The organism is Brevundimonas albigilva, from assembly GCF_023503965.1.
Classification (GTDB): domain Bacteria; phylum Pseudomonadota; class Alphaproteobacteria; order Caulobacterales; family Caulobacteraceae; genus Brevundimonas; species Brevundimonas albigilva.
The window spans coordinates 448,295-503,680 of record NZ_CP097298.1 but is presented as its reverse complement, the minus strand read 5'-3'; the positions used below and the strand labels follow the sequence as shown (position 1 = coordinate 503,680).

Annotated in this window: 54 protein-coding genes, 2 tRNA genes and 4 pseudogenes (1 of these 60 running past the window's edge); 42 read left to right on the top strand and 18 right to left on the bottom strand. The window is 70.3% G+C overall.

What is annotated here, in order from left to right:
* Positions 1-46 precede the first annotated feature (46 nt).
* The 14 genes from murA to MU852_RS02530 all read left to right on the top strand — a co-directional run bounded on the left by murA (position 47) and on the right by MU852_RS02530 (position 8,287).
* Positions 47-1,336, top strand: a complete 1,290-nt coding sequence (gene murA, locus MU852_RS02600) for a UDP-N-acetylglucosamine 1-carboxyvinyltransferase (protein WP_249750896.1) — start codon at positions 47-49, stop codon at positions 1,334-1,336.
* Positions 1,326-1,793 (top strand): DUF2948 family protein, encoded by a 468-nt coding sequence (locus MU852_RS02595; RefSeq protein WP_249750895.1) that lies wholly within the window; start codon positions 1,326-1,328, stop codon positions 1,791-1,793. Before murA ends, MU852_RS02595 begins: the two co-directional genes overlap by 11 nt.
* On the top strand, positions 1,790-2,257 hold the full coding sequence (locus tag MU852_RS02590; protein WP_249750894.1) for a UPF0262 family protein: 468 nt from the start codon (positions 1,790-1,792) through the stop codon (positions 2,255-2,257). The genes MU852_RS02595 and MU852_RS02590 overlap by 4 nt, the downstream gene beginning before the upstream one ends.
* A 103-nt stretch (positions 2,258-2,360) precedes the next feature.
* Positions 2,361-2,579, top strand: coding sequence for a translation initiation factor IF-1 (infA, locus tag MU852_RS02585; RefSeq protein ID WP_008261544.1), 219 nt, complete (start codon positions 2,361-2,363; stop codon positions 2,577-2,579).
* A gap of 12 nt (positions 2,580-2,591) precedes the next feature.
* The gene (locus MU852_RS02580; protein WP_249750893.1) at positions 2,592-3,167 is read left to right on the top strand and encodes a Maf family protein; all 576 of its coding nucleotides are present in this window, start codon (positions 2,592-2,594) and stop codon (positions 3,165-3,167) included.
* On the top strand, positions 3,164-3,574 hold the full coding sequence (locus MU852_RS02575; RefSeq protein WP_249750892.1) for a S1 domain-containing protein: 411 nt from the start codon (positions 3,164-3,166) through the stop codon (positions 3,572-3,574). The genes MU852_RS02580 and MU852_RS02575 overlap by 4 nt, the downstream gene beginning before the upstream one ends.
* Entirely contained in the window at positions 3,541-4,188 is a 648-nt protein-coding gene (locus tag MU852_RS02570; protein ID WP_249750891.1) for a ribonuclease E/G, read from the top strand. Before MU852_RS02575 ends, MU852_RS02570 begins: the two co-directional genes overlap by 34 nt.
* A gap of 3 nt (positions 4,189-4,191) precedes the next feature.
* On the top strand, positions 4,192-4,356 hold the full coding sequence (locus tag MU852_RS02565) for a DNA gyrase inhibitor YacG (protein ID WP_249750890.1): 165 nt from the start codon (positions 4,192-4,194) through the stop codon (positions 4,354-4,356).
* A 63-nt stretch (positions 4,357-4,419) separates the two neighbouring features.
* Positions 4,420-4,495: transfer RNA gene (locus MU852_RS02560), tRNA-Phe, on the top strand.
* A 436-nt stretch (positions 4,496-4,931) separates the two neighbouring features.
* On the top strand, positions 4,932-5,819 hold the full coding sequence (locus MU852_RS02555; RefSeq protein ID WP_249751840.1) for a MotA/TolQ/ExbB proton channel family protein: 888 nt from the start codon (positions 4,932-4,934) through the stop codon (positions 5,817-5,819).
* Positions 5,820-5,824: 5 nt separating this feature from the next.
* On the top strand, positions 5,825-6,262 hold the full coding sequence (locus MU852_RS02550; RefSeq protein WP_249750889.1) for an ExbD/TolR family protein: 438 nt from the start codon (positions 5,825-5,827) through the stop codon (positions 6,260-6,262).
* A gap of 12 nt (positions 6,263-6,274) precedes the next feature.
* Positions 6,275-6,991 carry an energy transducer TonB gene (locus tag MU852_RS17190; protein ID WP_283843747.1) on the top strand — a complete coding sequence of 239 codons (717 nt, stop codon included), beginning with the start codon at positions 6,275-6,277 and terminating at the stop codon, positions 6,989-6,991.
* A 125-nt stretch (positions 6,992-7,116) separates the two neighbouring features.
* Positions 7,117-7,193, top strand: a tRNA-His gene (locus MU852_RS02535).
* Between the two features lie 107 nt (positions 7,194-7,300).
* Positions 7,301-8,287 carry an aldo/keto reductase gene (locus tag MU852_RS02530; RefSeq protein ID WP_249750888.1) on the top strand — a complete coding sequence of 329 codons (987 nt, stop codon included), beginning with the start codon at positions 7,301-7,303 and terminating at the stop codon, positions 8,285-8,287.
* 70 nt (positions 8,288-8,357) lie between these two features.
* On the opposite strand, the gene MU852_RS02525 is transcribed toward MU852_RS02530, so the two are convergent.
* Positions 8,358-8,780 carry a DUF2147 domain-containing protein gene (locus MU852_RS02525; protein ID WP_249750887.1) on the bottom strand — a complete coding sequence of 141 codons (423 nt, stop codon included), beginning with the start codon at positions 8,778-8,780 and terminating at the stop codon, positions 8,358-8,360.
* A gap of 126 nt (positions 8,781-8,906) precedes the next feature.
* A pseudogene (gene ligA, locus MU852_RS02520) lies at positions 8,907-11,233 on the bottom strand (NAD-dependent DNA ligase LigA).
* Positions 11,234-11,347: 114 nt separating this feature from the next.
* Between ligA and MU852_RS18095 the strand changes: the two are divergent.
* Positions 11,348-12,811: a M28 family peptidase gene (locus MU852_RS18095; RefSeq protein WP_430641179.1), complete on the top strand. Its 1,464-nt coding sequence runs from the start codon at positions 11,348-11,350 to the stop codon at positions 12,809-12,811.
* On the opposite strand, the gene MU852_RS17185 is transcribed toward MU852_RS18095, so the two are convergent.
* Positions 12,808-12,939, bottom strand: a complete 132-nt coding sequence (locus MU852_RS17185; protein ID WP_283843746.1) for a hypothetical protein — start codon at positions 12,937-12,939, stop codon at positions 12,808-12,810. The genes MU852_RS18095 and MU852_RS17185 overlap by 4 nt on opposite strands.
* A 290-nt stretch (positions 12,940-13,229) precedes the next feature.
* On the opposite strand from MU852_RS17185, the gene MU852_RS02505 reads away from it, so the two are divergent.
* From MU852_RS02505 to MU852_RS02440, 14 genes and pseudogenes are all read left to right on the top strand, one after another.
* Positions 13,230-14,741 (top strand): hypothetical protein, encoded by a 1,512-nt coding sequence (locus MU852_RS02505; RefSeq protein ID WP_249750886.1) that lies wholly within the window; start codon positions 13,230-13,232, stop codon positions 14,739-14,741.
* An 85-nt stretch (positions 14,742-14,826) separates the two neighbouring features.
* Positions 14,827-17,466, top strand: coding sequence for a TonB-dependent receptor domain-containing protein (locus tag MU852_RS02500; protein ID WP_249750885.1), 2,640 nt, complete (start codon positions 14,827-14,829; stop codon positions 17,464-17,466).
* 227 nt (positions 17,467-17,693) lie between these two features.
* Complete coding sequence (locus MU852_RS02495) at positions 17,694-18,500, top strand: type II secretion system protein N (RefSeq protein ID WP_249750884.1); 807 nt, start codon at positions 17,694-17,696, stop codon at positions 18,498-18,500.
* Complete coding sequence (gene gspD, locus MU852_RS02490) at positions 18,497-20,617, top strand: type II secretion system secretin GspD (RefSeq protein ID WP_249750883.1); 2,121 nt, start codon at positions 18,497-18,499, stop codon at positions 20,615-20,617. The genes MU852_RS02495 and gspD overlap by 4 nt, the downstream gene beginning before the upstream one ends.
* Positions 20,618-20,621: 4 nt before the next feature.
* Positions 20,622-22,115, top strand: coding sequence for a type II secretion system ATPase GspE (gene gspE, locus MU852_RS02485; RefSeq protein WP_249750882.1), 1,494 nt, complete (start codon positions 20,622-20,624; stop codon positions 22,113-22,115).
* A complete protein-coding gene (gene gspF / locus MU852_RS02480; RefSeq protein ID WP_249750881.1) occupies positions 22,115-23,326 on the top strand; it encodes a type II secretion system inner membrane protein GspF in 1,212 nt (403 codons plus the stop codon). The genes gspE and gspF overlap by 1 nt, the downstream gene beginning before the upstream one ends.
* Before the next feature lie 158 nt (positions 23,327-23,484).
* Positions 23,485-23,907: a type II secretion system major pseudopilin GspG gene (gene gspG, locus MU852_RS02475; protein ID WP_249750880.1), complete on the top strand. Its 423-nt coding sequence runs from the start codon at positions 23,485-23,487 to the stop codon at positions 23,905-23,907.
* A 214-nt stretch (positions 23,908-24,121) separates the two neighbouring features.
* Entirely contained in the window at positions 24,122-24,544 is a 423-nt protein-coding gene (locus MU852_RS02470; protein ID WP_249750879.1) for a GspH/FimT family pseudopilin, read from the top strand.
* Positions 24,537-24,893, top strand: coding sequence for a type II secretion system minor pseudopilin GspI (gspI, locus tag MU852_RS02465; RefSeq protein ID WP_249750878.1), 357 nt, complete (start codon positions 24,537-24,539; stop codon positions 24,891-24,893). Before MU852_RS02470 ends, gspI begins: the two co-directional genes overlap by 8 nt.
* On the top strand, positions 24,890-25,480 hold the full coding sequence (gspJ, locus tag MU852_RS02460; protein WP_249750877.1) for a type II secretion system minor pseudopilin GspJ: 591 nt from the start codon (positions 24,890-24,892) through the stop codon (positions 25,478-25,480). The genes gspI and gspJ overlap by 4 nt, the downstream gene beginning before the upstream one ends.
* A pseudogene (gene gspK / locus MU852_RS02455) lies at positions 25,477-26,051 on the top strand (type II secretion system minor pseudopilin GspK); the annotation flags it as partial. The gene gspJ and the pseudogene gspK, both read left to right, overlap by 4 nt.
* Complete coding sequence (locus MU852_RS02450) at positions 26,043-26,459, top strand: type II secretion system protein GspK (RefSeq protein ID WP_430641212.1); 417 nt, start codon at positions 26,043-26,045, stop codon at positions 26,457-26,459. The pseudogene gspK and the gene MU852_RS02450, both read left to right, overlap by 9 nt.
* On the top strand, positions 26,356-27,561 hold the full coding sequence (gene gspL, locus MU852_RS02445) for a type II secretion system protein GspL (protein WP_249750876.1): 1,206 nt from the start codon (positions 26,356-26,358) through the stop codon (positions 27,559-27,561). Before MU852_RS02450 ends, gspL begins: the two co-directional genes overlap by 104 nt.
* A complete protein-coding gene (locus MU852_RS02440; RefSeq protein WP_249750875.1) occupies positions 27,558-28,022 on the top strand; it encodes a type II secretion system protein M in 465 nt (154 codons plus the stop codon). The genes gspL and MU852_RS02440 overlap by 4 nt, the downstream gene beginning before the upstream one ends.
* 3 nt (positions 28,023-28,025) lie before the next feature.
* On the opposite strand, the gene MU852_RS18090 is transcribed toward MU852_RS02440, so the two are convergent.
* The 11 genes and pseudogenes from MU852_RS18090 to MU852_RS02390 form a co-directional block, all read right to left on the bottom strand.
* Entirely contained in the window at positions 28,026-28,691 is a 666-nt protein-coding gene (locus MU852_RS18090) for an acyl-CoA dehydrogenase domain-containing protein (protein WP_283843745.1), read from the bottom strand.
* 85 nt (positions 28,692-28,776) lie between these two features.
* Positions 28,777-30,255 (bottom strand): annotated as a pseudogene (locus tag MU852_RS02435) (acyl-CoA dehydrogenase); the annotation flags it as partial.
* An 87-nt stretch (positions 30,256-30,342) separates the two neighbouring features.
* Positions 30,343-30,582 carry a copper chaperone PCu(A)C gene (locus MU852_RS02430; protein ID WP_249750874.1) on the bottom strand — a complete coding sequence of 80 codons (240 nt, stop codon included), beginning with the start codon at positions 30,580-30,582 and terminating at the stop codon, positions 30,343-30,345.
* Positions 30,579-30,830, bottom strand: a complete 252-nt coding sequence (locus MU852_RS02425) for a copper chaperone PCu(A)C (protein WP_249750873.1) — start codon at positions 30,828-30,830, stop codon at positions 30,579-30,581. Before MU852_RS02425 ends, MU852_RS02430 begins: the two co-directional genes overlap by 4 nt.
* A gap of 14 nt (positions 30,831-30,844) precedes the next feature.
* Positions 30,845-32,212, bottom strand: a complete 1,368-nt coding sequence (locus tag MU852_RS02420; RefSeq protein ID WP_249750872.1) for a PepSY-associated TM helix domain-containing protein — start codon at positions 32,210-32,212, stop codon at positions 30,845-30,847.
* Complete coding sequence (locus MU852_RS02415) at positions 32,209-34,302, bottom strand: TonB-dependent receptor family protein (protein WP_249750871.1); 2,094 nt, start codon at positions 34,300-34,302, stop codon at positions 32,209-32,211. The genes MU852_RS02420 and MU852_RS02415 overlap by 4 nt, the downstream gene beginning before the upstream one ends.
* A 66-nt stretch (positions 34,303-34,368) precedes the next feature.
* The gene (locus MU852_RS02410) at positions 34,369-34,755 is read right to left on the bottom strand and encodes a hypothetical protein (protein ID WP_249750870.1); all 387 of its coding nucleotides are present in this window, start codon (positions 34,753-34,755) and stop codon (positions 34,369-34,371) included.
* 32 nt (positions 34,756-34,787) lie between these two features.
* On the bottom strand, positions 34,788-35,078 hold the full coding sequence (locus MU852_RS02405) for a DUF3175 domain-containing protein (RefSeq protein ID WP_249750869.1): 291 nt from the start codon (positions 35,076-35,078) through the stop codon (positions 34,788-34,790).
* Positions 35,079-35,117: 39 nt separating this feature from the next.
* Positions 35,118-35,738, bottom strand: coding sequence for an aminoacyl-tRNA hydrolase (gene pth / locus MU852_RS02400; protein ID WP_249750868.1), 621 nt, complete (start codon positions 35,736-35,738; stop codon positions 35,118-35,120).
* An 87-nt stretch (positions 35,739-35,825) separates the two neighbouring features.
* Positions 35,826-36,464, bottom strand: a complete 639-nt coding sequence (locus MU852_RS02395; RefSeq protein ID WP_249750867.1) for a 50S ribosomal protein L25/general stress protein Ctc — start codon at positions 36,462-36,464, stop codon at positions 35,826-35,828.
* Positions 36,465-36,597: 133 nt separating this feature from the next.
* Positions 36,598-38,880: a hybrid sensor histidine kinase/response regulator gene (locus tag MU852_RS02390; RefSeq protein WP_249750866.1), complete on the bottom strand. Its 2,283-nt coding sequence runs from the start codon at positions 38,878-38,880 to the stop codon at positions 36,598-36,600.
* A 151-nt stretch (positions 38,881-39,031) separates the two neighbouring features.
* Between MU852_RS02390 and MU852_RS02385 the strand changes: the two genes are divergently transcribed.
* The 6 genes and pseudogenes from MU852_RS02385 (at position 39,032) to phoB (ending at position 45,691) form a co-directional block, all read left to right on the top strand.
* Positions 39,032-40,453: a sensor histidine kinase gene (locus MU852_RS02385; protein ID WP_249750865.1), complete on the top strand. Its 1,422-nt coding sequence runs from the start codon at positions 39,032-39,034 to the stop codon at positions 40,451-40,453.
* 114 nt (positions 40,454-40,567) lie between these two features.
* Positions 40,568-42,001 (top strand): phosphate ABC transporter permease subunit PstC, encoded by a 1,434-nt coding sequence (pstC, locus tag MU852_RS02380; RefSeq protein ID WP_249750864.1) that lies wholly within the window; start codon positions 40,568-40,570, stop codon positions 41,999-42,001.
* A pseudogene (pstA, locus tag MU852_RS02375) lies at positions 41,994-43,294 on the top strand (phosphate ABC transporter permease PstA). Before pstC ends, pstA begins: the two are co-directional and overlap by 8 nt.
* A 72-nt stretch (positions 43,295-43,366) precedes the next feature.
* On the top strand, positions 43,367-44,242 hold the full coding sequence (gene pstB, locus MU852_RS02370) for a phosphate ABC transporter ATP-binding protein PstB (protein WP_249750863.1): 876 nt from the start codon (positions 43,367-43,369) through the stop codon (positions 44,240-44,242).
* Between the two features lie 4 nt (positions 44,243-44,246).
* Positions 44,247-44,978 carry a phosphate signaling complex protein PhoU gene (gene phoU / locus MU852_RS02365; RefSeq protein WP_249750862.1) on the top strand — a complete coding sequence of 244 codons (732 nt, stop codon included), beginning with the start codon at positions 44,247-44,249 and terminating at the stop codon, positions 44,976-44,978.
* A 20-nt stretch (positions 44,979-44,998) separates the two neighbouring features.
* Positions 44,999-45,691 carry a phosphate regulon transcriptional regulator PhoB gene (phoB, locus tag MU852_RS02360; RefSeq protein WP_249750861.1) on the top strand — a complete coding sequence of 231 codons (693 nt, stop codon included), beginning with the start codon at positions 44,999-45,001 and terminating at the stop codon, positions 45,689-45,691.
* A 158-nt stretch (positions 45,692-45,849) separates the two neighbouring features.
* On the opposite strand, the gene MU852_RS02355 is transcribed toward phoB, so the two are convergent.
* Positions 45,850-46,773 (bottom strand): Hsp33 family molecular chaperone, encoded by a 924-nt coding sequence (locus MU852_RS02355; RefSeq protein WP_249751836.1) that lies wholly within the window; start codon positions 46,771-46,773, stop codon positions 45,850-45,852.
* A gap of 218 nt (positions 46,774-46,991) precedes the next feature.
* Here MU852_RS02355 and MU852_RS02350 point away from each other — a divergent pair, with 218 nt between their 5' ends.
* The 3 genes from MU852_RS02350 (at position 46,992) to MU852_RS02340 (ending at position 50,308) form a co-directional block, all read left to right on the top strand.
* On the top strand, positions 46,992-47,531 hold the full coding sequence (locus MU852_RS02350; protein WP_249750860.1) for a hypothetical protein: 540 nt from the start codon (positions 46,992-46,994) through the stop codon (positions 47,529-47,531).
* A gap of 121 nt (positions 47,532-47,652) precedes the next feature.
* Positions 47,653-49,545, top strand: coding sequence for a phosphoglycerate dehydrogenase (serA, locus tag MU852_RS18085; protein ID WP_249750859.1), 1,893 nt, complete (start codon positions 47,653-47,655; stop codon positions 49,543-49,545).
* Positions 49,546-50,116: 571 nt separating this feature from the next.
* Positions 50,117-50,308 (top strand): hypothetical protein, encoded by a 192-nt coding sequence (locus tag MU852_RS02340; RefSeq protein ID WP_249750858.1) that lies wholly within the window; start codon positions 50,117-50,119, stop codon positions 50,306-50,308.
* A 3-nt stretch (positions 50,309-50,311) separates the two neighbouring features.
* Here MU852_RS02340 and MU852_RS02335 read toward each other — a convergent pair whose 3' ends face one another.
* The gene (locus MU852_RS02335; protein ID WP_249751835.1) at positions 50,312-50,884 is read right to left on the bottom strand and encodes a nucleoside/nucleotide kinase family protein; all 573 of its coding nucleotides are present in this window, start codon (positions 50,882-50,884) and stop codon (positions 50,312-50,314) included.
* 233 nt (positions 50,885-51,117) lie between these two features.
* On the opposite strand from MU852_RS02335, the gene MU852_RS02330 reads away from it, so the two are divergent.
* Together MU852_RS02330 and MU852_RS02325 are read left to right on the top strand one after the other, a co-directional pair.
* Positions 51,118-52,740, top strand: a complete 1,623-nt coding sequence (locus MU852_RS02330; RefSeq protein ID WP_249750857.1) for a long-chain-fatty-acid--CoA ligase — start codon at positions 51,118-51,120, stop codon at positions 52,738-52,740.
* Between the two features lie 275 nt (positions 52,741-53,015).
* Positions 53,016-53,447 carry a DUF1499 domain-containing protein gene (locus MU852_RS02325; RefSeq protein WP_249750856.1) on the top strand — a complete coding sequence of 144 codons (432 nt, stop codon included), beginning with the start codon at positions 53,016-53,018 and terminating at the stop codon, positions 53,445-53,447.
* Here MU852_RS02325 and MU852_RS02320 read toward each other — a convergent pair.
* Positions 53,444-54,346: an MBL fold metallo-hydrolase gene (locus MU852_RS02320; protein ID WP_249750855.1), complete on the bottom strand. Its 903-nt coding sequence runs from the start codon at positions 54,344-54,346 to the stop codon at positions 53,444-53,446. The genes MU852_RS02325 and MU852_RS02320 overlap by 4 nt on opposite strands.
* 69 nt (positions 54,347-54,415) lie before the next feature.
* On the opposite strand from MU852_RS02320, the gene MU852_RS02315 reads away from it, so the two are divergent.
* On the top strand, positions 54,416-54,562 hold the full coding sequence (locus MU852_RS02315; protein ID WP_249750854.1) for a hypothetical protein: 147 nt from the start codon (positions 54,416-54,418) through the stop codon (positions 54,560-54,562).
* Positions 54,563-54,567: 5 nt separating this feature from the next.
* Here the strand turns inward: MU852_RS02315 and MU852_RS02310 are convergent, their stop codons facing one another.
* On the bottom strand, positions 54,568-55,119 hold the full coding sequence (locus MU852_RS02310; RefSeq protein WP_249750853.1) for a hypothetical protein: 552 nt from the start codon (positions 55,117-55,119) through the stop codon (positions 54,568-54,570).
* Between the two features lie 265 nt (positions 55,120-55,384).
* On the opposite strand from MU852_RS02310, the gene MU852_RS02305 reads away from it, so the two are divergent.
* Positions 55,385-55,386 carry a 2-nt sliver of a TonB-dependent receptor plug domain-containing protein gene (locus tag MU852_RS02305; protein ID WP_249750852.1) on the top strand. 2,998 nt of this gene lie beyond the right edge of the window, so a 2-nt sliver of its 3,000-nt coding sequence is all that appears in the window; the start codon is cut by the window's right edge — 2 of its three bases fall inside, at positions 55,385-55,386; its stop codon lies beyond the right edge, outside the window.

Here is a 55,386-nt window from a genome sequence, read left to right as displayed (position 1 = left end):
AGAGAGGCGATCCCCCGGCGTTCGATCCGGGCGCTTCAAGGACGTCATGGACAGCATCGCCATTCAGGGCGGCGCCCAGCTTCACGGGGACATTCCCGTCAGCGGCGCCAAGAATTCCGCCATCAAGCTGATGGCCGCCTCGATCCTGACGGATCAACCGCTGCGGCTGACCAACATGCCGCGTCTGGCGGACACGCGGTTCCTGGGACAGCTGCTGCGCCAGTTCGGCGTCGAGGTCACCGAGACCGACGGCCCGGACGGTCAGGAAAGCCTGTTCCACGCCGCCGAGCTGACCTCCACCTTCGCGCCGTACGACCTGGTTCGCCAGATGCGGGCCTCGTTCAACGTGCTGGGGCCGCTGCTGGCGCGCACCGGCCACGCCAAGGTTTCTTTGCCGGGCGGTTGCACCATCGGCGCGCGTCCGGTGGACCTGCACCTGCAGGCGCTGACGGCGCTGGGCGCGGCGATCGAACTGGAGGAGGGCTATGTTTCGGCCACTGCGCCCAAGGGGCTGAGGGGCGCCGAGATCGAGTTTCCGTTCGTCTCCGTGGGCGCGACCGAGCACGCGCTGCTGGCCGCCGTTCTGGCCGAGGGGACCACGGTCCTGCGCCGCGCCGCCCGCGAGCCCGAGATCGGCGACCTGGCGCGCTGCCTGACGGCGATGGGCGCCCGGATCGACGGGATCGACACCGACGTCCTGACCATCACCGGCGTGCCCTCGCTGGGCGGGACCACCTGGTCGGTGATCCCCGACCGGATCGAGATGGGCTCCTACGCCGTGGCGGCGGCCATGGCGGGCGGGCAGGTGCGGCTGACCAAGGCGCGCGCGGACCTGATCGCGGGCCTGACCGACAAGATGGTCGAGGCGGGCGTCGAGGTTACGCCGACCGACGACGGGGTGGTGATCCGCCGCGACCCGAAGCAGCGGCTGAAGGCGGTCGACGTCGAAACGGCCATCTATCCCGGCTTCGCCACGGACCTTCAGGCCCAGTTCATGGCCCTGATGACCACGGCCGAGGGGGTCAGCACCATTCGCGAGACCATCTTCGAGAACCGCTTCATGCACGTGCCGGAGCTGGCGCGGCTGGGCGCGGACATCGCCGTGCACGCGGGCGAGGCGCACGTCACCGGCGTCGAGGCGCTGCACGGCGCCCAGGTGATGGCCACCGATCTTCGCGCATCGATGTGTCTGGTCATCGCCGGCCTTGTCGCCGAAGGTGAGACGACGGTCGGCCGCGTCTATCATCTGGATCGCGGGTTCGAGCGTTTGGAAGAGAAGCTCGGCGCCTGCGGGGCTTCGATTCGCCGGATCAAGGAAACGGGTGATGAGCACTGACATCGACGCCTCCGCGCCCGCTTCCGACGCGCCGGTCGAGCCGCTGCGTCTGCTGGCGGAGGACGCCGACGATCTGCAGATCATCTCCGCGGCGCTGCAGGATGCGATCCTGCGCCCCATCGACATCGTCTGGGAGAAGCAGGCGCGCACCGTCACCATCGCCTTCAGTCGCTTCTGCTGGGAGTGCGGCGGCACGCGCGTCCGCTCGGCGATGCAGTTCGGCGACGTGACTGCGGTCAAGAGCCGCCGCCTGCCGCGCAATCCCGACGCTTCGCTGGAACTGCTGGCGCTGGACTTCCTGCCGACCGAGGCGCCGGGCGGGCGGGTCATCCTGATGTTCGCCGGCGGCGGCGACCTGCGGGTGGACGTCGAATGCCTGGACGCGGTGGTCACCGACATCTCCGAGCGCTGGCCGGCGCGGGTGGCCCCCACCCACCTGGGCGAGGCGGAGGCATGAGCGGCCCGCACGTCCTGACCTCGGTGGACCTGGACGCCGCCACCCTGCCGGCCGCCACCGCCGAGATCGAGCACGAGCGGCGGGTGGCCATCTTCGACCTGGTCGAGAAGAACAGCTTCCAGCCCGTCGATTCCGAAGGCGGGCCGTATTCGTTGAAGCTGTCGCTGCAGGACAACCGGCTGGTGTTCGACATCGCCGGGCCGGCCTTCTCGCGGACCTACGCCCTGAGCCTGACGCCGCTGAAGACAGTGCTGCGCGATTATCTGCTGATCTGCGACAGCTATTACGAGGCGCTGCGCGGCTCCTCGCCCAGCCAGATCGAGGCCGTCGACATGGGCCGCAGGGGGCTGCACAACGAAGGCGCCGACCAGCTGACCCAGCGGCTGGAGGGCAAGGTCGCCCTGGACCGGGAGACGGCGCGCCGGCTTTTCACATTGGTGTGCGCCCTCTACCGTCGCGGCTGACCTCGACTATCTGTGCATTTTCGGGCATTAGGCCCGTCCGTTCCGCCCCACGCGCCCGCCCGGCGTGGGGCCGATGTCGTTTTCGACGGGCGTGAGAGGCCGCATGGCTAAGGAAGAACTGCTCGAGTTTCCCGGCACCGTCAGCGAACTGCTGCCGAACGCCACCTTTCGCGTGACGCTCGAGAACGATCACGAAATCATCGCCCACACGGCCGGCAAGATGCGCAAGAACCGCATCCGCGTGCTGGCCGGCGACAAGGTCCTGGTCGAGATGACGCCCTATGACCTGACCAAGGGCCGCATCACCTACCGCTTCAAGTAAGGGCGGGCTCGCGTGAGCCGTCCCGAACTGGTGCTGGCCTCGGCCAGCCCGCGCCGCATCGAACTGCTGGCGCAGGTCGGGATTCGTCCCGACCACATCGACCCCGCCGACATCGACGAGACGCCGCTGAAGGGCGAGACGCCGCCGCGTCTGGCGCAGCGCCTGGCCGTGTCCAAGGCGCGGGCGGTGGCGGCCCGGCGGCCCGAAGCCGTCGTCGTCGCCGCTGACACCGTGGTCTCCGTGGGCCGCCGTCTTCTGGAAAAGGCGGCCGACGAGGCGGAGGCGGTGCGCTTTCTGAAACTGTTGTCCGGGCGGAATCACCGCGTGCACACCGGCGTGGCCGTGGTTCGCGACGGCCGCCTGTCGGTGCGGGTCAGCGAGACCCGCGTCAGCATCAAGCCGCTGTCGGACGCCGAGATCGACGCCTATGTCGCCACCGGCGACTGGCGAGGCAAGGCCGGCGGCTACGGCATCCAGGGGCCCGCGGGCGCCTTCGTCCAGCGCATCGTCGGCAGTCATCCCGCCGTGATGGGGCTGCCGCTTTATGAGACCGTGCAACTGCTGAACGGCGTCGGCTGGCGGCCATGACCGGCCCGACCGATCCGGAGGTCTTTCTCGACGACACGCCGGGAGAGATGCGCGGCGTGATCGCGCGCGGCGGCCGCTACACCCATCTCCTGATCCATCGCGACGCGGACGCGCCCCAGCATCGCCTGGGCGCGCGATCGGTCGGCCGGGTGACGCAGGTCAATCCGGGCCTGCGCGGCGCCTTCGTCGACCTGGGCGCCGAAGCCGACGCCTTTCTTCCCCTGGGCCGGAACGATTCGCTGGCGCAGGGCGCGCGGGTCGAGGTGGTCGTCGTCGCCGAGCCGCGCGGCGGCAAGGGTGCGGCGGTTCGCGGCCTGGGTGCGGGGAGGGGGCGCCGCGCCTGCTCGAACCCGGTCCTTCGATCGCCGACACCTTGCGCCGCCTCGCGCCCGGCGCGCCGATCCTGACGGGCGTCCCCGCGATCGACGCCTCGCGCGAGGCCGAATCGGAGGCCCTGGCCGAGGTCCATGCGTTTCCCGGCCACGGGCTGGACCTGGCGGTCCAGCGCACCCGCGCCCTGGTCGCCGTGGATATCGATTACGCCCCCGCGCCCGGCCGCGACCCGGCCAAGGGTCGGGCGCGCGCCAACGCCGAGGGCCTGCGCCAGGCCGCCCGGCTGATCGGCCTGAAGGCGTGGGGCGGCCTGGTGATCGTCGATGCGATCGGCGACGGACGCGACGGAGAGGCGCTGTCCCGCGCCGTCCGCGCGGCCTTCGCAGAGGATTCGCAGGCGGCGTTCGGGCCGGTCAGCCGGTTCGGCCTGGCTCAGTTGTCCCTGCCGTGGACCCGCACCCCGGTCGAAGAGGTCCTGAGCCCGAGCGGCCGCACCCACGCCCAGGCCCTGGTCCGCGACCTGAGGCGCCATATATTGACGGACACGGCGACCGCGCGCGTCGTCGCGCGTTGCGCCCCCGAGGAGGCGGCGGTCGCGACGCCGCTGGTCGCCGCCCTGGGGCCCCGCGCGGCCGTGGTCGCTGACCCGTCCGTCGCGCCGGGGCGCGGCCGTATCCAGGAGGACTGACGCATGGCCCTGTGCCCCATCTGCCGCAAGGCGGACGCCGATCCGAAGTACAAGCCCTTCTGTTCGCGCCGCTGCTCGGACCTGGATCTGCAGCGCTGGTTCGCCGGCTCCTACGTCATTGCGGGGGAGCCGTCGGACGGCGCGGACGAAGAACCGCAAAAGGACTGAATCCGACGCTGGACACCCGAAAGCGGCTCGCCTATAGACGCCGCTCTCGCGACGCCGAGCGGCGCCTGGATAGCTCAGTTGGTAGAGCAGCGGATTGAAAATCCGCGTGTCGGTGGTTCGAATCCGCCTCCAGGCACCATTTTTCCCGCATCATTTTGCCCCCTTCACGCCGATTTCGAACAAGCTTGCGCTGTTCGCCGTCGCCGCATCACGAAAATGTCGTGATCGGCCGCCTAAATGACGTGCTGAGCAAGACTTCGCCCTTGAACCATCCGGCGGCGAAATCGCGCTCTTCGCCCTTGACGCTCTGGTAACGGTTCGCCAAAGGGTTTCGGGACGCCTTCCCAGAGTAAACTTTCTGGGTGGAGTTCGGCGGGTCGAGGGAATGGTTTCCGACACTCGCCATCGGAGGAGGGGCCAGCCGGGCAACCGGACGGGTCCTCGCTCGTTTTCGGCGGGTCGGGTTCCACATTGGGACAAGGGACGCCGAAGGAAACATTTCAGGTTGGGGGACGGCCGGTGACATGGCCGAACCTTTGGTTCCACGAGTCAGACCAAGCAGGAACTGGCGAATTATGCTGAACAGCAAAAAGACGAACATCCTTCTCGCCATGGCCGGCGCCGCCGTCCTCATGGCGAGCACGCCGGTTCTGGCGCAAGCGCCGGCCGAGCCCGCTCCGGCCGCCGAAACGGCGATGGCTCCGGCGGCGCCCGCCGCTGCGGCTCCGGAAACCGATCCCGCGTCCGTCGGCGAAGCCGTCGGCGGCGGTCACGGCGGCGGCATCACCCCGATCTCCATGTTCATGGAAGCGACCGTGGTCGTGAAGGTCGTCATGGCCGGCCTGCTGCTGGCCTCGATCTTCTCGTGGACCCTGCTGCTCATCAAGCTGTTCGAGTTCGGCGCCCTCAACCGCAAGACCGACTCCTTCCTGGAGAACTTCCGCGGCGCCCGCACCATCGCCGACATGAAGGCGATCGCGACCGCCGAAGAGTATGAAGGCAACCCGCTGGCCGACATGGCCGCCGCCGCCACCGAAGAAGTCGACCTGTCGCGTCAGGCCGGCCTGTCGGTCACCGGCGAGCACCGCCACGACACCCTGGCCCGCGTCCAAGCCGCCGTCACCGCCGTTCAGGCCGGTCTGGCCAAGCGCATCTCGGGCGGTCAGCAGTTCCTGGCCTCGGTCGGTTCGTCCGGTCCGTTCGTCGGTCTGTTCGGCACCGTGTACGGCATCATGAACTCCTTCATCGGCATCGCGGAGTCGAACACGACCAACCTGGCCGTCGTCGCCCCGGGTATCGCCGAGGCCCTGCTGGCCACGGGTATCGGCCTCTTCGCCGCTATCCCGGCGGTTATCTTCTATAACTACTTCAACACCCGCATCGCCGCCTACGGCACCCGTGCGGACGGCTTCAACGCTGAACTGATCAACGGCATCTCGCGTCAACTCGACAAGGGGGCGTAATCCAGATGGCCGCCAAGCTTTCATCCGGCGGCGGTGGCAAGTACCAGATCGAGGCCAACAGCGAGATCAACGTTACGCCTTTCGTTGATGTCATGCTGGTCCTCCTGATCATCTTCATGGTGGCGGCTCCGCTCGCCACCGTGTCGGTGCCAGTGGAACTTCCGATCGCGGTCGCCAAGCCGGCCCCGAATCCGCCGAAGCCGGTCTATATTTCGATCCAGAACGACGGCGACGTCTTCGTGGGCGATTTCCGGACCGACGTGGGTTCGCTGGGGCAGGACCTGACCGACCAGATCGGCAGCCGTAACCCCGCCGACGAGCGGATCTTCATCCGCGGCGACCAGAACGTCCGCTACGGCGACTTCATGCAAGTCATGAACGCCCTGCAGGACAACGGCTTCTACAGTGTCGCCCTGGTCGGCGAAGACCAGTCGACGCAATAGGCGCGAGGTGCAATGACAGACGTCACTTATCACCGCAGTCGTTATGACGCGCCGAAGCAGAAGGGCTTCATGGGGGTCTCGACGCCCGTGCTGCTGGTCTGCCTGCTGGTCGTCACCATCCTCTTCGCCCTTCTCCTGTTCTATCTGCAGCAGGCGAAGTTCAAGCTGAAGGAGTTCAACTACGTCGACGAGTCGGTCGAGGTTGAGCTGGTCGAGCCGGTCCCGCCGCCTCCGCCGCCTCCGCCCCCGCCGCCCCCGCCGCCGGACACGCCTCCGCCGCCGAAGCTCCAGGTGCGCGAGCCGGTGATCAACACCCAAGCTCCGCCGCCGCCGGTCACGCTGCCGATCGAGCCGACGAAGAAGGAAAACCGCGTCGAATATTCGGGCCCGCCCGTCATCGTCCCCGGTCCTCCGCCTCCGCCCGCTCCGCCGGCTCCGGCCCGTCCGGCCGTGGTCACGAACGTGTCCTGGTCGCGCCAGCCGCGTCCGGAATTCCCGGCCCGCGCTCAAGAGCGCGGTATCGAGGACGGCACGGTCGTGCTGCTCTGCACCGTCCAGGCCAATGGCGCTCCGACGAACTGCAGCATCGTGTCGGAAACGCCTTCGGGCGCCGGCTTCGGTCGCGAAGCGCTCTCCTCCATGCGGTCGGCGCGGTTTGCGCCCGGCACCGTGGACGGGGTGGCGCAAGGGGGCCAGGCGCGCTTCACCGTGCGCTTCCGTCTCCAGTAGGCCGAACGGTCCAAACCACGAGAACGCCCCGGCCTTGCGCCGGGGCGTTTTTGTTTGCGCGGACGCACTCTTCGGCTTGATCGGTCCTTCGCCGACCGCTAGACAACGCGCCTCGCGATGCGCGGGCCGCCTTAGCTCAGTTGGTTAGAGCGCCGGTTTGTGGAGCCGGAGGTCCTCAGTTCAAGCCTGAGAGGCGGTACCATCGCCCGGACAAACGCCGGCGATGCACGGGTTGAAGCCCGACCTTTCCCTTCCCAATTCCTGTCGACGGCGCCTCGCGCCGGTTTCCCCATCGACAGGAGAGCGCCCATGAAGACGCGCACGCTGGGCCGCGACGGCCCTGAGGTTTCCGCCATCGGCCTGGGCTGCATGGGCATGAGCGCCTTCTACGGCGGCGCGGACGAAGCGCAGTCGATCGCCGTCATCCACCGCGCCCTGGACCTGGGCGTGACCCTGCTGGACACCGCCGAGATGTACGGCCCCCACGCCAACGAGGTGCTGGTCGGCAAGGCGTTGAAGGACCGGCGCGACCAGGCCTTCCTGGCGACCAAGTTCGGCATCAATTACAACGAAGACCGCAGCCGCCTGATGACCGACGGCAGCCCGGCCAATGTCCGCCGCGCCATCGACGACAGTCTGAAGCGCTTGGGCGTCGATCACGTCGATCTCTACTATCTGCACCGCGTCGATCCCGACACGCCGATCGAGGACACGGTCGGGGCGATGGCCGACCTGGTGACGGCGGGCAAGGTTCGCTTCCTGGGCCTGTCCGAGGCCGCGCCCGAGACGATCCGCAAGGCCCACGCGGTTCACCCGATCACGGCCTTGCAGACCGAATATTCGTTGTGGAGCCGAGAGCCGGAGGACGCGCTGTTCGCCCTGTGCCGCGAACTGGGCGTCGGCTTCGTGCCCTACAGCCCGCTGGGCCGCGGCTTCCTGTCGGGCGACATCCGGTCCGTGGACGACCTGGCGCCGGACGATTTCCGCCGCAGCAATCCGCGCTTCATGGGCGAGAACTTCCGGAAGAACCTGGACCTGGTCGAGGCGGTCAAGGCCATCGCCGCCGACAAGGGCGTCACGGCCGCGCAGCTGGCCCTGGCCTGGGTGCTGGCGCAGGATCCGAACCTGGTCCCCATTCCCGGCACGCGGCGCCTGCCGACGCTGGAGCAGAACGTCGCCGCGGTCGATCTGTCGCTGACGCCCGACGACTTGGCCCGCATCGAGGCCGTCTTTCCCAAGAACGCGGCGGCCGGCCACCGCTACGCCGAGGCGGCGCGCGCGGCTCTTGATCGCTGAGCCTGGCGGCGCATGAAAAAGGCCCGGCCGGATTGCTCCGGCCGGGCCTTGGTCTGTCAGGGACGCGGGACTACTGGATGCGGGTCCAGGTCTGGGTCTTGCACAGCGGCGCGACGATGCAGCCGCGCAGGCGCAGGGTGTTGTCGTTCTGCATGGTGATGGTGCCGCGATAGGTGCCGCCGTCGGCCGGATTATAGACCGAGCCGCCCCGCCATTCGGTCGGGCCGCCGGTGAAGCCGGTCAGCATGGGCAGGTTGCGCAGGGTGCGGCCGCGAAGTTCGGCGTTGCGATTGTGCTCGTCCCGGGCGTTGGCGTCGGCGCGGATGTGGTTCGACGTCACCAGGGTCCCGCACAGCGCCTGGCCGCACCGGGCGATGCGCACCTGGCCGCCGTTGGTCGGCGTCTGCCACAGACCGGTCGGGTCGGCCGCCAGGGCCGGGGAGGCGAGGGCGGCCGCCAGCGTGGCGGCGGCCATCAGAATCTTGGTCTTCATGGTCGTTCCCTTCGTTCGGGACGGCTTCGGCCGGCCCGTTGAACAACAGGGTGATCCCGCTTTCGGTTCAAAACAAGGCCCAATCCGGCGCCGATCTCCAACGAAAACCGGACGTTAGGTCAAGTTTCAGCCGCCGATCAGCGCCAGCCATTCGTCCTCGGTCAGCACCTGGACGCCGTGCTTTTCGGCCTCCTTCAGCTTGGAGCCCGCGCCTGGACCGGCCACCACATAGTCGGTCTTGCTGGACACCGAGCCGGACACCTTGGCGCCCAGGCTTTCGGCGCGGGCCTTGGCCTCGTCGCGGGTGAAGCGTTCCAGCGAGCCGGTGAAGACCACCGTCCTGCCCGCGACCGGGGTGTCGGCCTGGGGCCGTTCGACGTCGACGATGCGGGTCAGCTCGGCTTCCAGGGCCGACACGACCGCCAGATTGTGCGGCTCGTGGAAGAAGTGCGCCAGGGCCAGGGCCGCCACGGGGCCGACGCCGGCGACGCCGCCGATCTGGTTCAGCATCTCCGACGGCGCCTCCTCGCGGGCGACGCGGGCCAGTTCGACCAGGCCCGCCCAGTCGTCGGTCATGGCGGCCAGCGCGCGCCGGGCGGGGGCGGCCATGCCGGGAAAGGCCTGGCCGATCTTCATGTCCATCGTCGCCTCGGGCCAGGGATCGGCGGCGGGCGGCGCGGCCTGGGCCATCAGGGCCAGGACGCGGGGCGAAACCGCATGGGCGCCGGCCAGTTCGACCCAGGCGGCCGAGGGAATTCCGCGGCCGCCTGAAGGCACGCCGCCTTCAGCGCCGCCCAGCTTTCGAAGGCGCGGGCCAGGACCAGCGAGGTCTGCTCGCCGATCTCGCGCACGCCCAGGCCGAACAGGAAGCGGTCCAGACTGATGACCCGCCGCGCCTCTATGCCGGCGATCAGGTTGCGGATGCTGGTCTCGCCATAGCCGTCGTCCTGGGCCAGTTCGGCCAGCTTGGCCTCGTCGCGCGCCAGGCGGAAGATGTCGGCGGGCTCGCGGATCCAGCCGCGCGCATGGAAGGCGACCAGCTGCTTTTCGCCCAGGCCCTCGATGTCGAAGGCGCGGCGGCCGACGAAATGCTTCAGGCGTTCGACGATCTGGGCGTCGCAGATCAGGCCGCCGGTGCAGCGCCGCTTGACCTCGTCGCCCTCGCGCACCGCCTCCGATCCGCACACGGGGCACCGGTCGGGAAAGACGTAGGGAAGCGCGTCGGCCGGGCGCAGTTCGGGCACGATCCCCAGGATCTGGGGGATGACGTCGCCGGCGCGCTGCAGGCGCACGGTGTCGCCGATGCGCACGTCCAACCGGGCGATCTCGTCCTCGTTGTGCAGGGTCGCGTTCCTGACCACCACGCCGCCGACCGTCACCGGATGCAGCCGCGCCACGGGCGTCAGCGAGCCGGTGCGTCCCACCTGGATGTCGATCCCCTCCAGCACGGTCGTCGCCTGCTGGGCCGGGAACTTGTGCGCGATGGCCCAGCGCGGGCTGCGGGCGACGAAGCCCAGGCGTCGCTGCCAGTCCAGCCGGTCGACCTTGTACACCACGCCGTCGATGTCATAGCCCAGGGCGGCGCGATCCCGCTCCAGCTCGCGATAGGCCGCCAGCAGGCCCTCGGCCCCCTCCACCCGGCGCGAGCGGTCGTTGACCGGAAAGCCCCAGGCCTTCAGTTTCTGCAGCGCCTCCCACTGGGTCTCGGCGAAGTCGCTGGAATGCTCGCCCCAGGCGTAGGCGAAGAAGGCCAGCGGGCGCCCGGCCGTGACGGCGGCGTCCTTCTGGCGCAGCGAGCCGGCGGCGAAGTTGCGTGGATTGGCGTAGGTGCGCCGCCCCTCGGCCTCGGCCGCGGCGTTGAAGGCGGCGAAGGCGTCGTTGGGGGCATAGACCTCGCCGCGGATTTCGATCCGGTCGGGCCAGCCGTCGCCCTTCAGCGACGGGCGCACGTCGGCGATGGTTTTCAGATTGGCGGTCACGTCCTCGCCCGTGCGGCCGTCGCCGCGCGTGGCGCCGAGGGTCAGCCGGCCGTCGACATAGAGCAGATTGGCGGACAGACCGTCGATCTTGGGCTCGGCGACGAAGGCGATGGGTTCGTCGGCCGGCAGCTTCAGGAACCGGGCGATCCGGGCGACGAAGTCGCGCACCTCGCCCTCGTCGAAGGCGTTGTCCAGCGACAGCATGGGCACGCCGTGGCGCACCTCGGCGAACTGGCTGGAGGCGGCGCTGCCCACCTTGTTGGACGGCGAATCCGGGCGCACCAGGTCGGGAAAGCGGGTCTCGACAGCCGTGTTGCGCTGGCGCAGGGCGTCGTAGTCGGCGTCGGAAATCTCGGGCGCGGCCTCGCCGTACAGGGCGTCGTGCCGCGCGATCTCGGCCGCCAGCCGCGCCAGATCGATCTCGGCCGCCTGGGGCGACAGGTCTTCGACGGGAATGAGAGGATTCGCGGCCATCCGCTTCCTTACCACCCCGGCGCGGGGCGTGAAGTCCGCGCGCGGAATGACGCATCCGTATGCTGACGCCGCGCCGGCCGGACGCTAGGCTGCGGCCGCAATCCTGGAGACCGCATGACCGCTTCGACCCTTCGCGCGCTGCTGCTGGCGACCGCCGCCCTGTCGCTGGCCGCCTGCGTGCCGCCGAACGCCAGCCGGCCCGCGCCGGTCGAGACGGCGACGGCGGCCCCCGTCGCCGATCCGCGGCTGCTGGAGGACGTCCGGCTGCTGTCGGCCGACGACATGGAAGGGCGCGACACCGGCTCGGCGGGCGGGGCGAAGGCGCGCGCCTACATCGTCTCGCGGCTGGATGCGCTGGGCGTGGCGCCGGCCTCGTTCGGGCGGCTTCAGCCGTTCCAGGCCCAGGGTCATACGCGCGAGGGGACAAGGACGTTCGACGGCGTGAACATCATCGGTCTGATCCCCGGCGCCCGCGTGGCCGACCGCTACATCGTCGTCACCGCCCACTACGACCACGTCGGCGTCAACGACGGCCAGATCTACAACGGCGCGGACGACAACGCCTCGGGCGTGGCGACCCTGCTGGCGCTGGCCGCCTCGCTGAAGGCCCAGGCGCCCGACCACAGCGTGCTGCTGGTCGCCCTGGACGGAGAGGAGCGGGGCCTGCTGGGCGCCAAGGAGTTCGTGTCGTCGCCGCCCGTGCCCCTGTCGGCCATGAGCCTGAACCTGAACTTCGACATGATCGCGCGGGGCCGAGACCGACGGCCATCTGTGGGTGACGGGGACCTATCAGCACCCCGCCCTGCGCCCGATCCTCGAAGCCCTGCCGGCCCAGGGCGCGGTGTCGCTGGCCTTCGGCAAGGATACGCCGCAGGACGAGGGCGAGAACAACTGGGTCGACGCCTCCGATCACGGCGCCTTCCATGCGGCGGGCGTGCCCTTCCTTTATCTCGGGGTCGACTATCACCCCGACTATCACCGCCCCAGCGACGATTTCGAGCGCATCACGCCGTCGGTCTTCGCCGGTTCGGCCGCCCTGGCGATCGACTCGTTCCGCGCCCTGGACCGGGCGCTGGACCGATGAGACGGCGGGTTCTGATCGCCGCCGCCTGCCTGGCGCTGGCGTCCTGCGAGCGGGCCGCCGCGCCGTCCCACCAGGCCGGCGGCGGCGAGGCGTTTCGGCATGCGCTGAGCGAGGACGTCTCCGGCGAGTATCGCCCGCTGACGCCGGTCCAGATCGACGGCCTGGCGCTGGAAAGCGTCTTCATCGGCCAGCCGTCGGCGTTGGAGGCCTGGGAGCAGGGGCGGGGCGGGTCCGCGCCGGTCGTGGTGTCCCTCAGGACGCGCGAGGGCGTGATCCGCGTCGGGCCCGAGGCCTATCAGGTCACCGACGAGGCGATCCGTTTCCGGGGGCTGGGCGGGCGGGGCGTGACCGTGGCCCTGACCGGCCGGCTGGATCAGGGCACCCTGGCCACCGCCCGCCGCAATCTGGGCGACCAGACGCCGGTGATCCAGGGCGCGCTGTCGATCGGCGGCCAGTCCGCCCCGGTGCGGCTGACCCTGTGGGGCGGCGACTAGGCCGTCAGCCAGCGGGCCAGCAGAAAGGCCCCGGCGGCGACCAGAAGCCAGATCCCCGCGCCCAGGGCGACGAGCAGCGCGGTCTGGCGACGCGACCAGGCGTCAGGGTGGCGGGAACGGCGTCGCATTGCAATCCAAGGTAGCAGTTTTGTCTGCGGCAGCCAAGCCTCGTCGCCTGGCCCGGCTTGTGTGACGCTTGCGCCGTCACCGGACGGATATTCGCAAAACCGCCCCCAAACCTGCGCAAAACTTCCGGCTAAGTTTCACGAAGAGGCGCAAGCACCGTCACGTGCACTGACTATTGATCCGGACCGGGCAGGAGGGGGCGATGCGTCGTCACGGTCGGGCATGGGCTCGGCTGTCCCCTGTCATAGCTCTTTAGATCAGACACGGTGGACTGATGATGACCGGCCAACACATGAAATCCCTGCTCGTGGTCGCCGCCAGCGCCCTCGCGCTCGCCGCCTGCGGCTCGGCCGAAGTGGCCTCGCCGGGCGAAGGCGACTTCGGCGGCGGCGGCGGCGGCGGCGGCGGCGATCCGACGACCCCGACGCCGGGCACGCCCGCGGCCGACTGCCCCACGGGCCTGGCCAACGTCGGCACCATCGCCAACAACACCCTGCGCGTCTGCCAACTGCCGCAGCAGATCATCGGCAACCTGACCCTGGCGGTCCGCGCCGGCACCATCTACTCGATCACCGGCCGCACCGAAGTCGGCACCGACCGCGGCGTCGACCCCGCTTCGACCACCGGCAGCCAGGGCATCCTGACGATCGAGCCGGGCGTGCGCGTGTTCGCCTCGGGCGGCGGCGACTACCTGCTGGTCAACCGCGGCTCGCAGCTCTTCGCCGAAGGCACCGCGACCAACCCGATCATCTTCACCAGCCGCCAGAACGTCGAAGGCTCGACCACCGAAGGCTCGCAAGGCCAGTGGGGCGGCATCGTCCTGGCCGGCCGCGCGCCGCAGGCCAACTGCCAGCTGACCGCGCCGGTCACCTGCACCGGCCAGGTCGAAGGCACCAACGCCTTCTACGGCGGCAACACCCCGGCCGATAACTCGGGCCGTCTGCGCTACGTGCAGATCAAGTACTCGGGCTTCGAGATCTCGACCGGCAACGAACTGCAGGCCCTGACCCTGGCCGGCGTCGGCTCGGGCACGGTCATCGACCACGTCCAGTCCTACAACTCGTCGGACGACGGCATCGAGATCTTCGGCGGCAACGCCAACCTGAAGTACATCGTCATCAACGGCGCCGACGACGACGGCCTGGACACCGACACCGGCTGGCGCGGCGGCGCCCAGTTCGGCATCGTGACCCAGCGCGCGCCGAACTCCACCAGCCGTTCGGCGGGCTTCGAGTTCTCCTCGGCCCCGGCTTCGACGCCCTACGCCTCGCGCTACCTGTCGCAGCCCAAGATCGCCAACTGGACCCTGGTCGGCCGCAACGCCCCGATCGACGCGCACACGGTGATGCACTTCGACACCGGCACCCAGCCGACCCTGGTGAACATCGTCGCCACCAGCACGGCCGGTTCGGCCGCCGGCTGCTTCGACATCGCCGACACCGACACCCAGACCAGCTTCGACGGCGGCTCCACCCCGACGATCCGCTCGGTCTACATGTCCTGCGGCATCTCCTACCGCCCGGCCAACGCCGCCCGCTCTCAGGCGGTGTTCACCAACGCCCGCAACACCAATGTGACGGCGATGGGAACCTCGACCCTGACGGCCCCGGCCTCGGGCACGACGATCACCAACCAGAACCTGGCCTTCATCAACGGCGCGAACGAGAACGCCGTGACGCCGGTCGATGCGAAGACGGTCTATTCCTTCTTCGACACCACCACCTACATCGGCGCCGTCCAGAACGCGACCGACACCTGGTGGCAGGGTTGGACCTGCGGCCTGACCTCGGGTTCGACCTGCTGATTGAGCTGAAGCAGGCGGCGGTCCCTTCGCGGGGCCGCCGCCGCCCCTTTCGGGCGCCGCCGTCTCTCGAACCAAGGCTCAGACCATGAAGAAATTTAAGATGACCCTGAGCGGGGTCCTGCTGGCCACCAGCGCGATGATCGCGCCGGGTCTGGCGTTCGCTCAAACCGAAACCGCGCCGACCCAGCAGACCCCCGCCGAACAGGCCGAGCCTGCGACGGTCGACGAGATCGTGGTCCTGGGCCGCTACATCCCCGAACCGAACCGCGAAAGCTCCGAGGTCGCGGCCTTCCTGACGTCGGAAGACCTGGAGCGCACTGGCGACAGCAACGCCGCCGCCGCCCTGACCCGCGTCACCGGCCTGTCGATCGTCGAGGGGCGCTTCATCTATGTGCGCGGCCTGGGCGAGCGTTACTCCTCGGCCCTGCTGAACGGTTCGCCGCTGCCCAGCCCCGAGCCGCTGCAGCGCGTCGTGCCGCTGGACCTGTTCCCGTCCAGCATCCTGGACGGCGTGACCGTCCAGAAGACCTATTCGCCCAACTTCCCCGGCGAGTTCGGCGGCGGCGTCATCGACCTGCACACCATCGACGCGCCCGCCGATCCGTTCTTCACGATGAAGCTGTCGCTGGGCGGCAACACCGAGTCGACGGGCAAGGAAAACCTGATCTACTACGGGTCGCGCACCGACTTCACCGGCTTCGACGACGACACGCGCGAGGTTCCGGGCCAGATCGCGATCGCCTTCGACACCGGTCTGCAGATCAATCGCGCCAACTTCAGCGCCGACGAGCTGCAGGCCATGGGCCAGTCGCTGGTCAATGCGCCGCTGCGGCTGCTGCAGCGCGAGAAGACCCCGATCGACGGCGGACTGGAACTGGCCGGCGGCTTCTCGCAGGACACCGGCCTGGGCACGCTGGGGGTCATCGCGGTCGCCGGTTACGACAACAGCTGGCGCGCCCGCGAAGGCGTGCAGGAAGAGGGGCAGTTCCAGGGCGAAGACCTGGTGCCGGTCTCGACCTATGCGGTCCAGTCGAACCAGAACGACATCCGCCTGAACTTCCTGGGCGGCCTGTCGCTGTCGACCGACGACCACGAGGTGAAGTGGACGAACCTGTACGTCCGCAACACCACCAAGGAAGCGCGCTCGACGGCCGGTCCGGACTTCGACGCCGGCGGCGGGATCATCCGCAACGACTACACCGAATGGTTCGTCCGCCAGCTGTTCACCAGCCAACTGGCCGGCGAGCACCACTTCATGGACGGCATGCTGGAAATCGACTGGCGCGCGGCCTACGCCAAGACGTCGCGCGACGCGCCCTATGAATCGCGCTTCCAGTACGGCGTCGACGCGGACGGGAACTTCATCCACAACGTTCAGGGCAATCTGATCTCGTTCAGCGAACTGGACGACGACATCGTCTCGGGCGGGGCCGACGTCGCCTACACCGTGCCGCTGTCGAACGCCCGCGAGGTCGTCTTCAGCGCCGGGGTGTCGTCCTTCGACAACAATCGCGACGCCGTGCGTCACGACCTGCAGTTCGAGGCGGTCAACGGCCTGACGGAAGAACAGCGCCAGTCGCGCATCGACTATCTGTTCTCGGACTACAACATCAACCCCAGCACCCTGCAGCTGCGCGAGATCGCGGGCATCAACGGCGCCAGCGCCTATGACGCCGAGCTTCAGGTCAACGCCGCCTATGTGATGGCCGACGCGGAACTGATCCCGCTGGTCCGCACCACCGTCGGCGTCCGCTTCGAGGACGGCCAGCAGAGCGTCACCCCGCGCGACCTGTTCGGCGGCGCCACGCCCTACCAGCCGACCGAGATCGACGAACAGTACTGGCTGCCGTCCTTCACCGGCACCTGGAACTTCGCCGAGGACCAGCAGCTGCGTCTGGGCGCGTCCAAGACCATCGGCCGCCCGCAGTTCCGCGAGCTGGCGCCGCAGGCCTACACCGACCCGGAAAGCGACCGCATCTTCATCGGCAACCCCTATCTGGTGGACACCGAGATCCTGAACCTGGACGCGCGGTACGAATGGTACTTCGCCCGCCAGCAGTTCGTGACCGCCGGCGTCTTCTACAAGAACCTGGACAAGCCGGTCGAAGCCGTGATCGTCGACGTCGGCAACCAGCGCCAGCAGTCGTTCCTGAACGCGCCGGAGGCGACCATCTACGGCGCCGAGTTCGAGGTGAAGAAGTACTTCGAATTCCCGGATCAGAACGCCTTCGTCTCCAACAAGCGCTGGCTGGTCCAGGCCAACTACACCTGGTCGGACTCCGAGGTCAGCGTCGGCGACGGCGACACCGTCCTGACGCTGGGCGGCGCGGGTTCGCCCGAACCGGCGGACTTCTTCATCCAGGACGGCAGCCGCCTGCAAGGCCAGTCCGAGCACGTCGCCAACCTGCAACTGGGCTGGGAAGACGACACGGCGCGGTCGCAGGCGACCGTCATCGTCAACTACGTCAGCGAGCGGATCACCGCCCGCGGCGCGGGAACCGGCGCCAGCCGCGAACCGGACTATGTGCAGGAGCCGGGCGTGTTCCTGGACTTCGTCTATCGCAAGGACTTCACCGTCATGGACCGCGACCTGGGCTTCGCCCTGGAACTGCGCAACCTGCTGGGGACGGACTTCGACGAGTACCAGGAACGCGGCAACAAGATCCGCATCAACAACTACGAACTGGGCCAGAGCGCCTCGGTCAGCCTGACCGCCCGCTTCTGATCCCGGCTTTCGACCGACCAGACGACCGGAAGGCCCGACGGCTTTCCGGTCGTTTTCTTTTGTGAATATTCGTCCGCGTACCCCAATCGTCACGACAAGTTCTCCGCCTCGTCATGCAGCCGTGAGGCCCGCATACGGACGATTGGTCTAATGGCGCTGTCGGTCCTCGGGGGGCCGTTTGGACGGGCGCCGTGATCGCGACACTGCGAAACATCAGGCCGGAGACCATGCGCCAATCGCTGGCGGCCTGGCCCTGGCGCCGGATCGTCCCGGCGGCGCTGGCGCTGCTGCTGCTCGTGCAGGCCGGCCGGCTCGCGTGGATTTTCCTGGCGCCCCAGCCCTCTCTGCAGGCGGCCCCGGCGGCGCCGAGCCGCCCCGTCGACATGGGCGTGCTGTCGCGCTTCGACGCCTTCTTCCGCACCGGCGCGCCGTCCAGCCTGGAAGGCGCTTCGGGCGACGAGGCCGGCCAGCTTCGCCTGTTCGGCGTGCGCGCCGGCGGGCAGGGCGGCGGCTCGGCCATCATCGGCCTGGCCGACGGCCGGCAACTGTCCGTGGGCGTGGGCGAGGAGGTCATGCCCGGCCTGGTGCTCCAGGCGGTCGGTCCGGACTTCGTCACCCTGGCGCGGGGACAGTCGCTGTCTCGGCTGGCCTTCTCGGAGGTCCCGGCCGGCGCCGCGCCGCCCCCGCCGCCGCCCGCGACGGAACAGGTCGTCACCCCCGCGCCCGCGCCCGCGTCCACCCCCGCGGCGGCGGTGGTGGATCCCCAGCGCCTGATGGCCCAGGCGTCGCTGCGTCCGCGCCTGCAGGGGCTGGGCGTCAACGGCTTCACCGTCTCCTCGGCCGGCAACGCCTCGGAGCTGCGCGCGGCCGGGCTGCAGGCCGGGGACGTCATCCTGTCGGTCAACGGGACGGCGCTGGACAGCCCCCAGGCCATCGGCGCCCTGCGCGGTCAACTGGCCAGCGCCCCTTCGGCCGAGATTCAGTACGAGCGCAACGGCGAGATGCGCACCACCACCATAAGGACGCGTCCATGAACGCCCGCATCCGCAACACCCTGGTCGGCGCCCTGACGGCGACCCTGGCCGCGCAGGGGCCGCTGGCGGCCGCGCCCGCCCTGGCTCAGGCCCGGCAGACGTTGAACGTCCAGGGCGCCGACATCCGCGCCTTCATCCAGGACGTGGCGCGCACGACCGGCCGCACCTTCATCGTCGATCCGGCGGTGTCCGGCACGGTGACGGTGACCAGCGACCGTCCGCTGAGCCGCGCCCAGCTGTTCGAGGTCTTCCTGTCGACCCTGCGCGCCAACGGCCTGGTGGTCACCCCGACCCAGTCGGGCGCCTATCGCATCAGCCCGGCCCAGGGCGCCGCCCAGGGACCGTCGACCGTCGGGGCGGAGCGCTTCTCCACCGAGGTCTTCCCGTTGCGCAACATCGACGCCGCCTCGGCGGCCGAGACCATCCGGCCGCTGGTCGGCGCCCAGGGGCAGGTGCTGGCCAATCCCGGCGCCAACAGCGTGGTGGTCGCCGACTTCGCCGACAACCTGGCGCGGGTGCGCGCCCTGATCGCGCGGATCGACGTCGATCGCTCCAGCTACGAGGTCGTGACGCTGGAGAACGCCTCGGCGCGCGAGATCGCGGGCGTGCTGCAATCGGTGCTGGCCGCGCCGGGCGGCGGCGGGCAGGGGATGGTGTCGGTCACGCCGGTCGAAAGCTCGAACTCCCTGGTGCTGCGCGGCGACGGCCAGGCCCTGACGCGCGTGCGCGGCCTGATCCACGACCTGGACGGCCGGTCCCAGTCGGCCCAGGACGTCAACGTCGTCTTCCTGGAACACGCCAACGCCGAGCAGCTGCTGCCGGTGCTGCAGCAGATCGTCGGCCAGCCGGTCAGCGGCGACGGCGCCTCGCAGACGCCGCGCCTGCAGACGGCGCGCGCGACCGGCAGCGCCGCCGCCGGGGGCGGCTTGCGCCCCGGCCTGACCCAGGCCGACGACCAGGACGCCGGCCCGATCGGCTCGACCACCATCACCGCCACCGGCCAGCGCGCCACCATCGCGCGGTTCCCCGGCGCCAACGCCCTGGTCATCTCGGGGCCGGCCGACATGCAGCGCACCCTGGCGGACGTGATCCGCCGGCTGGACGTGCGCCGCCAGCAGGTTCTGATCGAGGCCATCGTCGTCGAACTGAGCGACAACGCCGTGCGCGAACTGGGCGTCCAGTGGCTGTACGGCGGCGAGAACGGCGTCGGCCTGACCAACTATTCCGACAGCGCGGCGCCCCTGGTTCCCATCGCCGGCGGCGTCGCCTCGGGCCAGCTGGACGCGGACGATCCCCTGCGCGAGCAGCTACAGAACCTGGCCCTGAACACCCTCCTGGGCGCCAACGGCTTCGTCGGCGGGGCGGGCGGCAAGGTAGGCGACGGCCTTTTCGGCTTCATCATCAACGCGGCCAAGACCGACGAGGGATCGAACCTGCTCCAGACCCCGTCGATCATGACGCTGGACAACGAGGAGGCCACCTTCCTGGTCGGCCAGGAAGTGCCGATCACCACCGGCCAGACGCTGCTGGACGGCAACTCCAACCCGTTCACGACCACCGACCGCAAGGACATCGGCGTGCGGCTGACGGTCAAGCCGCAGATCAACGCGGGCGGCTCGATCACCCTGACGCTGCGCCAGGAGGTGTCGGCCATCAACGGCGTGCTGAGCACCGGCGCCTCGGACCTGGTGCTGGACAAGCGCGAGCTGGAGACGACGCTGGTGGTGGACGACGGCGACATCGCCGTGGCCGGCGGCCTGCTGGACCAGAACGACCGGCTGCGTCAGGACAAGGTGCCGGGCCTGGGCGACATCCCCGGCGTCGGCGCCCTGTTCCGCTCGACCAGCCGCCAGCGCGGACGGACCAATCTGATGGTCTTCCTGCGCCCGACCATCATTCGCACGCCGGATCAGGCGCAGGGGCTGGCCGCCGACCGGTGGGGCTATATGCGCGACCAGCAACTGGCCGTTCAGCCCGACCGCGAGCCCAGCCTGGATGCGTTGGTGCGCGACTATATGCGCACCCAGCCGCCCGCCGCCCCCGCCAGCGGCGAGCCGACCGTGATCGCGCCCGTGGCGCCGGTCGACGCCCGGCCTCTGGCGCCCGCCGGGTCCTGAGATCATGATCACCCTGGTCAGCCCCAGCCTGCCGTACGGCTTCGCCAAGCGTCACGGCGTCCTGCTGCTGGACGCCGGGGAGATCGCGCGCGTGGGCGTCCGCGAGGGGGCCGACCCGATCGCGCTGATCGAGGCGCGGCGCGCCCTGGGCCGCCCCCTGTCGGTGGAGCCGCTGAGCCCCGCCGCCTTCGACCGGCAACTGTCGGAAATCTACGCCGGGGACCACCTGAACGCCGCCGACGACGACCTGGAGATGCCGGCCGGGCTGGACAGCCTGATCGACGACATCCCCGCCGCCGCCGACCTGCTGGACACGGCCGACGACGCGCCGGTCATCCGCCTGATCAACGGGATCATCGCCGAGGCGGTGCGGGCCGGGGCCTCGGACATCCACCTGGAAACCTACGAGTCGGCGCTGGTGGTGCGGATGCGGATCGACGGCGTGCTGCGCGAGGCGCTGAGCCTCAATCCCCGCATCGCGCCCTTGCTGGTGTCGCGCATCAAGGTCATGGCGCGGCTGGACATCGCCGAGAAGCGCATTCCGCAGGACGGCCGCATCCCCCTGGCCCTGGGCGGCAAGACGCTGGACGTGCGGGTGTCGACCCTGCCGTCGCGAGGGGGCGAGCGGGTGGTGCTGCGCATCCTGGACAAGGATCAGGCCGGCCTGACGCTGGACCGGCTGGGCATGGCGGACGACGCCCTGGCGGCCTTCCGCGCCGCCCTGGCCGAACCCAACGGGATCATCCTGGTCACGGGACCGACCGGCTCGGGCAAGACCACCAGCCTCTACGCCGGCCTGGCGCTGCTGAACGACGGCGCGCGCAACATCCTGACGGTCGAGGACCCGGTCGAATACGCCATCGACGGCGTCAGCCAGACCCAGGTGAACCCCAAGGTCGGCATGACCTTCGCCGCCGGCCTGCGCGCCATCCTGCGCCAGGATCCGGACGTGGTCATGGTCGGCGAGATCCGGGACGTGGAGACGGCGGGCGTCGCCGTCCAGGCGTCTCTGACCGGGCACCTGGTGCTGTCGACGGTCCACACCAACGATGCGGCGGGCGCCGTGACCCGTCTGCGCGACATGGGGATCGAGCCCTTCCTGCTGGCCTCGACCCTGCGGCTGGTCGTGGCCCAGCGGCTGGTGCGGCGGCTGTGCCCGCATTGCCGCATGGCCGAAAAGGCCGACGAGCCGAGCGCCCGGCTGATCGGCGCCAAGGCGGGCGTGACGATCTGGCGGCCGCACGGCTGCGCCCACTGCGCCGACACCGGCTATATCGGCCGGGTCGGCCTGTACGAGGTGCTCAAGGTCACCGACAAGGTCCGCCGCCTGATCGCCGCCGAGGCCGGCGAGGACGCCCTGGTCGAGGCCGCCTTCAAGCAGGGCGGAACCCTGTCGGACCGGGCGCGCGACCTGGTGCTGGCGGGCGTCACCTCGGTCGAGGAGGCGGTCCGCGTCGCCCGGCAGGAAACCGCGACCGATCCGGCGGAGGCGGCCTGATGGCGGCGTTCGACTATGTGGCCGTCGACGGCGCGGGCCGTACGGTCTCGGGCGCCCTGGACGCCGCCGACGAGGCCGCCGCCCGGGGCCTGCTGGGGCGGCGCCGGCTGATGCCGCTGGAGGTCACGCCCGCCCGCATGGCGGCGCGGGGGGATCGCCCGGCGCGGTCCGGCGGCCGGTTGTCGGCCAAGGCCCTGGCCCTGACCACCCGCCAGCTGGCCACGCTGGTGTCCGTCTCGCCGCTGGAGGAGGCGTTGCGGACGCTGGCGCTGCAGGCCGATCGGCCGGTCGTCCGCCGGGTGCTGGAAGGGGTTCACGCCGGCGTGCTGGAAGGGCGGACCCTGGCGGACGCCATGGGCCAGCATGGCCGCGCCTTCCCGCCGCTGTACCGCGCCATGGTTTCGGCCGGAGAGCGGTCGGGTACGCTGCAACCGATCCTGGAGCGGCTGGCCGACGATATGGAACGCGACCAGCAGGTGCGCGGCAAGGTCGTCACCGCCCTGGTCTATCCGGCCGTCCTGGCGGTCGTCGCCCTGGGCGTGGTGACGGCGCTGATGGTCTTCGTCGTGCCCAAGGTGGTCGACCAGTTCGACAGCATGAACCAGACCCTGCCGCTGCTGACGCGCCTGGTCATCGGCCTGTCCGACGTCATGCGCACCTGGGGCTGGCTGATCGTGCTGGGCCTGGCGGGCCTGGTCGCGGGCGGCGTCATGGCCCTGAGGAACCCCGGTCTTCGCCTGCGCTTCGACCGCTGGCGGCTGCGCGCGCCCCTGGTCGGGCGGCTGACGCGCGACCTGCACGGGGCCAAGATGGCCCGCACCCTGTCGACCATGATCGCCGCCGGCCTGCCGGTGCTGGAAGGGCTGACCATCACGGCCCGCACCGTGTCGAACCACGCCCTGCGTCAGGCGACCGAAAGCATGGCCGAGGCGGTGCGCGAAGGCGGCGGCCTGTCGGCCGCCATGCGCCGCGCCGACGTCTTTCCGCCGATTCTGGTCTATATGGCCGCCTCGGGCGAGAGCAGCGGCCGGCTGGAGCCGATGCTGGAACGCGCCGCCGACTATCTGGAACGCGAGTTCGCCAGTTTCACCGCCGTGATGCTCAGCCTGCTGGAGCCGGCCGTGATCGTGGTGATGGGCGGCGTGGTCGCCCTGATCGTGCTGTCGATCCTGCTGCCCATCCTTCAGATCAACACCCTGGCGATGGGGTGAGGGAGTCGCTCATGTTTTTTGGTCCTACCGCTCGCCGCGCGGCGGCTCGCTGCTTGAGGACGTTCGCCATGGCGCGCCGCCGCGCGGCCCAGCGGGGCGCGACAGGAAATCCCCGCGCTCAAGCCGCGCGCCGCCGCGCGGCGCGCGGTAGCGCAAGAATGAACCGCCAGGGGTTCACCCTGGTGGAGTTGATGGTGGTCATCGTCATCATCGGCCTGTTGGCCACCGTCGTGGCCCTGAACGTCCTGCCCAGCCAGGACAAGGCGATGCTGGGCAAGGCGCGGGCCGACATCTCGGTGCTGGAACAGGCCATCGAGACCTATCGGCTGGACAACCTGACCTTCCCGACCGACCAGCAGGGCCTGCAGGCGCTGGTCTCGCCGCCGTCGGACCTGACCCGACCGGAGCGCTATCGCCAGGGCGGCTATGTGCGGCGCCTGCCGACCGATCCCTGGGGCAACCCCTACCAGTACCGTCGCCGCAGCGCCCACGGCGGCCAGTTCGACGTCTTCTCCTTCGGCGCGGACGGCAAGGCGGGAGGCGAGGGCGATGACGCCGACCTCGGCAACTGGCAGGCCTGACACTGGCGCCCCAGCCGCGCGCCGCTGCGCGGCGAGCGCTGGCGCGAACCAATCCGCCCGCGCTCAAGCCGCGAGCCGCCGCGCGGCGAGCGCTGGCGCAAACCAACCCGCCCGCGCTCAAGCAGCGAGCCGCCGCGCGGCGAGCGCTGGCGCAAACCAACCCGTCCGCGCTCAAGCAGCGAGCCGCCGCGCGGCGAGCGCTAGCGCAAACACAATGCGCGCCGGCTTCACCCTGGTCGAGCTGATGATGACGCTGGTGGTCATCGGCCTGGCGGCGGGGGCGGTGGTGCTGTCCATGCCCGACCCCCGGCCCGCCGTCGGCGAGACGGCCGAGCGGTTCGCCGCCCGCCTGGTTCGCGCGCGCGAGGAGGCCATACTGACCAACCGCATGGTGTCGGCCTCGACCGACGCGCAAGGGTATGCGTTCGCCCGCTTCGACGGCGACGCGTGGACGCCGCTGGACGGCCCGTTCGCGCCCCAGGCGTGGGGCGAGGACGTGCGCGCGCCGCGTCGGGGCGTCCGCATCGTCTTCGACGAGACCGGCGGGGCCGAACCGGCCCAGGTCGAGCTGTCGCGCGAGGGCCAGGTCGTGTCGGTGCGCGTCGACGCCGCCGGAGAGGTGGCGGTCGATGGCTGAACGCGGCGGCTTCACCCTGATCGAGCTTCTGGTCGCGCTGGCGGTCTTCGCCCTGGCGGCGATGGCGCTGCTGAACCTGTCGGGCGAGGGCGTGCGCTCGGCCGCCCGGGTGGAGACGCGGACCCTGGGGGGCGTGGTCGCCGAGAACCTGGCGGTCGAGGCCATGACCGCCCAGAGCCTGCCGACGGGAGAAACCTCGGGCCAGGTCCAGATGGCCGGTCAGGCCTGGCGCTGGCGGCGCACGGTCAGCGGCACGGCCGTGCCGGGTATGGGCCGCATCGACATCGCCGTCTATGACGACGACGGCCTGGCGGCGGATCGCACCCTGTTCCGGAGCGCGGGATCATGAGGCGCGCGCGCGGGGGCTTCACCCTGGTCGAGGTGCTGGTGGCCCTGGCCGTCTTCGCCCTGATCGCGGCGGCGGGCGCCCTGGTGCTGGCGCGCACGATCGACACCCGCTTCATCGTGCACGAGCACGCCGAGCGCATCGCCGAACTGCAAAGGATGCGCGCCCTGCTGAAGGCGGACCTGGCCCAGGCCGCGCCGCGCCGGACCCGCGCGCCGACCGGCCGCCCCCTGCCGCGCGCCCTCATGGGCCAGACGGTTCCCGGCGATCCGGTGCTGACGCTGGTCCGGGCCGCATGGAGCAATCCCGACGGTGCGGCCCGGCCCGGCCTCCAGCGCGTGGAATACCGGGTGGTCGAGAACCGGCTGGAACGGCGCGCCTCGACCTATCTGGACGGCGCGCGGGCCGGTCCGCCGCAGGTGCTGTACCGCGGCGTCAGCGACGTCGCCGTCACCTTCATCCAGGACGGGTCCGAGGCGCCGGCCTTCCTGTCCAGCCGCGACCGGCCCCTGCCGCAGGCGGTTCGGATCGTCATGACGCTGGACGGCCTGGGCCGGGTCGACCAGCTGTTCGCGGTGTCCGCCGGATGAGGCGCGCGGCCGACAGACAGGGGATGGCCCTTCTGACCGTGCTGCTGCTGGTGGCGGTGATGGCGGCGGTGGCCGTGCTGATCCTGGACGACATCCGCTTTTCCGTGCGCCGGACCACCAATGTGGAGACGCAGGCGCAGGCCCAGTGGTACGCCGCCGGCGCCGAGGCCCTGGCGCGCCGCCAGATCGCCGACCTGATGGCCGTCGATCCCGCCCGCACCCCGCTGGAGCCGCGCTGGAACGGGCGCGTGCTCGATTTTCCGATCGACGAGGGCTCGATCCGGGCGGTCGTGACCGACGGCCAGGCCTGTTTCAACCTGAACAGCCTGGTGGTGGGCCAGGACGAGGATCTGGTCGCCAATCCGGAGGCCCAGGCGCGCTTCGTGGCCCTGGGCGCCGCGCTGGGCGCGCCTCGGGGCCGGATGACGGCGCTGGCGGGGGCCCTGACCGACTGGATGGACGGCGACGCCGACGTCTCGCCGGGCGGGGAGAGGACGCGCGCTACGCCGGCCTGGCCACGCCGTACCGCACCGGCGGCGTCATGCTGGCCGACGTCAGCGAGATGCGCGCCGTGGCCGGCATGGACGAGGCGCTCTATCGCCGCCTGCGCCCGCTGATCTGCGCCCTGCCGGTCAGCGGCGTGTCGCCGATCAACCTGAACACCCTGACGGCGGAGCAGGCGCCCCTGCTGGTCATGATGACCGGCGGCGCCCTGGGGCTGAACCAGGCCAAGGCCGCGATCGCGGCGCGGCCGCCCGGCGGCTGGGCCACGATGGACGCCTTCTGGGCCCAGCCCGCCCTGCGCGGCGTGGCGGCCGACGAGACCATGCGCGGCCAGGCGTCCCTGCTGACCCGCTTTTTCGACCTGCGCGTCGATGTCGACTACGGCGGCGCCCGCGCGGTCCGCACCGCCCTTCTCTACGCCGCCCCCGACGGCGGCGTGCGCACCGTCATCCGACGCTGGATTCCTGAAGAATGACCCAGACCCGCCTCGTCCTGATTCCGCCCACGGCGCCCTGCCGGCGCCCTTCCTGATCGTCGACCCGCGCGGGCGCGTGCTGCAGCGCGGATCGCTGAGCCTGGAGGCGCCGGATCCGACGCCGGACCTTCGCACCGTGGCGGTGGCGCCCGGCGCGGACGTGCTGGTGCGTTGGCTGGACCTGCCGGTCGGCGGCGCCAACCAGGTGCGGGCCGCCGCGCGCTGGGCCCTGAAGGGCGAACTGGCGGGCGATCCCGAGCGTCTGGCCGTGGCCCTGGGGCCGACCGGGCCGGACGGCGGCCCGCGCCTGGTCGCGGCCGTGTCGAGCGTGCTGCTGGAAGCCTGGCTCGACTATCTGCGGGCGCTGGGCGTCCAGCCGGCGGCCCTGGTTCCCGACTGCCTCACGCCGCCGGTTCCCGAAGCCGAGGGCCAGCTGAACGCCATCCGCTATGGCGGCGACGTCGCCTTGCGGGGCGGGGCCTTCGCCGCCTCGGTGCAGGCCGACCTGGTTGCGGCGGTGGCCGGCGACCGGCGCGTGACCTGGATCGACGGCCAGGAAGCGGTCGAGGACCGGCTGGCGGCGACGGCTCTCCATCCGCCCGTCGATCTGCTGACCGCCCTGGTCCGGCCCCGCGCGGCGTCTCGGGGCGGCTGGCGGCTGGCGGCCGTGCTGGCGGCGGCGGTGGTCGCTTCGCCCCTGGTGCTGACCTTGGCGCACGCCGCGCGCGACAGTCTGGCCGCCGACCGCGCGGACCGGCGAACCCGCGCCCTGATCGCCGAGACCTGGCCCGAGGCGGCGCGCGCCGACGATCCGATCGGCGAGATTCAGCGGCGTCTGTCCGTGGCGCCGCCGCCCGGCGGCTTCACCGCGGGCGCCGCGGCGCTGTTCGCCGCCGTCGAGCAGGTGGAGGGCGCCGAGCTGGACGGCCTGTCGGCCGACCCCGAGCAGGGCCTGCGCGCCACCGTCAGCTATCCGGCGTTCCAGGATCTGGACGCCCTGCGCGCCGCCGTGGAGGCGGGCGGCCTCGGCCTGTCGGACACCAGCACGGTCGAGGACGGCGGCCGCGTGGTCAGCGAAGTCATCGTGGGAGGCCCGGCATGAACCGCCTGACGTCGACGGCCCTGGCCTGGTGGGAGGGTCGCACCCTGCGCGAGCAGCGGATGCTGGCCGTGATGGGACTGGCCGTGCTGGCGGTGCTGGTCTGGCTGGCGGTGGTGCGCCCCGCCTGGGCGTGGCGGGAAGCGGCCGCGCGCGATCGGTTTCGCGCCGAGAACGCCCTGATCCTGGTCCAGCGCGCAGCCCAGCGGGCGCCGTCGGAGGCGGCGGCCGCCGGCGACATCCGCGCGGCGGTCGACGCGGCCAGCGCCCAGGCGGGCGTCACGCCGGTGATGGGCATGGCCGCGGACGGCGCCCTGGGCTTCAGCCTGACCGGCGTCCAGACGGCCGCCGCCTTCGGCTGGCTGTCGGCCCTTCATGACAAGGGCGTCGAGGTCCAGAGCCTCAGCGTGGTCGAGAACGCCGACGCGACCCTGACGGTCGAAGGCTCGCTCGTCTCGCGCTAGGCGCTATTCGGCCGCATGGGGGACGGAGCGGGGACGGGCGCCCCGCGCCAGGTCTTCCGGGGCGAAGTCGTCCACCGCGACCACGTCGGCGACGGCGTCGTCGGCGTCCTTCAGCAGCGCCATCTCCTCGGGCGTCAGCAGGCCCTGTTCGGCCGCCGTGCGCCAATCGCGGATGCGACGCGCCCTCAGCCGGTCGTGGATCGGCTGGGTCCGCACCACCAGGTCGAAGGCCTGCTCCAGCCGGCCCACCGCCTCGTCGCCGATATAGACCCCCTCGGTCAGGCGGTCGCGCGTCGCCGACGGCTCCAGGATCAGGCGGGCGCAGGCGCGCACGGTGTGATCGCGCGGCCCGGTGCGGATGACCCCGAACGGCAGCACGAACACCTTCAGCAGCCAGGCGGCCGGACGGTTGGGGAAGTTGTCCAGGATTTCCTTCAGCCGCCGCTCGATGGTCAGGAAGCCGTCCTGCATCACATAGTCCAGCAGCGGCAGGTCCTCGGCCTGGCGGCCCTCGTCCTCCCAGCGCTTCAGGGCGGCGCTCATCATGTAGAGTTCGGACAGGATGTCGCCGAAGCGGGCCGACAGCATCTCGCGCCGCTTCAGCGATCCGCCCATGGTCAGCAGCGCCATGTCCGAGGCCAGGGCGAAGGCGGCGGCGTAGCGGCCCATGCGGCGATAGTAGCGGCGCGCCGCCCCCGGTCGGCGCCTCGCCCAACAGCCCGTCGGTCCAGGCGCTGGTAAAGGCGCGGCGCGCGGTGCGCAGGGTGTGGACGACGTGGGTCCAGAAGACGGCGTCGAATTGGGCCAGGCCCTTCTCCACGTCCTGCTCGGCCAGGGCCTGCATTTCCTTCAGGATATAGGGATGGGCGCGGATCGCCCCCTGGCCGAAGACGATCAGGCTGCGCGTCAGGATGTTGGCGCCCTCGACCGTGATGCCCACCGGCACGGCGCGATAGAAGTTGCCCAGATAGTTGTTCGGCCCGTCGATCACCGCCTTGCCGGCGTGGACGTCCATGGCGTCGTTGGCGGCCACCCGCATCCGCTCGGTCGCGCCATGCTTCATGATGGCCGAGACGACGGACGGGTGATGCCCCAGCGCCAGGCCGGAACAGGTGAAGCGCCGCGCGGCGTCCAGCAGATAGGCGTTGGCGGCGATGCGGGCCAGGCGCTCCTGCACGCCCTCGAACTCGCCGATGGGGATGCGGAACTGCTGGCGCACGCGGGCGTAGGCTCCGGTGGTGCGCGCCGCCAGGGCCGCGCCGGCCGACGACAGCGAGGGCAGGGAGATGCCCCGCCCGGCCGCCAGCGCGGCGTTCAGCATCATCCAGCCCTGGCCGATCCGCTCGCGTCCGCCCAGGACGGCGTCCAGCGGCAGGAAGACGTCATGACCCTCGTTCGGCCCGTTGATGAAGGCCTGCATCGACGGCAGGTGCCGACGGCCGATGGTCACGCCCGGGGTGTCGGTCGGGACCAGGGCGACGGTGATGCCCAGGTTCTCCTCGCCGCCCAGGAGGCCGTCCGGGTCGCGCAGCTTGAACGCCAGCCCCAGCACGGTCGAGATCGGGCCCAGGGTGATGTAGCGCTTTCTCCAGTTCAGCCGCATCCCCAGCACCTTGCGGCCCTGATATTCGCCCTCGCAGATCACGCCCTCGTCGGTCATGGAGGCGGCGTCGGAACCGGCCTCGGGGCTGGTCAGGCCGAAGGCCGGGATTTCACGGCCGTTGGCCAGGCGCGGCAGCCAGTGATCGCGCTGCTCGTCCGTGCCGAACTGCATCAGCAGTTCGCCCGGCCCTAGCGAGTTCGGCACCATCACCGTGACGGCGGCGGAGGTGGAGCGGGTCGAAATCTTCCGGACGACTTCGGAATGGGCGTAGGCCGAGAACTCCAGCCCGCCATAGCGTTTCGGGATGATCATGCCGAAAAAGCGTTCGCGCTTCAGGAAGGCCCAGACCTCCGGCGGCAGATCCTGGTCCTCCCAGGTGATCTTCCAGTCGTCCAGCATGGCGCACAGCCGCTCGACCGGGCCGTCGATGAAGGCCTGCTCGGCTTCGGTCAGCTCGGCGGGCGGAATGTCGAGGAAGGCCTCCCAGTCCGGCGCGCCGGTGAACAGTTCGGCGTCCCACCAGACGTCGCCCGCCTCGATGGCCTCGGCCTCGGTCGCCGACATCTCGGGCAGGACGGTCTTGGCCCAGTGATAGATGGGGCGGGACAGGCGGTCTTTGCGAAAGGACATGAGGGGACTCCAGAGACGTCCCCTCCCAACGGCTGTCATGCGGCCAAGGTTCAGATATTTCGCCCGGACCGCATGACGCAGGACGCCCTAGCCGTGGTGGCCGTCGCCGCCCGGCGTGACCCGGCGGACCTGGGCCTGCACGGTCACGGCCGGCGCCGCGGCGAAGGACAGCGTCAGGGGCACGGTCTCTCCGTCGGTCAGCGGCTGGGTCAACTCCATCAGCATGATGTGGTTTCCGCCCGGCGCCAGGGCGACGGCCTGGCCGGCCGGCAGGGGCAGGCCGCCCTCGATCGGGCCCATCTTCATCATGCCGCCCTCGGTGGTCATCTCGTGGATCTGAAGCTGGGCGGCGCGGGGGTGGAGCCGCCGGTCAACCGGTCGTCGGTGCGGGCGGTGAAGGTGGCGAAGCATCCGCCGGCCCGCGCGCCGTTCGGCGTCGCGCGACACCAGGCGTCGGTCACGACGACGGCGGCGGCCTGATCCGCGGCGGGCGGGCTCTCGGCGGCGGGCTGGGCGGCGGGCCCGCAGGCCGCGAGCGCGAGCGGGGCGGCGGCCAGGATGAGAAGGCGTTTCATGGTCGGGTCTCCTTTCAGGCGATGACGGACCGGGCGCGCAACCGTCGCATCGCCCAGTCCAGGGACAAGGCGGCGATCAGGCTCAAGCCGGTCAGGGGATAGAGGATCGATAGCGGAATGACGATGCCCAGCACCGCGGCGCGGACGCGCGGGCCGGGCGGCGCGGGCGGGGCGCCCAGGCGCACCTGGCCAAGGCGCGCGCGCGACAGGCTGGGCGGGCGGCGCTTCCACCACATGACCAGCCCGCTGATCGCCAGGACCCAGACGCCGACGCAGCCCAGCAGCATGACGATGCGGTTGATCTGGCCGTACTGCAGGCCCTGGTGCACGGCGACGCCCCATTCGAAGGCCTTGGCGCCGACGCCGAACTGGCTCCAGCGGATGTCGGCCCTCACCGCGCCGGTCTGGCCGTCGACGTACAGGGTGCGGGCGTCCTCGGCCCTGCGCGTCTGGCGCGCCACCGTCCAGGCCAGGTCGGGGCTCTGGGGGATGTTGACGATATAGGGTCGGGGCAGGCCGCCGGCGTCCGCCGTGGCGACGACGCGGCCCAGGCTGGGATCGTGGGCCATGGGGCCGGGCATGACGGCGTGCTCCATCGTCCAGCCCACGCCGGCGGGCGTGTCGTGCGGCTTGGCGTGGCTCCAGGCGCTGGCGGCGGCCGGGGCGGGCGGGCGACCCAGGCCGCTCTCGCGCATCAGGTTCAGGAATCGGTCGCCCCAGACGGCCGACCACGGCATTCCCGTCACCGCCAGGAACAGCACCACCCCGCCGACGTAGAAGCCGGTCAGGGCGTGCAGGTCGCGCCAGAACGGCCGCCGTCGCGCGTCGCCTGTCCTGGGCGCCAGGACCGCCACGCCCGCCCGCCCCCTCGGCCACCACAGATAAAGCCCCGTGGCGAACAGGATGACGGCCCAGCCGGCGACGATCTCGACCACCAGGTTCATCGCCGGGCCGAACAGGCTGAGCGAGTGCAGCCGCTTGATCGTTTCGGTGACGCCGCCATAGGCCGTCACGCCGGTGACGCGGGCGGTGTGGGGGTCGACGAAGACGGTTCGTTGCGATCCGTCGGCGCGGTCGACCCGGACCCGCACGGCCTGGTCCCGCGCCGCCGGAAGCAGCACGTTCGCCGCGCGGCCGCCGCCCGCCTGCGCCGCCGCCGCGGCCCAGGCGTCCGGGTCCGCCTGGGCCGCGCGCGCCGGAACCTGGATCAGGGAGCGATAGACCGTCTGGTCGATCTCGTCCTTGAACAGATAGAGGCCCCCCGTCAGCGCCAGCAGCATCAGGAAGGGCATGACCAGCACGCCCGCATAGAAATGCCAGCGCCAGACGGCCCGGTAGGCGCCGGACAGGTCTCCGGACGCCGGGTTTTCGGTCGCGCTCACCACGTCACCCTCATGCCGACAAACGCCGCCCGGCCTTCGCCCGGCTGATAGACATCCTGCGCCCCCGTGACGCCGTCCACGACCGCGCCCGCGTTCGAGATGTATTTCTCGTTGGTCAGGTTGCGCAGGTCGGCGAAGACGGTCACGCCGCGGGGCAGGTCGATCCCCGCGTTCAGCGACAGCGTGGCGTAGCCGGGGTATTTGACCGTGTTGGCGTAGTCCACGTGGATGTCGCGCGGAACCCACTCGACCGCCGGCGCGACGAACCAGCCGGCCGGATGATCGTATTTCAGTTCGGCGCGATAGGCGTGCTCCGGGATGATCGGCAGCCGGTTGTCCCCATAGACGGGATCGCCGTCGAAGAAGAAGTCGGACCAGGTATAGGTCTGGCGCAGGGTCAGGCGTCCCGGTCCCCCCTCCATCAACCGCCAGTCCAGGCCGGCCTCGATCCCCTGGTGCACGGTGTCGCCGGCGTTGAAGGTCGCGGCCGGAATGTCGGCGGTCACGACATAGTTCAGCAGTTCGCCCTTCAGCGCGGCGCGATAGGCCGAGATGTCGTACCGGAAGGGGCCCCGCCGGCCGCGCGCGCCGATCTCGGCGGTCCAGGCCTTCTGTTCGTCCAGCGGCACGAACTGCGGAACCGGGCTCTGGACCAGGTCGTAGAAGCTGGGCGGCTCCACCGATCGGGTCAGGTTGGCATAGACCTGCGATCCATTGTCGTCCTCCCACAGCAGGCCGATGCGCGGGGCGAACCAGTCGTAGGTCGTGTCGGCGTCGTTCGCCGGGTTCAGATGGTTGTCGAGGTCGCGCCCGGCCCGGCCCCACGAGCCGCCGCCGATGACGGCGAAGCGGTCGGTCACGAACAGGCGGCCTTCGGCGAACACGTCCAAACCGGACGCCTGCTGCAGGGTGTCGCCGATCCTGAACCCGCGCTGGCCGCCGCCGATGTTGGTGAAGACCCGGGCGTCCGTATCGCCCGTGCGGTAGTAGGCCCCGGCGAAGGCGTCCGCGCGCAGGCCCATCAGCCGGCCGTTCCAGTCGAACCGCCCGAACCCGCCATAGGTCCGATAGTGGTTGTCCACCACCACCGGCACCGGGTGGTAAAGGTCCCGGTCGGAGCCATAGATTCCGCCCTCGAACACCAGGCTGTCGCTGAAGCGCCAGCGGGTCTGGAGCGTGGTGCGCAGGGAATCGACGTTGCGGCCATAGTTGAACGACACCGCGCCCGGCGTCGCCGCGCGCGGATTGGTCAACGCATCCTTCTGCGTCGCCCCCGCCGACAGGTCCTGGTCCAGCGCATTGCCCTGCACGATCAGCCGCACCTCGCGATCCTGGCCCAGCTGACGCCCCACGCTGACCGTCAGGCGTTTGCCGTCGGCCTCCTGGTGGTCGCGGAAGCCGTCGCCGCCCGACCAGGTCCCGGCCGCGTACAGGTCCCAGTCGCCGTGACGGCGCGCGCTGGCGGCGTGCAGGCGGCGGGTCTCGAACGATCCCGCCTCAAACCGCAGCAGGTTGTCATAGGGCGTGTTCAGGCCGGTGGGGGTGACGACGTTGATCGCCCCGCCCAGCGCCGCGCCCCCGAAGCGCAGGGCGTTGCCGCCCTTGTACACCTCGGTGTAGCGGGCGATCAGCGGATCAAGTTCCTGGAACTCGCCGAAGCCGTCCGCCGCATTGATCGGCACGCCGTCCTGAGCCAGCAGGACGCCCCGCAGATGCACGCTCTGGCCGATGCCGGAGCCCCGGATCGACAACCGGACCTCCTCGCCCCAGCGGCGCTGAGCGAAGACGCCGGGCACCGAGCGAAGGGTGTCGGACAGGGCCAGGGCGTAGCGGTCCTCGTAACTTTCCGCGGCGACGACGGCGACGGCGCCGGGCGTGCGGCTCAGCCGATCGCGCGCCTCGGCCACGACGGCGGGATCGTCGGGATTGCGCGCGCCGGTGACGATCACCGAATCGACTTCGGCGACGGGCGAGGCGGCCGGGGGCAGGGCCTGGGCCGAGGCCTGGGCCAGGGCATGGGCATGGGCGGGGGCGGCGAGGCTCGCCGCGGCCAGCAGCGCGCACGGCGCCGCGGGGGGTGTGAAAGACATGGGGGTTCCCGAAGGCAGGGTCGATCGGGCGCACGGCGGGGCCGCGCGCGGTTCACGGGTCCGGCTTCAGGCGTGGGGCGGGGCGGTGGAGGGCGGGCGCGGCGGCGCGCGGGCCGGCGGCGGGGGGCTGGCGGCGGCGGGCGCATAGGCTGCGGCCTCCAGGCGGCGGATCAGGCGCGCAGGCTCCGGCGCGGGCGGCGCCGGCAGGGCGGCGGCCAGGGGCGCGACGCAGGCGGCGCACTTGGCCCCCACGTCCTTCCGGACCGGTCCGTCGACGCCGCCGACCTGGATGGTCTGCGGGCCCTCGGCCGAGCAGATGACCAGCGGATGGCCCGGGCGCGCCGCCGCCAGGGCGGCGAACGGCAGCAGGGTGCCGAGCGCGAGCGCGAACACCGCCGCCAGGAAGGCGAGCGATCGGGCGACGGACCAATTGTCGGCCTGGCTGCGGGTCACGGATCGCCTTTAGGGCCTTTCGGCCGCCAGGCCTAGTGCGACGCCTTGGGCGCGCGTCCAAACGCCTCGCGCAACTCGTCCTTGGCGCGTTCCAGCACCTCGACCTGCTTGTCCGGCAGATTTCGGCCCGCGCGGTTTATGTAGAAGGTCAGCATGGACATCGCCGACTGGAACGGCGTGCCCTTCCGGCGATGGCTGTGCTCGGCGCTGCGCTTCAGCGACTGCGCGATCGTCTTGGGATCGTCGGATTCGAACAGGTGCGGCTTCACGTCCAGGGCGTCGCTGGTTTCCGTGACGTGCTGGGACCATTTCTTCGTCGGCATGGCGGGTTCTCCTTGCGAAAGGGGAACACGCCGATGGCGTTAGAGTTCGCCGCGCGCCGCCTGCCGGGGGCTGAACTTCGGCGCGGGGGCCAGGCGCATGACCTCGCCCTGATACCGCTCGTCGTCGCCGACGGCCGCGAAGGGCAGGGCGTCGGCGCAGGCCTGGAGCAGGGCGTTCAGCCACGGCTGCTCGGCCTTGTGGAAGTCGCCCAGCACGTGGGGCATCACCAGATGCTTGTCGCCCGGATGGCCGACGCCCATCCGGGCGCGGCGGAAGTCGGGACCCAGGTGGCTGATCAGGCTGCGGATGCCGTTCTGACCGGCCGCGCCGCCCCCGGTCTTCATGCGAAAGCGGCCGGGCGCCAGGTCGATCTCGTCGTGGAAGACGATGATTTCGCTGGGCTTGATCTTGTAGAAGCGCGCCGCCTCGCCGACCGCGCGGCCGCTTTCGTTCATATAGGTCTGGGGCTTCATCAGCAGGACCTTGACCGGGCCCTCGGCCGTCTCGACCTCGCCTTCGCTGACGATCGACTGGAACTTGGCCCGCTCGGCGCCGAACCGCCAGCGGCGCGCGATCTCGTCGGCCGCCATGAAGCCGATGTTGTGCCGGTTCTTTTCGTACTTCGCGCCCGGATTGCCGAGCCCCGCGATGATGATCATGGCGTCCTCTTGCCGTCTGCGCCGGTCAAAGAAAAGCCCCGCCGCGGCGGACCGGGCGGGGCGTGATCTTGGTGAAGGGCGGGACGCTTAGTCTTCGCTCTTCTCTTCGGTCGCGACCGGAGCGGTCTCGGCGTCGGCGGCTTCATCGGCGGCGGCCGACAGGGCGGCGGACGAGACCTTGATCGTGGCGATCACGAAGTCGCGGTCGGTGATGGTCGGCTCGGCGCCCTGCAGGTCGATGTCCGAGATGCGGATGGTGTCGCCCATCTTGTGGTTCATCAGGTCGACGACCAGCTCTTCCGGGATGCGGTCGGCGCGAACCGACACTTCCACGGCGTGGCGGACGATCTCCAGCGAACCGCCCTGACGGTTGAACGGCGCGTCTTCCAGGTTCTTGAAGTGGACCGGCACCTCGATCTTGATGGTGCCCTTCTCGTCGACGCGCATCAGGTCGAAGTGGACCGGACGGTCCGACACGGGGTCGAACTGCACGTCCTTGGCGATGACCGGCTGGGTCTCGTCGCCGTACTTCAGCGTCACCAGGTGGCCCAGCAGCTTGCCGGTGTAGAGGGACTTCTTGAAGTCCTTCTCGTTCACCGACACGGCGACCGGGGCCTTGTCGCCGCCGTACAGGATGCCGGGCACGCCGCCGGCGCGACGCACGGCGCGGGCGCCGCCGGTGCCGACGCCTTCACGGACGTCCACGTTCAGAATGATCTCGGCCATCTGGCTGCCTCAACAAACAACGGAAACGCCGCGCTGACGAAAGGGCCCGCGCGGCGGGGGTGTGAACCCTCGAATTCAAGAGCGCGGGCTATTACACGCATCGCGCCGGACGCGCAACCGCCTAAGGTCGGTTTCAGGCGGCCTGCGCCTGATTGCGCCCCAGGGCGGCGGGATCGGCCACCATGGCCAGCAATTCCGCCGCGTTGAAGGGCTTGGCCAGGTGCCGGTCGGCGCCGGCGCTGCGTCCGGCGGCGATATGTTCGGGCATGGCGTTGGCCGTCAGCATGACGATCGGCGTCCGCGGCGCGCCCATGGCCGTTTCATGCAGGCGGATCTCGCGCGTGGCGGTCAGCCCGTCCATCACGGGCATCTGCATGTCCATCAGGATCAGGTCGAAATCCTGGCGACGACAGGCTTCGACGGCCTCTGCGCCGTTCTCGGCGATCACGATCTCGACGGGCGCCTGCGCCAGGATCAATTCGATGACCCGGCGGTTGGTGGGATGGTCGTCGGCCACCAGGACGCGGGCGGGGGCGGCGATGACGGGCTCGTCGGCCTGGTCCCTGGCGACGGGCGGGGCGCAGCGTTTCATCGGCAGCGTCAGGATGAAGGACGAACCGCCGCCCGGCGCGCTTTCGCAGTCCAGGTCGCCGCCCATCATCTCGGCCAGCTGGCGACAGATCGACAGGCCCAGGCCCGATCCGCCGAACTTGCGGGTGATGCCCCCGTCCGCCTGTTCGAATCGCGTGAACAGCCGCGCGCGGGTGGCGGCGTCGAAGCCGATGCCGGTGTCCTCCACGGCGAATCGCAGGGTGGGCGCGCCGTCGCGCTCGGGCCCTTGCTGCAGGGTGACGCTGACGAACCCCTGCGAGGTGAACTTCACGGCGTTGGAGATCAGATTGGTCAGCACCTGTTTCAGCCGCACGGCGTCGCCGCGGATCCACAGGGCGTCGTCCACGTCGATGTCGACGTGGAAGTCCAGTCGCTTCTGGCGGGCGTTCTCGGCGTAGAGCTGGGCGGCCTCGCGCACGGCGCCGGCCAGATGGAAGGCGTCCTCGGTCAGTTCCAGCTTGCCGGACTCGACCCGCGCCAGGTCCAGGATGTCGCTCAGCAGGGTCTGCAGGCTGCGGCCGGACGCCTGGATCAGGTCCAGCATCTCGCGCTGCTCGGCGTTCAGCTCGGTCTTGGCCAGGGCCTGGGTCAGGCCGATCACGCCGTTCAGCGGGGTGCGGATCTCGTGGCTCATGTTGGCCAGGAACTGGCTCTTGGCGACGTTGGCGGTCTGGGCGGCGTCGCGCGCCTCTTCCAGGGCGGCGGCGTCGCGCTTCAGGTCGGTGATGTCGGTGCAGACGGTGACCAGGCCGCCCTCGGCGGTGCGCCGATCCTGGATCCTCAGGACCCGGTCGCCGACGATGCGTTGCTCGAGCGTCGCCGAAAGCTTGCGGCGCTCGGCCAGCCGTTCGGTCAGCCAGGCGTCCTCCCGCCCCAGCGCGTCCGCGTAGCGTCCTTCCTTGAGGCCGATCCGCAGCAGTTCGCGGAACGGCATGCCGACCCACAGCTGCGTTTCCATCTCTCGGTTGACCTCGGCGTAGCGGGCGTTCCACAGCACCAGCCGGTCGTCGGCGTCATAGAAGGCCAGGCCGTCCGGCATGGCGTCGACGGCCTCGCGCATCTGCTTCAGGGCGCCTTGGCGCGAGAGGTGGTTCATCCACGCCGTCAGGCCCACCGCCCAGGCGATGCCGATCACGGCGACCAGCGTCAGGGCGTTCAGGGTCGCCGGGGAAAGGCCCGAGACGGCGGCGCCGACCTCGTCCGGCGTGATGGTCACCGCCGACAGCCCCAGCAGATGCAGCAGCACGATGGCGGCGGCGTCGAACAGGGCCAGCACGGCCAGGCTGCGTCGCGGCCCGCGACGATAGGCGAAGCCGGCCCCGGCGCTCAGCGCCACGGCCGCGACGAAGGACAGGGCGATCAGCCAGGGGTTCCATTGCAACGTGGCCGAGGCGCGAAGCCCCGCCAGGCCGACATAGTGCATCACGCCGACGCCCAGCAGGCCCAGCCCGCCGCCAACGGCCTTCATGCGCCGGCTGTCCTCGCGGAAGGTCACGGCGATCGCCAGGCCCACGGAGGCTGCGCACAGCAGGAAGGAGGCCAGGGTGGGCAGGGGCGCATAGGCGACATGGGCGTCGATGGCGACCACATAGCTCTGCATGATCAGGCAGTGGGTGGTCCACACGGCGCCGGTCGCCGTCACGGCGGCCAGCAGGCCGGGGCGACGCCCGCGATCCCCGCCCCAGGTCCAGGCGCGGTTCATCAACCAGAAGGCGGCGCTCAGTCCGACGACGCAGACGGTCGCCGCCAGGACGATCAGCCGCCAATCGTGGCTTTGACTCAGGCTTTCCAGGAACCTCTGCACGGCATCCCCTCGCTGCGCCCAGCTTCACCGCAAAGTCCTAAAGAAAAGGTACGACGGTACGGTTTCCGACCCGCGCGCTGTCTAAGCGCCGTCATGAAATCCGTGCAAGGATGGCCTTTGTCCGTCGCCGTCTCCGAGATTCGTCCCGACCATGCCCTATGAGGTTTCGCCATCGCCCGTCGCGCCGATCTCGACGTCGCGCCTGTGGACGATCGGCGCCACGGTCGCCATCGCGGTCGGGGTGATGCTGGGCCTTGCGGTCATCCATCCCCAGCTGGCGCCGTGGCTGGTGGGCGGGGCGGCGGTGGCGACGGGGGCGGCTTGGCTTCTGAACGCGCCGGGACGGCAGGAGGTCGAGCCCGTCCGCGTCGAGGACGGAGCGGCCGCCGTCCCGCCCGCGGCCTCGGTCGACCTGCTCGACCGCGTGTTCGAGGCGCTGGAAGACCCGGTGCTGATCGTCAGCGGCGGAGAGCCCGACGACATCGCCGGACGCCGCATCGTCCTGGCCAACCAGGCGGCGCGTGATCTGCTGCGCGTGCAGCGGCAGGGCGGCCTGCTGGTCCAGGTCATCCGCGAGCCGGGCGTGCTGGAGGCGGTGGACGAGGCGCTGTTCGGCGGCGTGTCGCGCGCGACCGACTACACCACCGGCGGACAGAGGGATCGCCGCTGGCGCGCCTGGACCCGGCCGCTGGGCGGGGCGAACGAGGGGCTGGCCCTGGTCGTCCTGCGCGACGAGACCGACGTGCGCCGCATGGAGATGATGCGCGTGGACTTCCTGGCCAACGCCAGTCACGAGCTTCGCACCCCGCTGGCCTCGCTCAGCGGCTTCATCGAGACGCTGAAGGGCCATGCGCGAGAGGACGTGGTGGCGCGCGACCGGTTCCTGGACATCATGGCCGCCCAGGCCGACCGGATGAGCCGGCTGGTCGCCGACCTGCTGTCGCTCAGCCGGATCGAGCTCAACGAGCACATCCCGCCGTCGGGCCGCGTCGACCTGGACCGCGCCGCCTCCGACGTCGTCGACGCGGTCAGCGTTATCGTGCGGAGCAAGGACGTCAGCGTGGTGCTTGACCAGGGCGAGGCGCGGGCGTCGGTCAGCGGCGACCGGGACGAGATCGTCCAGGTGGTGCAGAACCTGCTCGACAACGCCGTCAAATATTCGCCGGCGGGGGGCGTGGTCGAGATCACCGTCCGCGCCGATCTGTCGTTCGACGAGGCCTGGGCGTCGCGGATGCCCGGCGCGACGCGCCTGCCGCTGGTGACGCCCGACCGCACGGCCGGCCTCGTCTATGCGGCCGTCACCGTGCGCGATCACGGGCCGGGCATGGCCCGCGAGCATCTGCCGCGACTGACCGAACGCTTCTACCGCGTCGAAGGCCAGAAAAGCGGCGAGCGGCAGGGCACGGGCCTGGGGCTGGCGATCGTCAAGCACATCATGAACCGCCACCAGGGCGGCCTGGTGGTGGAAAGCGCGCCGGGCCAGGGCGCGGCCTTCACCGCCTGGTTCCCGATGGCGAGCAAGCGGCGCGCCGACGCCCCCTCGACCCAGGCCTCCATCCCGGCGTCGCTGTAACCGAACTGTCATGGAGCCGTCTTAATCCGCTGACCATTCGCGGGCAGAAGACGCGCCAGGTCGGTCCCGGGCTTTCGGGATTCCGACGATTCGCGCACGCGCACCGGGCCCCGAATGATCTGGATTCTCCTGCTGATTCTCGCAGCGCTGGCCGCCGCCGCCTTCGTGGGCGGCCGGACGCTGGCGCAAGGCCGGTTTCGGGGCGTCCGCGCGCACTCGCGTCCGGCCCAGCACGGCGCCTACGCCCTAATCTGGGTCGCGGCGCCGGCGCTGGTCGTGCTGATGCTGGCGGGGATCTTCGCCGCGCCGATCGAGCGCCAGTTGACCGCCGCCGGCACGCCCGACGCCGTCGCCGCGCTCGAACCCTTCCGCCGCGAGGCCTTCTTCGCCGACGCCCACCGTCTGGGCCGGGGCGAGCCCGCGCTGCAGATCTGGGAACGCCCCCTGGCCGAGCAGTTGCCGGTCGAGGCGCGCCGCATGGTGCGGGTCGAGCGCACCCTGCAATGGGGCGCCGCCGTCGCCGCCGTTCTGGCCGCGATCATGGGCGGCCTGTTCGCCTTCAGCCAGATCCGCCCGAACGTGCGGGCCCGCAACCGGGTCGAGGGCTGGATCTGGGGCGCGCTGTTCGTCTGTTCGGCGGTGGCGGTCCTGACGACCATCGGCATCATCGCCTCCCTGGCCTTCGACGCCTTCCGCTTCTTCCAGCACGTGCCGGTGACGGAGTTCCTGTTCGGCACGCAATGGAGCCCGCAGATCGCCATCCGCGCCGACCAGGTCGGCTCCAGCGGCGCCTTCGGGGCCGTGCCCCTGTTCGCCGGGACCCTGCTGATCATGCTGATCGCCATGCTGGTGGCGGCGCCCATCGGCCTGCTGTCGGCCATCTATCTGTCGGAATACGCCGGCCGCACCGCGCGCGCGGTCATCAAGCCCGTGCTGGAGATCCTGGCCGGGGTGCCGACCGTCGTCTACGGCTTCTTCGCCGCCCTGACCGTGGGGCCGGCGCTGCGCGTCTTCTTCAACGAGATCGGCCTGTTCCTGATCGGCGGGCCGCTGGACGGCCTTGGCCAGTATCTGGCGCTGGTGCAGAACCAGATGGCGCTGACGGCCGGCGCGGTCATGGGCATCATGCTGATCCCGTTTGTGTCGTCGCTGTCGGACGACATCCTGAACGCCGTGCCGCAGAGCCTGCGCGACGGGTCCTTCGCCATGGGCGCGACCAAGTCCGAGACGGTCAAGCGGGTGCTGCTGCCCGCGGCCCTGCCGGGCATCGCCGGCGCCCTGCTGCTGGCGGCGGTGTCGCGCGCCATCGGCGAGACCATGATCGTGACCATGGCCGCGGGCCTGGCCGCCAACCTGACCTTCAATCCGCTGGACACCGTGACCACGGTCACGGTGCAGATCGTCACCCTGCTGACCGGCGACCAGGAGTTCAACAGCGCCAAGACCCTGTCGGCGTTCGGCCTGGGGCTGACCCTGTTCCTGGTCACCCTGATGCTGAACATCGTCGCCCAGCGCATCGTCCAGACCTATCGAGAGCAGTATGACTGACGCGACCCCCGAACAGGTCGGCGCGGCCTTGGACAAGCGTCTCGCGCGGCTGCGCGCGGGGCTGAAGCGTCGTCACGCGCGCGAGACCCGCTTCAAGCTGTACGGGCAGCTGGCCATCGGCGCGGCCGTGGTCTTCCTGGTCATCCTGCTAGGACGCATCGTCGAGCAGGGGCACACCGCCTTCTACACCCACACGGTGACGGTCCCGGTCTATATGGACCCCGCCCAGGTCGACCGCGCCTATCCGCAAGGCTCCAACTTCGAGCAGATGGCGGCCGAGCAGCAGCTGGCGCGCTGGGGGATCGCCGACGACGCCCGCGGCGACGTCTCGCGCGACATGCGCGGCCTGTTCTCGTCGGAGCTGAAGTTCGTGGCCGCCGACCTGGTGGCCCGCCGCGGCGACGTGATCGGCGAGACGGTGCCGCTGGCGGCGCCGCTGTCCGACGACGCCGACCTGTATCTGAAGGGCGAGATTTCCCGCGACGTGCCGCAGGAGCAGCGGCGCCTGAACGACCGTCAGCTGGCCTGGCTGGACCGGATGAAGGCCGAAGGGGTGATCGGCTCGCACTTCAACACCGCCCTGTTCACCAACGGCGATTCCACCCAGCCCGAGATCGCCGGGGTCCTGGGCGCCGTGGTCGGCTCGGCCCTGATGCTGATGGTCACCGCCCTGATCGCCATTCCGCTGGGCGTCGGCGCCGCCGTCTGGCTGGAGGAGTTCGCGCCCAAGAACAAGCTGACGGACATCATCGAGGTCAACATCAACAACCTCGCCGCGGTGCCCTCGATCGTCTACGGCCTGCTGGGCCTGGCGCTGTTCATCAACTGGATGCACCTGCCGCGCGCCAGCCCGATCGTCGGCGGCCTGGTGCTGGCGCTGATGGCCCTGCCCACCCTGATCATCGCCACGCGCTCGTCGTTGAAGGCGGTGCCCCCGTCGATCGCGAGGCGGCCCTGGCGATGGGCGCCAGCCGCACCCAGACGGTGTTCAGTCACGTCCTGCCGCTGGCCATGCCCGGCGTCATGACCGGCGCCATCATCTCGATGGCCCACGCCCTGGGCGAGACCGCCCCGCTGCTGCTGATCGGCATGGTCAGCTTCGTGCCGGGCGTGCCCCACGCCATCGACCAGCCGGTCGGCGCCCTGCCGTCGCTGATCTACATCTGGGAGAACGCCTCCGAGCGGGCGTTCCACGAACGCACCGCCGCCGCGATCATGGTCCTGCTGGCCTTCATGATCGTGATGAACGCGGCGGCCATCATCCTGAGGCGGCGCTTCGAGCGTCGGTGGTAAGAGAATGAAGTTCCGATCTTCCGCGCACCCGACGGCCACAACGACGGCGGCGACCCGACGCAGGCTCCGCGCATGGGCGGGCAGGTGCTGCCCGAGGCCGCGCCCGCCCAGACGCCCGACCGGCCCGAGCCCCGCATGGAGGACGCCGAACCGGCGCCCGGCCCCACGGTGGTCGACACGCCGCCGAGCGGACCGATCAAGATCGCCGCGCGCGACGTGTCGGTCTTCTATGACGGCAAGCAGGCGCTGTACGACGTCTCGCTTGACATCCCGGACAAGACCGTCACGGCCCTGATCGGCCCGTCCGGCTGCGGCAAGTCCACCTTCCTGCGGACCATGAACCGCATGAACGACACCATCTCGGGGGCCAAGGTCACGGGGCGGATCGCCATGGACGACGAGGACATCAACGACCGCTCGATCGACCCGGTGCTGCTGCGCGCCCGCGTCGGCATGGTCTTCCAGCGCCCGAACCCGTTCCCCAAGTCGATCTACGAGAACGTCGCCTACGGACCCAAGATTCACGGCCTTGTCTCGGCCAAGTCCGAGATGGACGGCGTGGTCGAAAGCGCCCTGAAGCGCGCCGGACTGTGGGAGGAGGTCGCCGACCGCCTCCAGTCCTCGGCCATGGGCCTGTCGGGCGGCCAGCAGCAGCGCCTGGTCATCGCCCGCGCCATCGCCGTGAACCCGGAAGTGATCCTGATGGACGAGCCCTGCTCGGCCCTGGACCCCATCGCCACCGCGCGCATCGAGGAGCTGATCGACGAACTGCGCGAGCGCTTCTGCATCGTCATCGTCACCCACTCGATGGCCCAGGCCGCGCGGGTGTCGCAGCGCACCGCCTTCTTCCACATGGGCCGCCTGGTCGAGACCGGCGACACCGAGACCATCTTCCAGAATCCGCGCGAGCGGCGCACGCTCGACTACATCACGGGACGCTTCGGCTAATCCGATGAACCAGCACACGGTCAAGGCCTACGGCGACGAACTGAACCAGATCACGGCCGAGGTCGCCCGCATGGGCGGCCTGGCCGAGGCCCAGGTCGCGGACGCCATCGATTCCGTCGCCCGACGCGACATCGCCCTGGCGCGCGCGGTGGTCGATCGCGACCTGAAGCTGGACGCGCTGCATCGCGATATCGAGAAGAAGGCCATCCGGCTGATCGCCCTGCGCCAGCCGGTCGCCAGCGACCTGCGCAAGACGCTGGGCGCGATCAAGATGGCCTCGGACCTGGAGCGCACCGGCGACCTGGCCAAGAACATCGCCAAGCGCGCGCTGATCCTGGCCGAGGTCGAGCCGATGCAGCCGCTGACCCGCTCGATCGAGCGGATGGGGCGGCTGGTGTCCAACCGCCTGCGCGACGTGCTGGATGCCTACACCGCCTCCGAGATCGACCGCGCCGTCGCCGTCTGGCAGACCGACGACGAGGTGGACGAGCATTACAACGCCTTGTTCCGCGAACTGCTGACCTACATGATGGGCGACCCGCGCACGATCGGCGCCTGCACCCATCTGCTGTTCATGGCCAAGAACCTGGAACGGATCGGCGACCACGCCACCAACATCGCCGAGACCGTCCACTACGAGATCACCGGCGACGAGATCGTCGGCGACCGTCCGCGCGCCATGCCGACGGCCGAGGACGAGTCTCCGACCCCCAACCTGTCCACCGACACGCACTGAGCCGAGACCGGAGAACCGACGTGCAGCCCTATATCCTTGTGATGGAAGACGAGGACGCGCTGGCGACCCTGCTTCAGTACAACCTCGAAAAGGAAGGCTACGACGTCACCGTCGCCTCCGACGGCGAGGAGGGAATGCTTCAGGTCGAGGAACGGCTGCCGGACCTGGTGCTGCTGGACTGGATGCTGCCCAAGCTGTCGGGGATCGAGGTCTGCCGCCGCATCCGCGGCAAGGCCGAGACGCGCAACCTGCCGATCATCATGCTGACCGCGCGCGGCGAGGAAAGCGACCGGGTGCGCGGGCTGGACACGGGCGCCGACGACTATCTGACCAAGCCGTTCTCGATGGTCGAACTGATCGCCCGCATCCGGGCCGTCCTGCGCCGCATCCGGCCCGGTCTGGCCGACGACCGGCTGAACCACGGCGACATCGTCATCGACCGCGTCTCGCACCGGGTGAAGCGTTCGGGCCAGGAGGTCCATCTGGGGCCGACCGAATTCCGCCTGCTGGACCACTTCATGCAGCATCCCGGCCGCGTGTTCAGCCGCGAGCAGCTGCTGGACGCGGTCTGGGGCTCCGACGTCTATGTCGAGGCGCGCACCGTGGACGTCCACGTCGGCCGCCTGCGCAAGGCCCTGTCCATCGGCGACGACAGCGCCAATCCGATCCGCACCGTCCGCTCGGCCGGCTATTCGCTCGATCTGGAAGGCTGATCGCGGACCGCGAGCGCAAGCTTCGCGTCAAATTCCCGCAACGCGCATCCGTCCGCCTTCGCCGTCGCCTCATGACACGAGTCATGCAGGGGAGGGGCGATGTCCGACGTCATGCGCAACTTCGGCGACGCCGTCTTCATGCTGGTCTGAGGCAGGTCTCAGATCTGCGCCGTCACCACGTCGTCGGGCTCCAGTTCATAGACCGTCGCGCAGTATTCGCAGGTGACGCGGATCTTGCCGTCGGCCTCGACCATGTCGTCGCGCTCCTTCGGCTCGAACGAAGCCAGCACCGCCGCGATGCGGTCCTTGGAGCAGCCGCAGACGGCCGACAGGGTTCTGGCGCCCTCCAGGCGGACGCCGTCCTCATGGAACAGGCGGAACAGCAGGGTTTCCGGGCTGATCGTCGGATCGATCAGTTCGTCGTCGCCCAGGGTGAAGAACAGGGCGCGCGTGCGCTCCCACACCTCTTCGGTCGAGCCGCGCGCGGCGTCGCCGGCGATGACCTGGATCATGGCGCCGCCCGCCCGCCACTGGACCCCGGCGTCGGTCTGGACCGAGCCGACGGCCAGGCGGACCTTGGTCGGCACCTGTTCGGACTGTTCGAAATAGTGTTCGGCGCACAGCGACAGGCTCTCGCCCTCGATCGGGGTGATGCCCTGGGTGCGTTCGAAGTCGGGCCCGCGGTCCAGCGTCATGATGAAGACGCCCTTGCCCAGCAGCGTCTGCGCGCCGGGCCGCGAAAAGCCCTGCGAGGCCGCCGCCACCTCGGCCTCGTCATAGCGGCAGTAGCCGCGCAGCGTGCCGTCCGTGCCGTAGTCGGCCACGACATAACGCACCGGACCGTCGCCCTGGGCCTGGATCAGCAGCCGGCCGTCGAACTTCAGGCTGGAGCCCACCAGCGCCGCCAGGGCGCAGGCCTCGCCCAGCAGGCTGGCGACCGGTTCCGGATAGGCGTGGGCCTTCAGGATCTTGTCGATGGCGGCGCCCAGGCGGACCAGGCGGCCGCGCACGGGCCAGCCCTCGATCTGGAAGGCGGCGGCCAGGTCGTCGGAAACGGGGGAATGGGGCGCGTGATCGGTCACGGCGGCGTCCTTGCTGGTCGTCATGTCGGGATCGCGGCTATTTAGGCGCCCGGGACGGCGATGGTAAGCCCCCGGTCGCGCCGGCGGGCGTCGCGCGCCTGGGATCGCGTTTTTCGCCAGCTTGGCCGGATCGGGGAACCGTTTCTGCTCCGGTTCGCTCCTTCGCTGACGCGAAAACGATTTCGCTCCAGACGACCACTCGAGAGGTTCAACATCCCATGATCCGCGATTTCGACGCCATGGAAGAAGTCCGCAAGCACCCCGGCGTGACGGCCGGCGGCCTGGCCCTGATCGTCCTGGGCGCCGCTGCGGCGGTCTATCTCTCGCAGCGCACCGGACCCACCCGTTACCAGCGCATCAAGACCCGCATGGACCCGCGCGGCTGGGTGGACGCCTCCGAACTGCGCGGCCGCTTCCATGACGCGATGGACGCCTTCCGCCACGGCGCCGAGGACTTCGGCGACCGCGCCGGCGACTATGCGCGCCAGGCCCGCCATCGCGCCGTCGACGTGGCCGAGGACGCCCGCGACCATGCCGGCGACTGGTTCCGCGCCGCGCGCAAGGGCTCCAGGAAGGCGGCGAAGAAGCACGGCAAGACCGCGCGCCGGTACGCCGACGAGGCGGCGGCCTACGCCCACGATCATCGTCGGGAAGGCGGCGCCCTGATCGCGGTGGCCACCCTGGCGGCGGCCGTCGGCGCGGCCCTGCTGGAAAGCCGTCGTCCCGACAGCCGCGTGCGCCGCATCGTCCGTTTCTGACATTTCCTTGCCGCCCATCGGCTGTCGAGCCAGGCGGGCGGCATGATTTGAGCGCAGCTGGCGTCAGTCTTTAGCACGCCTTGGCTTTGCGGCGCCTGCGAAGGTCGCTAAGAGGGCGGCCATGAGCGCGCGCCCCACGATGATCTTCGATTTCGATTCGACCCTGGTCGACTTCGAGACGCTGGAGGCGCTGGCCGACATCGCCCTGGCCGGCGCGCCCGACGCCGAGGCGACCCGCGCGCGCATCGCGGCCCTGACCGACCAGGCGATGGGCGGAGAGATCGGCTTCGGCGAGGCGTTGCGTCAGCGGCTGGCGCTGCTGCCCCTGACCCGCGATCACGTGGCGACGCTGGCGGCCCAGGCGCCCGACCGCCTGACCGCGTCGGTGCGCCGCAACCTGGGCTTCTTCCAGACGGGGGCGGTCGAAGTCGTCATCCTGTCGGGCGGCTTTCGCGAGGTGATCGCCCCGGTCGCCCAGGCCCTGGGCGTGCCCGCCGATCGGGTGCTGTGCAACGACCTGGTCTATGACGACGACGGCCGCGTGACGGGCGTGGACGGCGCCAATCCCCTGTCGCACGCCGAGGGCAAGCCGCGGGCCATCCACGGCCTGAACCTGACGGGCCGGGTGGTGATGGTCGGCGACGGCTGGAACGACGCGGAGGTCAAGCTGGCGGGGGCGGCCGACGCCTTCTACGCCTTCACCGAGGTCGTCCGCCGCGCGCCCGTGGTCGAGGCCGCCGACGCCGAGGCCGCCTCCCTGGACGAGGTGCTTCACGCCGAGGGGCTGGCGGGCCGCTGGTCCTTTCCCCGCAGCCGCATGAGGATGCTGCTGCTGGAGAACATTCACCCCGCCGCCGTCGAGCGGCTGGAGGAGGCGGGCTACACGGTCGAAACGATGAAGGGCGCCCTGGACGAGGACGACCTGATCGAGGCGGTCAGGGGCGTGCACGTGCTGGGCATCCGCTCCAAGACCACGGTGTCGCGCCGCGTGCTGGAACAGGCCGACAAGCTGATGGCCGTCGCCGCCTTCTGCATCGGCACGAACCAGATCGATCTGGACGCCGCCGCCGATCATGGCGTGGCGGTGTTCAACGCCCCCTATTCCAACACCCGCTCGGTGGTGGAGCTGGCCATCGGCCTGATGATCGTGCTGATGCGCGACGTGCCGGACAAGTCGGCGGCCATGCACCTGGGCAAGTGGAACAAGTCGGCCACGGGCTCCCGGGAACTGCGCGGCAAGACCCTGGGAATCGTCGGCTACGGCGCCATCGGCAGCCAGCTTTCGGTGCTGGCCGAGAACCTGGGCATGCGGGTGCTGTTCTACGACCTGTCCGAGCGGCTGGCGTTGGGCAACGCCCGGCGCATGCGCGCCCTGGACGCCCTGCTGGCCGAGAGCGACGTCGTGACCCTGCACGTCGACGGCCGGGCGGAGAACAAGGCCATCTTCGGCGCGGCCCAGTTCGGCCGGATGAAGGAGGGGGCGCTGTTCCTGAACCTGTCGCGCGGCCATGTGGTCGACGTCGGCGCCCTGGCCCAGGCGATGGGGTCGGGCCGGATCGCCGGCGCGGCCGTGGACGTCTTCCCCGAGGAGCCGCGCACCAACGCCGATCCGTTCGAAAGCCCGCTGCAGGGGCTCAGGAACATGATCCTGACGCCGCACATCGGCGGCTCCACCGAAGAGGCGCAGGAAGCCATCGCCGAGTTCGCGGCCGAGCGGTTGCTGGGCTATCTCAACCGGGGCGACACGACCTTCAGCGTCAATCTGCCGAACGTCCAGCTGGCCGAGGTGTCCGGCGCGCACCGGCTGCTGCACATCCACCGCAACCAGCCGGGCGTCCTGGCCGAATTGAACCAGGCGCTGGCGGCCGCGGGCCTGAACATCCTGGGCCAGCACCTGAAGACCAGCGAGCGGGTCGGCTACGTCATCACCGACGTCGACCGCGACTACGATCGCGAGGCGCTGGGCGTCCTGAAGGCCGTCCCCGGCACGCTGAAGTTCCGCACCCTGCACTGACACCGTCGCCGGCGGGTGCTCTTGCGCGCGCCGTCTCGGTGAACGGAAACGCGGGAGAGGATGTCAGGCCAAACCCGCCAACTCTCCAAGTGACGCTGCCGCGACCGCAACGATTCCAGCGGCTTGCCGGATTCTCGCCCCCTCCAGCCCGCCTGAGCTGAAAACCGTGCCATGTTTTCCTCGTCCCGTCGCACCGGAGGGCTCGTAAGGCCTGCGACCTTGCGGCGGCGGGAGCGGAGGAAGCGGGGGCGGGTCTGGAACGGCCCGCGCCGCCTCGCCGGCCGGCGCACCGGACGCGCGAGGCGGAGGGTCGAGGGGGATACTCGGCCGCACCCGGACGGGGTTTCGCAGACCCCGCCGGCCCGCCGCAGGCTTATGGGGTTAGGCGATAAGACCGCCACCACTCGGCGCCCCGAGCTTGCAGGCCAATCCTTCGCGCGGAGCGTCCAGCCCTCGTCGAAACGGTACTCACATCTCAGAACTCCGGGCGAAGGCCCGGCGCTCCGCCCAGCCCTCCATCGACTCCGCCGGGAACGGCGGGGGGAACACGCATGTCTGGAAAGGAGCCGTCATGGCCAGCCCCAAACCCCGCCGCCCCAAGCCCGGACGCGGCCTGCCGCCCCCTCGCAAGCAGAGCGCCGAGGAGATGGCGGAAGACGCCCGCCTGCGGCGCGAACTCTGGATCCAGTGCGAGCGGCTGGATCGCATCATTGCTGAGAAGAGGGCGCGCGACGCCCTGGAGCGGGGCGTCGTCGACGATTGACCCTCAGCCCTCCAGCAGCGGCTGCAGCAGCGGGTGGGCCAGGACCGGCGCGGCCAGGCGCACCACCGCCTGCGGATCCTCCAGACGCACCGCCGCGGTCGCGTCCGCCACGATGAAGTCGGCGTGGGTTCGCGACGGCTCGGTCAGGCGCTCATGGCCCGGACGCACCGTCGCCAGATATTGCGCCACGACCGAGTCCGCCGACCGGCCGCGTTCCTCCTGATCGCGCAGCAGGCGGCGGATGAAGCGAATGTCGGCGGGGGTGTCGACGAAGACGCGGATGTCGAACAGGGCCGTCAGTTCCGGCGTACACAGGACGTGGGTGCCCTCGACCACCACCACCTCCGCCGCCGGGATCGGCTCCCCGCCCGGCTCGCGGCCGTGATGGATGAAGGAATACAGCGGCGCCGTCACCGGCCGCCCCGCCTTCAACTCAGACAGGTCGGCGATCATCAGGTCATGGTCGCGCGCCGCCACGTCGTCGAAGTCGAAGGTCGCGGCGTCGAAGCCGGGCAGGGAGGCGGCGTCGCGGTAGTAGGAGTCCTCGCGCACCAGCACGGCCTTGCCGGGCGGCAGGGCCGAGACCAGGGCCTCGGCCAGGGTGCTCTTGCCGGAGCCGGAGCCCCCGTGATCGCGATCAATATGGCCATGTCGCGCCTTCTAGATCGGCTTTCGCCGCAAGGCCATCGCGGACGATCGTCGCGCCGAACCTGACCCTGCGTCACGTTGCTTAACGACGATCACCAAGATAGCGTCGCCATCAAGCGTCGCACCCAAGCAGACGCACGCCAAGGGACAAGGACACGACGATGCTGGGCTTGATGCAGGACTGGCCGCTGACGGTCGACAAGATCATCGACCACGCGAAGAACTGGCACGGCGACCGCGAGGTCGTGACCCGTTCGGTCGAGGGGCCGATCGTCCGCACCACCTACGCCGCCATCCACGAGCGGGCCAGGCGCGTCTCCAACGCCCTGAAGGGCTGGGGAATCAAGCCGGGCGACCGCGTCGCCACCCTGGCCTGGAACACCGACAAGCACATCGAGACCTGGTACGGCGTCATGGGCATCGGCGCGGTGTGCCACACGCTGAACCCGCGCCTGTTCCCCGAGCAGCTGATCTACATCATCAACCACGCCGAGGACCGGGTCATCTTCACCGACCTGACCTTCGTGCCGCTGCTCGAAGCCATCCTGCCGCACATCCCCAAGGTCGAGCGCGTCATCGTCATGACCGATGCGGCCCACATGCCGCAGACCAAGCTGCCCAGGGCCGAAGCCTATGAGGCGGTCATCGCCGGCCAGTCGACCGATTGCGTCTGGGGCGACTTCGAGGAAAACACCGCCTGCGGCCTCTGCTACACCTCGGGCACGACCGGCAATCCGAAGGGCGTGCTGTATTCGCACCGGTCCAACTTCATCCATACGCTTCTGGGTCTTCAGTCGACCGTCCTGGGCGCCACGCCCAGCGAGGTGATCCTGCCGGTGGTGCCGATGTTCCACGCCAACGCCTGGGGCATCGCCTTCGGCGGGCCGGCGGCGGGCGCCAAGCTGGTCATGCCGGGCGCCAAGATGGACGGCGCCTCCATCTACGAACTGCTGGAGACCGAGAAGGTCACCTTCTCCGCCGCCGTGCCCACCGTCTGGCAGGGGCTTCTGATGCACATGCGCGAGCACGGGCTGAAGTTGTCGACGGTCAAGCGCGTGCTGATCGGCGGCTCGGCCGTGCCCGAAAGCCTGATCCGCGCCTTCCACGACGACTATGGCGTCGAGGTGCTGCAGGGCTGGGGCATGACCGAGACCTCGCCCATCGGCACCCTGTCGAACATGACGCCCGAGCTGGAAAGCCTGCCGTTCGAGGAGCAGCTGAAGTGGCGCGTCAAACAGGGCACGCCGCCGCTGGGCGTCGAGCTGAAGCTGAAGGACGACGCCGGCCGGACCCTGGATCACGACGGCCACACCTTTGGCCACCTGATGGTCAAGGGCCCCACCGTCGCCCGGGCCTATTTCCGCGAGGAGGGCTCCATCGTCGACGGCGAAGGCTTCTTCGACACCGGCGACGTGGCCACGGTCGACGACATGGGATTCATGCAGATCACCGACCGCTCCAAGGACGTCATCAAGTCGGGCGGCGAATGGATCAGCTCCATCGAGATCGAGAACATCGCCGTGGGCCATCCCAAGGTCGAGCTGGCCGCCGTCATCGGCGCGGCCCACCCCAAATGGGACGAACGCCCGGTGCTGCTGCTCAAGCTCAAGGAGGGCGAGGCCCTGGACAAGCAGGAGCATCTCGACTTCCTGCAGGGCAAGATCGCCAAATGGTGGATGCCGGACGACGTTGTGGCCCTGGACGAAATCCCGCTGGGCGCCACCGGCAAGATCGACAAGAAGCTTCTGCGCGAACGGCTGAAGGACTACCGTCTGCCGGCCTGACCTCGAATCCGGAGCGCCGATGCCGTCCAGCAAACCCGTGCCCGCCGTCCTGCCCTGGCTGACGGCCCTGGCCGCCGCGCCGCTGGTGGTGATCGTCGCGGCGGTGGCGGCCACGCGCTTCGGCGGCGTCGACGTGGGCCTGGCCTATGACGTCCTGACCTGGACCGTCGCGCGAGGGCTGGCCTGGGTCGCCCTGGCGGCGGCGCTGGTCGTCGCCGGGCTCGCGTTCCGCGATCTGAAGGGCAGGGGCTCTACGCCGCGTCGCCGCCCTGGTCATGGCCGGGGCCGCCGTCGCCGGATTCCAGGTTCAGGCCGCCAGCCTGGCCGCGGACACGCCTCGCGACGTGACCAGCAACGGCGCCGAGCCGCCGGCCTTCTCGCGTCTGGCGGCCCTTCATCGCGGCCAGACGCCGGCGGGATCGGACGCCTGCCCGGCGGCCCGCTCGATCCCGACCCAGGTGCTGGCGCAGCAGGCCGCCTCGGCCCTGGTCGACGCCGGCTTCCCCGTCGTGCGGGCCACCACCTTCGAAGTTGAGGGCGTGCACGAGGGCGCCTGGTTCGGCTTCGCCCATGACGCCGTGGTGCGGATCCGGCCCGGCCGAACCGACATCCGCGTCGCCGCCCGCGACCGGATCCGCCCCGACGGCGGCGCCGCCTGTCGACTGGCCGGCAAGCTGGCCGACGCCCTCGAGGCGGCCGCCCGCTAGATCAGGCGGAATTCGGCCGAGAACGCGGCCTGCGGCGTGGCCTCGACGACCCCGTCCTCCACCAGCTTGATCAGGTGCGCCAGGACCGACAGCGACGCCGCGGGCCACAGTCGCCGATCGACGGCGGCGTAAAGGACCGGGACCATCTCTCCGACCGTCCGGTCGCCGGCCGCCAGCCGCGCCAGAACCTGGGCCTCGCGCTCCAGCCGGTGGGCCCGATAGGCGGCGAGGAAGGGCGCGACCTCGGTGATCGGCGGCCCATGCGTCGGCCAGATCGTGGCGAAATCCCGCGCGATCACGGCGTCGAGGCTGGCCAGATAGGCGCGCATGTTCCCGTCGGGCGGGGCCACCACCGTGGTCGACCAGCCCATCACATGGTCGCCGCTGAACAGGGCGTTCTCCTCCCTGAGGGCGAAGGCCAGATGGTTCGACGCATGGCCAGGGGTGGCGACGGCCTCGAGCGTCCACTCATCCCCCTCGATGACCTCGCCGCCGACCAGGATTTTATCCGGGGCGAAGTCCGCATCCTCTTCCTCGTCCAGGCCGCCCGAGGCGTGGGTTTCGCGGACGGGCGGGCGGGCCGCCAGCACGATCGCGCCCGTCTTTTCCGCAAGGGGCCGCGCCAGCGGCGCGTGATCGCGGTGCGTATGCGTGACCAGCACATGGCTGACGGTGCGGCCTTCCACCGCCGCCCGCAGCGCCCCCTCATGCGCGGGATCCCGCGGGCCGGGGTCGATCACCGCCACCCGGGCGCCGGGCTCGGTCCGCCCGACGATATAGACGCCGGTGCCGGTGAAGGTGAACGGTCCGGGATTGGGCGCCACCAGCCGCTGGATCAGCGGCGACACCTGATCCGTCCGCCCGTAGGCGAAGTCGAAGTCCCGCACGAAGGGGATCATGGGCGCCCGCCGGGCGTCTGGCGCGGCCCTTGCGTTAACGAGTCGGAAACCTTCGCCGGAGCGCCCGTCATGGCCCGTTCGATCGCCCTTGCTGTCTCAAATCGGCTCCAGCCCATCGCCGCCGCGGTCCTGTGTCTCATGGCGGCGCAACTGGTCGTCGCCTCCTGCACCCCGGAACCCGCGCCCTATGCGGCGCGGGTGGGGATCGTGCGATAGAGACGTCAGTCGGTGGTCTGGCGCCGCACGCGAAAAGCGCTGCTTGAACCTACGGTCATCATGAAACTGCCGAGCGAAGCGCGTCGCACCTGGACTTCCTGGCCCGCTTGCCGCCGAACATACGGCGAGCTCGAATCGATCTGAAGCCAGGTTGAGCCGTCCTCCAGCGTCACCAGCCACTTCTGGCCTGCGCCCACCTGCCTGGCGCTTCGTAGTGCAGAGGTGATGGATGAGATTTCCTCTGGCCGCCCCTCGCGCGCGAAAGGATTGAGGACGTTGATGTCGAATCCGAAGGCCTGCCGCTGCGACGCCTCGACTTCGGCTCTATCCAGAACCACGACGGACCCGGATCTCGTTGCGGTTTCGAAAGCGGCGGTCGCATCGTCGTAGCAGGACAATCGAGCGGTGACGTCCTGCACCGACCGGCAACGAATCAATTGATCCCAAACTTCGCTGGAAGGGGCTGTCTGGGCCGAAACCGAGCCCGCAATAGCCGACGAAGCGACCACCGCCATCAGAAATGAATAACGCGGCATTTTCAGACCTGTTTTCGGCATCGTTCACCTCATCACGTTGGCGGCCGGTGGCCGGGTGGGCAAGGGGGACGCCCAATCTGGTCTCTCAGGGCCTCCATCCGCGACCAGAGTGTGGCGCGTTTGCGACAGAGTGGCGACGACTGTGTTCAAAATTGGCCAAGATGCTGGACTTCAGCGGCGCGTTCGTATGGTCTGCAACCAACCCGACGTTGGCGTCGGGTAATCGGCTTTTGGCGGGGGAGCGTTCGGATTTCCGACGGGGCTCGCCATCACGGGAGAACAAGTCTT

Coding starts and splice junctions, on each gene's coding strand:
- murA (WP_249750896.1), top strand. CDS start 47: ATGGACAGCATCGCCATTCAGGGCGGCGCCCAGCTTCACGGGGACATT.
- MU852_RS02595 (WP_249750895.1), top strand. CDS start 1,326: ATGAGCACTGACATCGACGCCTCCGCGCCCGCTTCCGACGCGCCGGTC.
- MU852_RS02590 (WP_249750894.1), top strand. CDS start 1,790: ATGAGCGGCCCGCACGTCCTGACCTCGGTGGACCTGGACGCCGCCACC.
- infA (WP_008261544.1), top strand. CDS start 2,361: ATGGCTAAGGAAGAACTGCTCGAGTTTCCCGGCACCGTCAGCGAACTG.
- MU852_RS02575 (WP_249750892.1), top strand. CDS start 3,164: ATGACCGGCCCGACCGATCCGGAGGTCTTTCTCGACGACACGCCGGGA.
- MU852_RS02565 (WP_249750890.1), top strand. CDS start 4,192: ATGGCCCTGTGCCCCATCTGCCGCAAGGCGGACGCCGATCCGAAGTAC.
- MU852_RS02555 (WP_249751840.1), top strand. CDS start 4,932: ATGCTGAACAGCAAAAAGACGAACATCCTTCTCGCCATGGCCGGCGCC.
- MU852_RS02550 (WP_249750889.1), top strand. CDS start 5,825: ATGGCCGCCAAGCTTTCATCCGGCGGCGGTGGCAAGTACCAGATCGAG.
- MU852_RS17190 (WP_283843747.1), top strand. CDS start 6,275: ATGACAGACGTCACTTATCACCGCAGTCGTTATGACGCGCCGAAGCAG.
- MU852_RS02530 (WP_249750888.1), top strand. CDS start 7,301: ATGAAGACGCGCACGCTGGGCCGCGACGGCCCTGAGGTTTCCGCCATC.
- MU852_RS02525 (WP_249750887.1), bottom strand. CDS start 8,780: ATGAAGACCAAGATTCTGATGGCCGCCGCCACGCTGGCGGCCGCCCTC.
- MU852_RS18095 (WP_430641179.1), top strand. CDS start 11,348: ATGACCGCTTCGACCCTTCGCGCGCTGCTGCTGGCGACCGCCGCCCTG.
- MU852_RS17185 (WP_283843746.1), bottom strand. CDS start 12,939: ATGCGACGCCGTTCCCGCCACCCTGACGCCTGGTCGCGTCGCCAGACC.
- MU852_RS02505 (WP_249750886.1), top strand. CDS start 13,230: ATGAAATCCCTGCTCGTGGTCGCCGCCAGCGCCCTCGCGCTCGCCGCC.
- MU852_RS02500 (WP_249750885.1), top strand. CDS start 14,827: ATGAAGAAATTTAAGATGACCCTGAGCGGGGTCCTGCTGGCCACCAGC.
- MU852_RS02495 (WP_249750884.1), top strand. CDS start 17,694: ATGCGCCAATCGCTGGCGGCCTGGCCCTGGCGCCGGATCGTCCCGGCG.
- gspD (WP_249750883.1), top strand. CDS start 18,497: ATGAACGCCCGCATCCGCAACACCCTGGTCGGCGCCCTGACGGCGACC.
- gspE (WP_249750882.1), top strand. CDS start 20,622: ATGATCACCCTGGTCAGCCCCAGCCTGCCGTACGGCTTCGCCAAGCGT.
- gspF (WP_249750881.1), top strand. CDS start 22,115: ATGGCGGCGTTCGACTATGTGGCCGTCGACGGCGCGGGCCGTACGGTC.
- gspG (WP_249750880.1), top strand. CDS start 23,485: ATGAACCGCCAGGGGTTCACCCTGGTGGAGTTGATGGTGGTCATCGTC.
- MU852_RS02470 (WP_249750879.1), top strand. CDS start 24,122: ATGCGCGCCGGCTTCACCCTGGTCGAGCTGATGATGACGCTGGTGGTC.
- gspI (WP_249750878.1), top strand. CDS start 24,537: ATGGCTGAACGCGGCGGCTTCACCCTGATCGAGCTTCTGGTCGCGCTG.
- gspJ (WP_249750877.1), top strand. CDS start 24,890: ATGAGGCGCGCGCGCGGGGGCTTCACCCTGGTCGAGGTGCTGGTGGCC.
- MU852_RS02450 (WP_430641212.1), top strand. CDS start 26,043: ATGCGCGCCGTGGCCGGCATGGACGAGGCGCTCTATCGCCGCCTGCGC.
- gspL (WP_249750876.1), top strand. CDS start 26,356: ATGTCGACTACGGCGGCGCCCGCGCGGTCCGCACCGCCCTTCTCTACG.
- MU852_RS02440 (WP_249750875.1), top strand. CDS start 27,558: ATGAACCGCCTGACGTCGACGGCCCTGGCCTGGTGGGAGGGTCGCACC.
- MU852_RS18090 (WP_283843745.1), bottom strand. CDS start 28,691: ATGGGCCGCTACGCCGCCGCCTTCGCCCTGGCCTCGGACATGGCGCTG.
- MU852_RS02430 (WP_249750874.1), bottom strand. CDS start 30,582: ATGACCACCGAGGGCGGCATGATGAAGATGGGCCCGATCGAGGGCGGC.
- MU852_RS02425 (WP_249750873.1), bottom strand. CDS start 30,830: ATGAAACGCCTTCTCATCCTGGCCGCCGCCCCGCTCGCGCTCGCGGCC.
- MU852_RS02415 (WP_249750871.1), bottom strand. CDS start 34,302: ATGTCTTTCACACCCCCCGCGGCGCCGTGCGCGCTGCTGGCCGCGGCG.
- MU852_RS02405 (WP_249750869.1), bottom strand. CDS start 35,078: ATGCCGACGAAGAAATGGTCCCAGCACGTCACGGAAACCAGCGACGCC.
- pth (WP_249750868.1), bottom strand. CDS start 35,738: ATGATCATCATCGCGGGGCTCGGCAATCCGGGCGCGAAGTACGAAAAG.
- MU852_RS02395 (WP_249750867.1), bottom strand. CDS start 36,464: ATGGCCGAGATCATTCTGAACGTGGACGTCCGTGAAGGCGTCGGCACC.
- MU852_RS02385 (WP_249750865.1), top strand. CDS start 39,032: ATGCCCTATGAGGTTTCGCCATCGCCCGTCGCGCCGATCTCGACGTCG.
- pstC (WP_249750864.1), top strand. CDS start 40,568: ATGATCTGGATTCTCCTGCTGATTCTCGCAGCGCTGGCCGCCGCCGCC.
- pstB (WP_249750863.1), top strand. CDS start 43,367: ATGGGCGGGCAGGTGCTGCCCGAGGCCGCGCCCGCCCAGACGCCCGAC.
- phoU (WP_249750862.1), top strand. CDS start 44,247: ATGAACCAGCACACGGTCAAGGCCTACGGCGACGAACTGAACCAGATC.
- MU852_RS02350 (WP_249750860.1), top strand. CDS start 46,992: ATGATCCGCGATTTCGACGCCATGGAAGAAGTCCGCAAGCACCCCGGC.
- serA (WP_249750859.1), top strand. CDS start 47,653: ATGAGCGCGCGCCCCACGATGATCTTCGATTTCGATTCGACCCTGGTC.
- MU852_RS02340 (WP_249750858.1), top strand. CDS start 50,117: ATGGCCAGCCCCAAACCCCGCCGCCCCAAGCCCGGACGCGGCCTGCCG.
- MU852_RS02330 (WP_249750857.1), top strand. CDS start 51,118: ATGCTGGGCTTGATGCAGGACTGGCCGCTGACGGTCGACAAGATCATC.
- MU852_RS02325 (WP_249750856.1), top strand. CDS start 53,016: ATGGCCGGGGCCGCCGTCGCCGGATTCCAGGTTCAGGCCGCCAGCCTG.
- MU852_RS02320 (WP_249750855.1), bottom strand. CDS start 54,346: ATGATCCCCTTCGTGCGGGACTTCGACTTCGCCTACGGGCGGACGGAT.
- MU852_RS02315 (WP_249750854.1), top strand. CDS start 54,416: ATGGCCCGTTCGATCGCCCTTGCTGTCTCAAATCGGCTCCAGCCCATC.
- MU852_RS02310 (WP_249750853.1), bottom strand. CDS start 55,119: ATGCCGAAAACAGGTCTGAAAATGCCGCGTTATTCATTTCTGATGGCG.